The organism is Chryseobacterium sp. S90, from assembly GCF_047444895.1.
In the GTDB taxonomy this organism is placed as follows: Bacteria; Bacteroidota; Bacteroidia; order Flavobacteriales; family Weeksellaceae; genus Chryseobacterium.
The window spans coordinates 115,343-173,013 of record NZ_JBLGCX010000009.1 but is presented as its reverse complement, the minus strand read 5'-3'; the positions used below and the strand labels follow the sequence as shown (position 1 = coordinate 173,013).

Here is a 57,671-nt window from a genome sequence, read left to right as displayed (position 1 = left end):
CTTTGGAAAATCTTTTATAATTTTAGGGTAAAATCACTATAAATCATTTAAAAAATGAAAGTACAAACACTAGCATTATTGGCAGGATTTGCATTTTTAGCAACTTCATGCGGAACAACAAAAATGTATTCTGTAAATGCCAAAAGCGGAACACAGACAGGAGGGACAGCGAAATTTACCCAGAACGGAAATGAGGTAACGATGAAGCTGGATATCACCAATCTTACTCCTGGAATCCATGCAGTACACATTCATGAAAAAGGAGACTGCTCTGCAGCAGACGGAACTTCTACCGGAGGCCACTGGAATCCTTCAAAGAATGATCATGGTAAATGGGGTGCTGAACATTTCCACATGGGAGATATAGGAAACCTGGTTGCTGATCAGAGCGGAACTGCAACATTGACTTTCAAAACAGACAAATGGTGCCTGGGTTGTACGGATGAGTCTAAAAACATTATCGGAAAAGGTCTTATCGTACACGCAGCAGCAGATGATTTCCATACTCAGCCTACCGGAAATGCCGGAGGAAGAGTGGGATGTGTAGAAATTAAATAATCTACTTTATTCAATAAAAAAACCGCTAATTTTCATTAGCGGTTTTTTTATGTTTAGGATTTAGCTCCCATCTCTGATACAATATTCATTGCTTCCTGCAGGTAAAGATCTTTTTTCAGATTCTTGATCCACATTTCAGATTTTTTCTTGAAAGCTTCATCTTTTTTCTCTCTTTCAACTTCACTTGGATACATGATGAACTGAAGGCCATTCTCAAATTTTGTCAAAGCTTTGAACTTTTCAATCTGAGATTTTCTGTTTTTCATCAGCTCATTAAACTTAGTGATATTCAACGTGATATTTTCTTCTTTGTCAAGTTTTTCTCTCCACTGAGCAGACTCTAATAACAACTGATAATTGCTGTTTTTAGCCATTCTGTCTGCGCTCGCTTTTTCCAGTGCCTGAATATTGAAATAGTTCAGTTTCTGGAATTTCGTAGGTGGAATTTTGTCCCATGCCAATGCATAGTCATCATATCGTTCTCCTACTTCAGCATAGGTAAAGAAATCTTTCATCTGGATATCAGAAACGATCCCTTTTCTCTGTGTAGATTCTCCGGTAATTCTGTAGAACTTCTGGATAGTCAGTTTTAAAGATCCGAAATCATCTTCTGTATTCAGGAATCTGTTCAGGTCAACAAAAGTCTGAACGGTTCCTTTTCCGAAAGACTGTGGAGACCCGATAATCATTGCTCTTCCGTTATCCTGCATTACTCCTGCAAGGATTTCTGAAGCAGAAGCTGAAAGCTCGTTTTGCATGATTACCAAAGGACCAGTCCAGATCGGAGTTTCATTTTTATTCTTAAGAGTCTGTATTTTCCCGTTTCCGTCTTTCACCTGAACATAAGGTCCGGCTTCCATGAAAAGTCCCATAATATCCCCTACTTCTGTTAAAGAACCACCTCCGTTATTTCTAAGGTCAAGAATGATTCCCTGGATATTCTGTTCTTTCAGTTTAATGATCTCATTTTTGATGTCATCAGAAGCATTTCTTCCTTTTGCATTTTCAAAATCAGCATTAAAGCTTGGAAGGTTGATGAAACCATATTTCTTACCATTTGGAGTATTCACTACAATACTTCTTGCGAAAGTATCTTCAATAGCTACTTCCTCACGGATCATTGTTACATCTTTGATGGTACCGTCTTTTTTCTGAACCGTCAGTGTTACCGGAGTTCCTTTTTCACCTCTGATCAAACGTACTGCTTCATCAGAAAGCATTCCTACTACATTTACGGCATCTTCTTTCGGTTTAGATCTTACTTTCAGGATTTTATCACCCTCAGAAAGCTGTTTCGACTTCCATGCCGGTGCACCAATGGTAAGAGCTCCTAAGTAAAGGTTTCCTTTTTTCTCCTGGATCAAAGCCCCGATACCGATTACTTTTCCAGTAAACTGAGTATCAAAATCTTCTTTATCTTTTGGAGAATAATAGTTCGTATGCGGATCGAATACTTCTGTATATGCATTCATATACACGGTAAACCAATCCATTTTCTTTCTTTTTTTGAATCGCGTAAAGGTATCTTTTACAAGGTCTTTTACTTCATCAGTCGCTTTTTTGATTTTTTCGTCCTGAGTAAGAGGCTTAAACTTGATGGTATCTTTCAGCTTGTACTTCTGAACAGAGTCCTTTTTTTCTTTCTGAGCTTCTTCTTTGCTGTTCATCGACTCTACTTCCTGAAGAATATTGTACTTGATGAATTTTTTCCACTCATTATACTGTTCCTGCTTGTTGGCTGGTACCTTTTTAAGCTTCGGCTCAAGAGTAAGCGTTTCATCTTCCTGAAGATTAATTGGCTTGCTGAAAATATCCTGTGTTATTTTATCGATCTCATCCACTCTCTGGTATAGTCTGTCAATCGTAAGCTTATAGAATGTAAGATCACCCTGACCGATATAATCATCAAGCTTTGTCTCATGCTTGTTGAATTCATCCATATCAGATTGCAGGAAATATCTTTTAGCGGGATCTACCAATTCGAAATAATGCTTATAAACGTCCTTCGAATAGGCATCATTGATAGTCTTGGGGCTATAATGCAGATAAGAAAGTGTGTTTTTTACGCTCACCATAATCGTCTGCATCTTTTCATCGTCATTCTTTGGCGAGTTGAAACAAAACATTAGACTGGTTAATGGAATAAGAAGTAAAAATTTATTCAGTTTGAAATTTTTCCACATAAACTGTCTTTATTTATTAATTTTTTTAAAATAAGTATAATAATTAGTAGCAGTAAGTTTGGTACTGTTACAAATGATCAAATTTAATACCTTATTTGCAATTATCAGATAGTTTTAACCATTTTTATTAAATAGACTTACAAATAATAATAACAGTGTTAGCCATTTCCGATTATCAGGCAGTTTACCTCCTGAATGAAATAATTATCGTTCTGTTTTCAAGATATAGACTCAGTATTTATTTTTCATCAAAAACTAAAAACACATACCACAAAAAACAATTTTTGCCCATAAAGGCATAAAATATGCAGAGAATTAAACATACAAATTCAAAATATTAAGTCATGAAAAGTTTATTATGGTTAGTAGCAGTCATCTGCATCGTTGTTTGGCTTTTAGGAATGTTAGGAATAGTTCCTGGAATGAGCACGGGTTATTTAATCCACGTTTTACTGGTCATTGCCATTATAGTTATTCTTTATAATATCATTTCCGGCAGAAAACCTCTCGACTAGTTTATTATTTTGTAAAACCACTTAAAATTAAAACAACCATCAGGCTTAACAGATGCTTTTTAGCGAAGTTGTAATATATTTTGTCTTGAAAAGCATCTGTAAGTACTGTGGTTACTCTTATTCTCAAAAAAACCGGGATTATATCAAATATTAATTTTGCTTTATTTTAAGTTTAATTTTTACTCCTTTCCCTCTTTCTTTTCCCTGCATCTTGCCTCATTTCAGGGTGAAAATAAGAAAATCTCAATTTCGATTTCACAACAATCAATAATAAATCTGCTGTTTTATCACGTCTTATTTTTGCCTACATTTGATGGGTTGAAAATCTATTTGTTCTATTCTGAAATGAACAAATTCACTCTATTTGAATAAAAATATTAAAGATAATTTATGGAAAGACCGCTTATTCTGGTTACTAATGATGATGGAATTACAGCTCCTGGTATCAGAAATCTTATCAGTTTTATGAATGAAATCGGAGAAGTAGTTGTTGTGGCACCTAACTCTCCTCAAAGTGGAAAAGGCCACGCTATTACCATTAATTCTACCCTAAGCTACGAAGAAGTTACCCTGGATGGCCCGCAGACAGATTTTTCATGCAGCGGAACTCCTGTAGACTGTGTAAAGATGGCTCTTGATAAAATTCTGAAAAGAAGACCTGATATTGTGGTTTCAGGAATCAATCACGGAGCAAACTCTTCTATTAATGTGATCTATTCAGGAACGATGTCAGCTGCAGTAGAAGCGGGTGTAGAAGGAATTCCTGCGATTGGATTCTCATTACTGGATTTCAGCTGGGAAGCTGATTTTACCCAGGCTAAGGAATTTATTCAGAATATCGTAAGAAGAACTCTGGAAAACCCAATGCCTAGAGGAATTGTATTGAATGTAAATATTCCTAAACTTCCTGCTGAAGAAATAAAAGGCGTAAAAGTATGTAAACAGGCCCACGCAAAATGGGAAGAAAGCTTTGACGAAAGAATAAACCCTCACGGTAAAAAATATTACTGGCTGACCGGTTATTTTAACAATATGGATGATTCTGAAGATGCTGATGAAACTGCATTGGCAAACGGATATATTTCTATTGTTCCGGTAAAGTTTGACCTTACGGCATATGAATACATGAAAACACTGGAGGAAGTAATGACTTTTGAAGATGTAAAAGAAGTAAAATAACCAAAGAGATAATAAAAGCGTGAAATCAGATTTCACGCTTTGCTTTTATAGTGTTAAAATAATACTTTATCTTCTTTTCTGAGCTCTTCCAGATATGCCTTTTTATCATCTCTGTAAAAAAGATTCATCGTTTCAAAAGGAATTAACTTCAGGTCTTTATTGACAATATGTACGCACGACTTCTTCACTGCCCTTACATCAAAATCATGAGCATCCATAAAGTTCATAATAATGATTCTGAAAAGGTTATCATAGTCAAGATCCGGAGCACATACTTCCGGCAGACAACACAGTAACTGATTGACCTTAGGCTGAACTTTATCTACGGAAATTCCGGTACTGAAAATATCCAGCAGCTGCATGTGCAGTCCCTTATCCTGTTCGTAAACAATGGTATTCCTTGATTCATTATTCAGAAGATCTGCAGGATTGATATATCGGGTTAAAGGAATTATTTCGTCCTGAAGTTTTAAGATATATCCCATAGCCAGAGCATCCGGATTGCACGGAACAGGAATAATATCATCAGAATTTAATAAAGGAAACTGATTGATAATTTCCTGTCTTACTTCAGTTAAGGTAATTTTTTCATGAGCAGAGTCTTCCCGGTTTCTTCCGGCAATTTCAACAGGCTGGAAGGTAATTCCTCTTACACATTTCTGTTTCAGGGCAAATTCTATAATTTTTCCTATTTCATCAATATTTTTATCCTTTTGAAGAACAATAACCAATGTAGTTGAAAGATTAAGCTCATTAAGTTTTTCCAGTGCCTTCATTCTGACTGCAGTAAGATCCTTCCCTCTGAAATCTTCCAGGACTTCAGGCTTAAATGAATCAAACTGAAGGTAAATTTCAAATTCAGGAGCATACGTCGCCAATTTTTCAGCAAACCCCGGATCATTCGCTATTCTGATTCCGTTAGTATTCAGCATCAGATGTTTGATCGGTTTTGATTTGGCAATATCCATAATTTTGAAAAACTCCGGATGAATTGTAGGTTCCCCTCCACTGATCTGCACCACGTCCGGTTCACCTTCATTTTTTACGATAACATCAAACATGGCCTCAATTTCTTCAAGGCTTCTGTGACTTCCATAATGAGGTGAGGACATTGCATAACAGGTTGGACAGGTCAGGTTACAACGATCTGTAACTTCTACAATAGAAAGACAGCTATGCTGTTCATGATCTACGCATAGTCCACAATCATAAGGGCAGCCATATTCTACATCGGTTCCAAAATGAAGGGGCATTTCAGAGGCTTTATTATAATTTCTTATATTTTTATAATAATGTACATCAGAGGCTATTTTTGTTTTGAAAAAACCATGATCCGGGCATCTTTTGGTCATAAAAACAGTTTCATCCTCAATAATGATTTTGGCTCCTACCCTTTTAAGGCATTCCGGGCAAAGACTGATTGTATAGTCGTAATAGGTATAATTTCTTACTGGCATAGCAAAATTTTTAAAGTCCTCCGCAAATATAACCGCTGATCAATCCACAGATCAGAAGGGATATAAGCATTGTCTGAATAAATTGTTTCCTGGTGAATTTCCGGTCTCCCTTTCTTTCGTAAATAAGTTTTGTTATAACAGTGACAATAAGGGATAAAACCAGTGCAACCAAAATAATTGCACCAACGATAATTACGACTAACCCTGCCAGATTGCCGACTTCTAAAATAGTTAACGTTTTCATCTTGAATATTTTGAATATAAAGACCTGGTATTTTTAATTTTATAAATGTAGTAAATAATTACGCAGATACAGACCATTTGAATCGTACCCAAATTTTCAGTGATTTCTACCCTTGGTTTTATAAAATCTAAAAAGAATCTGAATGTAAAATAGCTGAGCATAAACAGCTGAAAAATAAAACCGGAAGGGTATTTCTTATGATTTTGAATATACTTTAATCCTATCCAAAGAAAAATTAAAAAGGCTATTTCATACAAAGCAACAGGATGCCTGAGATATTGGTCCCCCAGATGCATTCCAAAAACAGAATCAGTAGGAATGCCATATGTTTCTTCGCCAATACCGGTAAGAAAACACCCTATTCTGCCTATAATCATGGCCAGTATGAGAGGAAAAACAATAAGATCTCCCGTACTTTCTTTATGGTGTACTATCTTTTTTGCCAGCTCTACTCCCAATAAGCCAAAAGCCAGCCCTCCTATAATGGTATTGCTTGACCAGAACTTTCTGATAGAAAAATTGTCAAATAATGCATAAGGATTTTCAAGATTACCGATCAGTTTAGAGCCTATCAAAGCTCCGGCAGTAGCACCTATTAAAACCGCCGCAGAAGTATTGAAAGAAAGTTTTTCATTAGACTTTCGTTTCAGATAAAAATAATATCTCATACCCAAGAACATTCCGACAGCCTCAAAAAGTGGATGCGCAAGGATTGTTTTGCCGAAAATATGAAATGTTACAGGAAAATCCATTATTTCAAAAATACACTATTTCATATTATTCACTACCTTTATTCTGACAAATAATTACAAAATGCGTATAGAATATGACATAAAACTGGGGTTCAAGGATGTAATGTTCCGCCCTAAGCGTTCTACTTTAAAATCTCGTTCAGAGGTTGATTTACAAAGAGAATTTACTTTTAAACATACTAAGAAAAAATGGACAGGTGTTCCCGTAATTGCCGCCAATATGGATACTGTAGGAACTTTTGAAATGGCTGTAGAACTGGCAAAAGAAAAGATTATTACAGCGATTCACAAACATTATACTCCTGAACAATGGGATCAGTTTCTTCAGAACCAACCGGAAAGCATTCATCAATATATTGCTTTAAGCACAGGAACCGGAAAAGCTGATGAGGAAAAAATAAGACTGATTCTTGAAAAGCACCCAAAAATTGAGTTTCTCTGCATTGATGTAGCCAATGGTTATTCTGAGCATTTCGTTGGATTTGTGAAGAAAGCAAGGGCTAATTTTCCGGATAAAATTATTATCGCCGGAAATGTTGTTACAGGAGAAATGGTGGAAGAGCTTCTTCTTGTAGGTGCCGATATCATAAAGGTAGGTATTGGTCCCGGATCTGTTTGTACTACCAGGGTAAAAACAGGGGTTGGATATCCTCAGCTTTCTGCTATTATTGAATGTGCTGATGCTGCTCACGGCCTAGGTGGACATATCATCGCTGATGGTGGATGTAAAGTTCCCGGTGATGTTGCAAAAGCCTTTGGAGGAGGCGCTGATTTCGTAATGCTGGGCGGGATGTTTGCCGGTCATGATGAAAGCGGCGGCGAAATGATTGAAGAAAATGGTAAAAAATACCGCCTTTTCTATGGAATGAGTTCCAAAACGGCAATGGATAAGCATTCCGGAGGTGTAGCAGAATACCGGGCTTCTGAAGGAAAAACAGTGAAAGCAGCGTATAAAGGTCCTGTGGCAGACACTGTAAAAGATATTTTGGGGGGCGTAAGGTCTACCTGTACTTATGTAGGAGCTTCAAAGCTTAAAGAACTTTCCAAGAGAACCACTTTTATCCGGGTTCAGGAACAGGAAAATCAGGTTTTTAAAGATTAAAAAATAATAACATAAAAGGCTTTAGATAATAATTCTAAAGCCTTTTTTATTCTTTCGTTCTAATATATTTTTTATTAAAATATTTTTGAAGCTGGTCATTTACATAGGTTTCCTGTTCTTTTACAGAAGCCATTTCATCGGTATGTAAAATTCTGGGAACTTCTTTTATCTTATCCACTACAACAGAGTCTTGAGAAGAATTTCTAATGATGTTTATCCTTTCATCCATCTCTCTTTCATATTCCTTAAGATCTGTAGTAAGAAGTTCCATAACTATATTTCCCCCATTAAAATCAATATTAAAATAAGAATACTTTTCCGGGAAAATTTTAAGTTCAGGAAGAAAAACAATCAAAAGAGAAACCCACCAGAACTTTTTTATTTTTTCAAATTTAAAGTATAACAACAGTGAAAAAGTAAGCAGGAAATAAAAGAGTATACTTTCAAACTGTCTTGCAATAGAGGTGAGAATATAGCTTGTAAATAATAAAGGAATCAGTGAAACAGACCAAAATAAAACCGCTTTTTTAAATGTTATCTGCACAGTGATTCTTTTAAGCTCTTCTTCAAAAACTTTAATAAATAATGGAAGTACTGCAATAACTTTTAATCCTACATAAGTTGTATCAGCACCAAAAAGAGCAATCCTTTTCAGCCATTTTACCATTCCTTTTTCCACCTCTCCCATTCTGTTGAAGTTTCCTGGTGCAAGAAAACAAACAAGTAAAAAAACAGTTCCTATCAATAACAAAAACAAGTTTTCTTTATTACGTTTCTGATAATAAGTGACTAACAGAAGTCCTTCGAGAATCAATGCCAGAATTTCATTAGAACCCATCAGCATGATGATCAACAAAGCTGAAAGGTAAAACCAAATTTTCCGTTCTGTATCCTCATATTTTTTGAAAAAATAGAGTAAAATCCCGGATAAAATGACAGGAACGAAATAGATATTGGAACCCGTCACCCAGAAGTAATGCTCTGGTAAGCTTACCAGAAGTACTGTGTAAAAGAAAAACAGAAGAAATCCTTTTTTGAGGGATTCTTTCAGAGAATAGCTGAAATATTCTTTAAAGTTTAATGCTGAAACTCCAATAAAGGACAGCATCAAGAATACCGGATATATTTTCGGAAGAATAGTTTTACTGTCATAAAAGACAGGGTTAAACATGTTAAGGGAATATCCGAAATATCTTCCTCCCCATTGTGTATAGGTATCTATAAAACATTGGACCAGTCCAAGTTTTCTGGTAGCATAAGAACAAAAATAATCATCGGTCTGATATACATTAAAAAAACTAATGTATGCCAGACCGATGATTAGTAATATCGACAAGAATAATACTATATTCTGTACTTTTTTCATTTTCTAAGTTAACATTCCACCGTCAACGTTTAACGTTTGCCCGGTAATGTATGCTGACATTTCGCTGCCTAAGAATACACACGCATTCGCGATATCTGCAGGCTGCCCTCCTCTTTTCATTGGAATTTCTTCTCTCCATCCCTGAACTGTTTTCTCATCCAGAACAGCAGTCATTTCCGTTTCAATGAATCCTGGAGCAATAGCATTACATCTGATATTCCTTGATCCTAATTCCAATGCCACAGATTTTGTAAACCCTATTACACCTGCTTTAGAAGCTGCATAGTTGGCTTGTCCGGCATTTCCTTTCACTCCTACTACAGAAGTCATATTGATGATAGATCCGGATCTGGCCTTCATCATCGGCTTAATTACCGCTTTCGTAAGGTTAAAAACTGAATCTAAGTTTACTTTGATTACTTTATCCCAATCTTCTTTGGACATTCTCAATAACAGGTTATCTTTTGTAATTCCTGCATTGTTTATTAAAATATCAATCTGTCCGAACTCTGCCATCACATCTTCCACCAACTTCTGAGCTGCATCATAATCTGATGCGTCAGACTGATATCCCTTAATTTGGGTTACAGAACTTAAAGCTGCTTCTAATTCTTTTGCTTTGTCTACAGAGCCAGCGTAGGTAAATGCTACTTTTGCCCCTTGCTGAGCAAACATTTCAGCGATACCCTTACCGATTCCTCTTGTAGCTCCGGTAATTAGTGCTACTTTTCCTTCTAATATTTTCATATCTATTGACAATTATTTTTCTTTTAACTCATTCAGCTTGTGACAGCTGACTCTTATAATTTCTACAATTCCTATCCGGAATTAAACGGTTTGCAAAGATATTATAAATTGTTATTCAACCCATTGAATTTGTTAAAATACTGGATTATTTTGATAATTATTTGGATTTTTATTACAGCTGAACAGAATTATTTTTAAATCTCGTGAAATAAATAAAGTCTGTTTTTTTGCTTCTATCCAGCTTCAGTACTTCTTTCTGCCAGAAATATTTGTCGTAAATAATCTCCTTCAAAGGTTCATTCTGAAAGTTTGAAACTCCGAATTTTCCTTCTTTTTTTACTACAATTTCGTTCTCGGCATTTCCGAATGTAATAATATCTTCGTAAATAAAGGGAACAATTTCTGTTCCTTTTCCATCCAGAATGCCATAGAGATTGCCTATATTTTTACACACCAAAGGTTTTGAATACTGATTAAGCGGATTAAAATATTCTACATCTTCATTTCTGATCTGACTGATATTCTTCAACTCTGCCGTTGAGCCATCTTTTACAGAAAACCTGTAGTAACGATCCTGTTTTCCAATAATAAGATTGTCGGGATAAAAGCCTAAAATCTGTACGCCTTCCCCAACAATATTCTTCAGATCCTTATCCAGAAATTGTTCTTCATTTCCTTTTTTAAGGTAGATGAAGTCTTTCCCGGAAATGGTAAAAGCTTTAATAAAATCATATTCCTGAGGAAGAATGATATTCCCCTCCAGATCAACAATTCCGGATTTCTTTACTTTATCATTATAGACACTGAAAAAATTATTCAATAAAGGGTTTACGTATTTAAAAGTCTGGGAATACAGTTTCTTATCTTTTTTATTGAAGACTGTTGCTTTTCCGTTTTTTATAAGGTAGATGTATTCTTTTCTGCCAAAGTATTCCGGAGTGATATCATTAAAGATTTCCTCAGCAAGTATATTTTCTTCGGTGTCAATCAAACCGTATTTTCCTGTACTTTTATTTCTGGTAATCAGATAAGGGTAGGCATTGATATCTACTACCTGCTTTGAAAATTTATGCAGGGTCTGACCATTATTTCCAATGATTTCGCTTTCATTGTCATCATTAATGATCAATGCTTTACCCTCTTCAAAGTTGTAATCTTCTTTAAATTCCCGGCTGCTGAGCTGTTTTCCGTTAAGATCATACAGAAACCATTTTTTTTCTTTTAAAACAAAGAACCTGTTCTTCCCCGAAAAACGGATCTTTTCAGCATAAGGAATAATTTCCTTTCCGTTATAATCGTATACGGCTTCTTTGTCTTGTTTTGAAGAAATAATGCGGTCTTTGCTCCACCAGGGCGTATTGAATTCCTGATCATCCAAAGCAATGAATTCCTTGCCTTTTTCGTCAATAATGGCTGATTTTCTATTACTCCCATCTTCAGAATAAAGAATAAATCTGTTTTTAAAAATGTGTAAAATTCCGCCTCTGTAGGGAGATTCAAAGGTAATGGTCCCTAAAGAGTCTACTATTGCCTGCTTTTTAGATCCGGAATCGTAAGCCGTTCCATATCCGTCCGAATAGGAATTCACCTCCTTCCCAGCCTTTTTCGACAGGATTACTTTCATATACTGGTTAGTCTGTGCTGTACAGACTACAGAACACAATACAAAAACTAATTTTTTCAAGAAAAATTAAATAGAATTGTTGACAATAAGAACGATCTCTCCTTTTAAAGTTTTACTCTTGGAAAATTCAATTAATTCATTGATTGTTCCCCGTTTGGTTTCTTCAAATTTTTTAGAAATCTCTCGGCTCAGGCTTACTTTGGTTTCTTCTCCAAAAAACTCTTTGATCTGCTCCAGTGTCGTGTTGATTTTATGGGGACTTTCGTAAAGAACGATGGTCTTTTTTTCTTCCGCAAGCTGTTTTAGTTTTGTTTGTCTTCCTTTTTTCTGTGGTAAAAAACCTGCGAATAAAAATTCATTGTTGGGAAGACCTGAAACAACAAGTGCAGGAATGAGGGCCGTTGCTCCGGGAAGACAGATCATATCAATATTATTGTCTGCTCCTGCTTTTGCCAGCAAATATCCCGGATCCGAAATACCGGGTGTTCCCGCATCGGTAATAATAGCGATATTCTGACCGTTTTTAAGGTCTGTAATCACTTTCTCAGTTGCCTGGTGTTCATTATGTAAATGATAAGATTTTAAAGGCTTTGAGATTTCAAAATGCTTTAAAAGTATTCCGGAAGTTCTTGTGTCTTCACATAAAATATAATCAACTTCTTTAAGGACGTTGACCGCCCTGAAAGTCATATCTTCCAGATTCCCAACAGGTGTGGGAACAAAATATAAGATTCCGCTCAAAATTATAAGAATTTATTTTCTACCAATATCCAAAGTCTCTGCGCATATTCATCCACTTTATTCCATTTTCTTTCGTAATACAGATCACTCAGATATTCTTTGGCTTCTTCCAGTGTTTTGAACTGGTTCAGCTGAAATACGGTATCATTCAGATCGGTCTGACTTCCTTCAAAGAGCATTTTTGAGAAAGCAATTCTGTCATTCAGATCCAGCTTAAACTCCGGTTTCTGTTTGTCTGCTTCCATAAAGTTGGTAGGAATATTAGACTTCAGAATACTTCCGTTATCTTCTTTCTCTGCCACAGGCTCTTTTTCGTTAGGAAATTCTCTTTCCAGAGGATCGTCATCAAAAAGTGACTGAACGGCCTTCAATCCTTTGATATTGGATAATTTTATTTTTTTCTCCTGATGATAGGCTTCTAAATTTTCAAAGCTTTCATCAGAAGGATGTTTTTCTGTTTCTTCGGCAGCAGGTTTATCGATCTCTACGATTTTTCTTCTGTCATAAACTTCAGCAAGGATGCTTTCCTCCTTTATCTCTTCTACTGAATGATCATTTTTAATCTCAGTCAGAATATTTTCCACATTGGAAGTTTCAGTGGCCATTTCTCCCTGTTCAATAGAAACATTTGAAGCTACAAACTGCTCTTCGTTTTCTTCGATCAGTATTTCATCTTCCAGAGTTTCTGTATCAAAAATACTTGGGATAATTTCTGTCACAGGAGCTTTAGCATCGTTTACTTCGGCGAAATCAGTTTCATTTTTTGATTCTTGCTCAGCATTTTCCTCTTCCTGCTCATCCATTTCATTCAGCTGGTTGTTGAAAATTGCTTCTTCCTCCGTCACTTCATGATAAAACAGGTCTTCATTGAGATCTTCATCAGAATCTGGTGTAGAACCGGCGAGAATTTTTTCTTCGTCTACAAAACTCAGAACAGCTCTCTGCTCTTCTGAAATTTCATTTTCATCTATTTCATTCAACTGATTATTAAAAACAGCTTCTTCTTCCAGGGTTTCATGATCAGAATCCTGTTCCTGAGTATTTTCCTGTGCTTTTTCTTCGTAACCTTCTTCCACAAAGCTTACCATATTTTCATGGAATTCATTTTCAACAATTTCATTCAGCTGGTTATTGAAAACGGCTTCCTCTTCTTCAGAACCGGTTAAGAAAATTTCATTCTCATCAATTTCGTTCAGCTCATTATTAAAAATAGCTTCCTCTTCTGTTACCTCATTTCCTTTGTCATAATGTTCCGTTTCTCCGGATGCAAAAGAGATGTGCTGATTGTCCGGATACTGCGCCGGTTGATCTGTAACGAAATATTCAATATTCTTTTCCAGCAGTTTCAAAAAAGAAATCCTGTTAGCAAGCTCATCTACAAGATCTTGCTTGGAAAGTAATTCGTCTACGTTGCTTATTTTGTCCAGATTATCAATGATATTCATGGATTCAAAAAAAATCTTTTCCTTTAAATCTTGGATATTCTGCATAATAAGATTCTTATTAAAATTGCTTACTTTTGATGTTAAAAATATACGGCTAATTTAACAAATGTTTTTAGAAAATACAATTAATCATTCCAAACAAAGTGGTTGGATGGAAGTGATTTGTGGCTCTATGTTTTCGGGTAAAACCGAAGAACTGATCCGCAGATTACGAAGAGCGGAAATGGCAGGACAGAATGTGGAAATTTTTAAACCCAAAATGGATGTACGGTATTCTGAAGAGGATGTAGTATCTCATAATCAGAATAAAATCCGCAGTACAGCAGTAGAAAATCCTAATGAAATTCTTCTGCTGGCTTCCAATTGTGATGTAGTGGCCATTGATGAAGCTCAGTTTTTTGATGAAAGCATTGTGGATGTTGCCAACCAGCTTGCCAATAGCGGGATCAGAGTGGTCATTGCAGGATTGGATATGGACTTTTTAGGTCGTCCGTTCGGGCCAATGCCCAATTTGATGGCCACTGCCGAGTATGTTACAAAAGTGCATGCTATTTGTAAGAGAACAGGTAATCTTGCCAATTATTCTATGAGAATTTCCCAGGGAGATAATCTGGTAGAATTGGGAGAAACCGAAAGCTATGAGGCAGTAAGCCGCCGTGTATTTATTGACGAAGTACTTTTAAAAAGAAAATAAGGGACTGAATACCCCTAAAAATATTCACTCAGTAAAAATAAAAGCGGAAAGCAATGGGTAAAATCTGGAAAAAGAATCAGTATAAATAATCGGTTTCTTACTTCCTTGCTGTTTTACTTCTGCTGTTTCGTTCAAAAAATAAAGCAGAAAGGGCACCAATGAACTATACAGTACAACACATTGCAGAGATCACCAATGCACAGATCATTGGAGACGGAAATTTAATGATCAAAAATATAGCGTATGACAGCAGAATTATTTATTCTACTAAAAATACTGCCTTTATCGCGATCAATACCCCTAAAAATTCCGGCGAAAAATTTATAGAATCTGCAATAGACAGAGGGATCAATGTCATTATTTCTGAACATCATTATCCGGAGTTTGAAAATATAACCTGGGTTATTGTTAAAAATTCCGTAGAGTTTCTTCAAAAATTAGCAAAGTATCATTTTGAAAATTCTCACTTACAATCTATTGGAATTACAGGAAGTAATGGTAAAACTATTTTAAAAGAATGGTTGTATCAATGTCTATGGAATGAATTTCCTACTGTAAAAAGTCCTAAAAGTTTTAATTCTCAGATCGGTCTTCCGCTCTCTCTTCTTCAGATCAACAGTTCTTATAAGCTGGGAATTTTTGAAGTGGGAATTTCAAAACCACATGAGATGGAAAAACTTGAAGACATGTTCCATCCTCAGATCGGATTACTTACTCACATCGGGACCGCTCATGCTGCCAACTTTTCTTCCGAGGAACAACTTATTGATGAAAAGATCAGTCTTTTCAAAAATTCTGAAGTGATCATTTATAATGGTGACAATTCTTTGGTTGAACAAAAAATCAAAAAATCATATTCTAATAAAAAATTAATTTCTTACGGATTTAAAAAAGAGAACCAGGTTTTCATCAAAAGCAATATTTCAAAAGATGACAACATTATTGTTGATTATTTTGATGAAGAAATCAGTTTTCCGGCCCATCAGAGAGACGAAGCGACATTAACCAATGCTATGGCGCTTATCACAGTTCTCAAGGAACTGAATGTCGAAAATAAAAAGATCGTTGAAAAAATCAACCTTTTAAAAGCCGTTGAAATGAGGCTTGAAGCGATTGAAGGAATTAAAGGCAATATTGTCATTAATGACTCTTTTAATCTTGACCTCGATTCTTTAAAGACTGCCCTCCAGTTTTTGAATGAATATAACAAATCTAAAAAATCGCTGGTCTTAACTGACATAGTAGGGGTGAGTACCAATACAAAAGAATTGTACGAAGAAGTTTCTGAACTGGTCAATGAACAGCATTTTGATTCTGTGTTCTTAATTGGTGATGAAATATCAAACTTTAGTGAATTATTTAAAGCTAAAACATATACTTTCATTGACACTAAAGAGTTGATTGAAAGCAAGCACCTTACTGAAATAGAAAATCAGATTATCTTGTTAAAAGGAGCCAGAAAATTTGAGATTGAAAGGCTTAAAGATATTCTTGAACTCAGAAAACATGATACGGTACTGGAAGTAAACCTAAATGCCATTCTTCATAATATCAACTATCATAAATCACTGCTGAAACCGGGAACCAAAATGATGGCCATGGTAAAGGCCAATGCTTATGGGTTGGGAAGTTATGAAGTATCAGAATTTCTTCAGCATCATCATATAGATTATCTGGGTGTAGCCTATGTTGATGAAGGTGTTGAACTTCGTAAGAAAGGGATCACCACTCCAATTATCGTAATGAATCCTGAGCAGCACAGTTATCAGACTATCATAGAATATAACCTGGAACCGGAAATTTACAGTTTCAGAGTACTGGAATTATTCTATGAAGCGGTTCAGAAATCAGGTTACGATAAGAAATATCCGATCCATATTAAACTGGAAACCGGAATGCACCGTCTTGGTTTTAAAGATTTTGAACTGGACCAGTTAAGCGAAACTTTAAGCCAGAAAAATGTGAAGGTGCAAAGTCTTTTCAGCCATTTATCCTCTTCTGATATGCCTGAGGAAAAAGAATTTACTTTGAAGCAGCTTGAAGTTTTTGAAAAGAATTCCAGTTATCTTATTGAAAAATTAGGCTATACTCCTCTCCGCCATATTCTGAATTCAGCCGGAATAACAAGTTATAAAGATCATCAGCACGATATGGTGAGAATTGGTATTGGTATGCTTGGAGAATCCGCAGATCCAGAAATACAGAAACAATTACAGTCTGTTGTAAGCTTTAAAACCGTAATTTCACAGATATCAACGGTTGAAAATGGTGAATCTGTAGGTTACAGCAGAAGATATAAAGCAGATCACCCAACAAGAATTGCGACCATACCTGTTGGATATGCTGACGGTATTCCAAGGCTGATAGGAAATCAGGTAGGAAATGTAGGAATCAACAAAACATTAGCTCCAATTGTCGGGAATATCTGTATGGATATGATGATGATTAATGTAGATAATATCCCGAATGTAAAAGAAGGTGACACTGTAACTGTTTTCAACGCCAAACCAAGTTTAAAAGAATTCGCAGGCTACTGCAAAACGATAACCTATGAAGTATTAACCTCCATTTCGCCTCGGGTGAAACGGATTTATATAAAAGATTAACTATGAGAAAACTCCTGATTCTGCTTTCCATATTCCAACTGTTATTGATCCATTCTCAGGTAAAAAAAGATTTTAAAATTCCTAAAAACCCAAAGATTGGACTGTCGCTAGCCGGTGGCGGAGCCAAAGGGTTTTCACATGTAGGAGTTCTTAAAGTACTGGATTCATTGGGGGTGAGAGTGGATTATGTTTCCGGAACAAGTATGGGAGCCATTGTAGGTGGTTTATATGCCGCAGGCTACTCCGGAAAAGAAATAGAAAAAATAGTCATGGATACGGATTTCTATTCTTTAATTATGGATCCGAAGTCGAGACAGGAAACTACTTTTTTCAACAAATCCGTAGACAAATATCTTTTATCCATTCCTCTGAAAAACGGAAAAATCACACTTCCCTCTTCTATCAGTACCGGCCAGAGAAATGTTTATCTACTGAAAGAACTTTTTAAAAACGTTTCCAATATTGAGGACTTTTCCAAAATGCCTATTCCATTCATGTGTGTGGCAACCAATCTTGAAAGCGGCAATATGCAGATATTTGAAAAAGGAGATCTCGTACAATCCATTATGGCAAGTTCCGCATTTCCATCTTTAATGGATCCTGTAAAAATTGGCGACAGTATTTATATAGATGGAGCCATGACGGTAAACTATCCTTCAAAGCCTTTAAAAGACAAAGGAATTGATATCGTTATAGGTGTGGACCTTAATCAGGATCTTTCAAAAAGAGAGGATTTAAACAACATCATATCCATCCTGAATCAGGTCATTGATTTCGGAATAAAAAAAGACACAAAAAAACAGTATAAATATACAGATATCAATATCAAACCCAATCTGAAAGGGATGTCTGCTACAAGCTACGATGATAAAAAGAAAATTCTAGACAGCGGCTATGTAGAAGGGCTTAAATATTCTCAGGTACTGGATCAATTACCCAAACGTCCTTTTGACCGTCTCAGACAGCGTATTAATCCCATATATTCCAACGTATACAAGATAGACAGTATTTCTATCGAAGGAAGTAAAATATACGGTAAAAACTATACGCTGGGGAAAATGGGGCTCCGTCTCCCCTCTTTACAGACTTATGGGAGCATCAATAAAATGATAGATAAATTGGTTGCGACAAATAACTATCGCTTTATTAATTATGATATCGTTCAGGAAAATGATGCCAATTATTTAAAGCTTTATGTCACTGAAGATGATACCCGCCATTTTCTGAAATTCGGGTTGCACTATGACGAAGTTTTCAAAACAGGGCTTCTTTTGAATTATTCTGCAAAGAGACTTTTATTTAAAAATTCAAACCTTTCCCTGGATGTTGTCGTGGGCGACCGTGTGAGATATTATCTGAACTATTTTATAGATAACGGATATATTCCCGGTTTTGGGCTTTATTCGTCAGGAATGAGCTTTGATATTAAAAATGTAGACAATTATGTTGTAGACCGATGGGAATGGCTGAGAAATGAGGCCTATATACAGTCTATATGGAAGGATAAATTCGCTATTGGAGGTGGAATCAGCCATGATTACTTTAAAGCGGAAAACAGCAATGGAGACAACAGACGCTACAGTCGTTTCCTGAACCCATACATCTTCATAAAAACCGATACGCAGGATGATAAGGAGTTTCCTACCAAAGGAATTTATTTTGCAGCAGAAGGAAAAGTAGTAGATCTATTAAAATCTGAAGTTGATAAAAGAATTATTCAGATCAAAGCAGATCTTAAAATCAATATCCCCTTGGGCAAACAATTTACTTACCGTCTGAACGTTTTTGGAGGTGTTACTATTGGAGAAAATCTTCCTGCCTACTATCAGTATAGATTAGGTGGAATTTTTGAACAGAATCTAATGAATTTTAAAAGTTTCGGAGGATTTTATTTCGCCCAGCTTTATACTAATAATGTGATATTGGCTTCAAATGATATCCAGTTTAAGTTTAACAAAAACTATTTTATCAGTGGAAACTTCAGCTTTGCTAACTTATCAAACGATATCAAGTTTGAAGATGCAGTTAAAGTAAATTATAGTTCCCTGGGAATTACGGCCGGTTACAAATCTCCTTTCGGGCAGATAAAAGTTAACTTCAGCCACTCACTTAAAAATAACCAAAAAGGTATATTCAGTGTTATTTTAGGACACTGGTTTTAAAAAAATGATACAGTTCTTTTACGAAAACTTACCAGAGTCGGTAAGTACAGATTACAAAAAATGGCTGGAAGATCTTATTCTTTCAGAAGGAAAAAAGCTAGGAGAAATCAATTACATTTTCTGTGATGATGAATATCTTCTTAAGATCAATCAGGATTATTTGCAGCATGATTATTATACAGATATCATCACTTTTGATTATGTAAAAGGCAAGACAATAAGCGCTGAGATTTTTGTATCTTTGCAGCGCATTTCTGATAACGCCTCTACCCTTTCCCGAGATTATGAAGAAGAATTAAGAAGAGTTTTAGCCCATGGTATTTTACACCTTGCAGGCTATAAGGACAAGACGGAAGAGGAAGAAAAAGAGATGCGGAGAATGGAAGATTTGTACTTGGTAAAATACAGGGATTTAAAGATTTGAAATTGAACAATCACTTAAAGTCCTATACCTAAAGTACTCAATTCTAGTAATAATATAACTTTACCTAGAGTGCATTCTTCAAAAATGTTTCACGTGAAACATTGGTTATAAAGATAAGGTTTAAAGCTTAAAACAAGCGAGATAAAAATGATTTCAGAAATATATGACGTAATAGTAGTAGGTGCCGGACACGCAGGTTGTGAAGCCGCCGCGGCCGCAGCCAACCTCGGTTCAAAAACACTACTCGTTACAATGAATATGCAGACCATCGGACAGATGAGTTGCAACCCGGCAATGGGCGGAATCGCAAAAGGACAGATCGTAAGAGAGATTGATGCAATGGGAGGATATTCCGGAATTGTAGCAGACAAATCTGCTATCCAATTCAAAATGCTAAATCTTTCAAAAGGTCCTGCGATGTGGTCTCCGAGAACCCAAAATGACAGAATGCTTTTTGCCGAAGAATGGCGCTTAGCATTAGAGAATACTCCCAATCTTGATTTCTTTCAGGATATGGTGAAACAACTGATTGTTGAAAATAATAAAGTAACCGGAGTGGTTACTTCTTTAGGAATTGAGATCAAAGCAAAATCTGTAGTTCTTACAAACGGAACTTTTCTTAATGGTTTAATTCACGTTGGAGATAAACAATTAGGCGGAGGAAGAATGGGTGAACCTAGAGCATTTGGAATTACAGAACAATTGGTCACTTTAGGATTTGAAGCAGGAAGAATGAAAACCGGTACCCCACCGAGAGTAGACGGAAGAAGTTTGGATTATTCAAAAATGGAAGAACAAAAAGGAGATGAAAATCCTCAAAAGTTCAGCTATCTTGACACTCCGAAATTAACAAAACAATTAAGCTGTCATATCGTATATACTAATGAAACAGTACACGATATTTTGAGAGAAGGTTTTGACAGAAGCCCAATGTTCAATGGTACCATTCAAAGCTTAGGTCCAAGATATTGTCCAAGTATTGAAGATAAGATCAACCGTTTCGCAGAAAGAAACAGACACCAACTTTTCGTAGAGCCGGAAGGATGGAAAACTGTAGAAATCTATGTAAACGGATTCAGCTCTTCTCTTCCGGAAGACGTACAGATCAAAGCAATGAAACAAATTCCAGGATTTGAAAACGTAAAAGTTTTCCGTCCCGGTTATGCTATTGAATACGATTACTTCCCTCCTACCCAATTGAAACATACCCTGGAAACAAAATTAATTGACAATTTATATTTCGCAGGACAGATTAACGGAACTACAGGATATGAAGAAGCTGCCGGCCAAGGATTAATTGCTGGTATCAACGCTCACAATAAAGTTCATGAAAAAGGTGATTTCATTCTAAACAGAGACGAAGCGTATATCGGAGTTTTAATAGATGATCTTATTACCAAAGGAACTGAAGAACCTTACAGAATGTTTACTTCACGTGCAGAATACAGACTCCTTTTAAGACAAGATAATGCAGATATCAGGTTAACTGAAAAAGCTTACCAGTTAGGATTGGCAAAAGAAGACAGATTAAGAAAAATGGAAACTAAAGTATCTAAAAGCCAATCACTTGAAGAGTTTCTTCGCGAAACTTCTTTAAAACCAGGTATCATCAATCCAGTTCTTGAATCAATAGAAAGTAACCCGGTAGATCAGGCGTACAGAGCGGCACAAATCCTTACCAGACCTCATATGACATTAGGAAAACTGGATGAAATTGATTTCATTAAAGAAGTTTCAAGTCAATACAACGATGAAGTAAGAGAACAGGCTGAGATCAATATTAAGTATAAAGGATATATTGAAAAAGAAAAAGAGAATGTAGCTAAGCTGAATCGTCTGGAAAACATTAAAATTCCTGAAGATTTTGATTATACAAAGCTTTCCAGCCTTTCTGCAGAAGCAAAACAGAAGATGTCTAACGTACGTCCGAAGACTATTGCCCAGGCAGGAAGAATAAGCGGGGTTTCTCCTGCCGACATCAACGTTTTACTAGTCTATTTAGGACGTTAATAAAAAATATGTTTCACGTGAAACATTAAAAAAAAATAAAACAAAAATTAAGGTATTTATGAGCGTACACTGCTCTGGATATCTTAATTTTTTTTACAATATAAAAAAGATAACGATTTCAATGAAAATAAAAGATCATTTTCTTTCACAGGAAATTTTTGAAATTAAAGAAACAGAAACCAAAGGGGTATTCAAGACCACCCCTATTCCATCCAATATTTCCAGATATTATGAAAGTGAAGATTATATTTCTCATCATCAGGACTCCGGAAGTATGAAAGAAAAGCTTTATAAATTTCTTCAGTCCTTCAATCTGCAATACAAAAAAAATGTGTTAATAGACAGAATAAAAAAAGGATCAAGAGTGCTTGATTACGGATGTGGTGCCGGAGAATTTGTAAAATTTATAGAAAATGATTTTGAGACTTTCGGTTTTGAACCTGATGCCGATGCAAGAAAAGCAGCACAAGGAAAAATAACCAAAGCCTCTATTTTGGATACGATCAACACAATTGAAGAAAACAGCTTAGACGCGATCACTCTATGGCATGTGTTTGAACATATCGAAAATCAGGATGAAATGCTGAAGACTTTTCATGGGAAATTAAAAGAAAAAGGAATTCTTATTATCGCTGTTCCCAATCCTACTTCTTATGATGCAAAACATTATAAAGAGTACTGGGCAGCATATGATGTACCAAGACACATCTATCATTTTTCAAAAAATGGAATGGAAAATCTTATTTCAAAAAAGCCTGACTGGAAAATGAGAAAAATAAAACCTTTGGTACTAGACTCTTATTACATCTCCATGTTAAGCGAAAAATACAAGAAATCACCCCTATTTTGGATAAAAGCAATGATTTACGGAACGATTTCGAACGTAAAAGCCCTTTTTTCAAACGAATTTTCAAGTTTGATATATATTATCGAAAAAAGATAGAAAATGGATTTTTGACCTATTTCTAAGGGTCAATTTTCAGCATTTTCAACTTCAAAAATATAAAACTCAGGATTTTTTCACCTGAGTTTTCTTTTTTTAATAAATAAATTTAAAAAAATTTTAAATAGAAACTTAAATTTAAGATCCTATAATTTTTTAAATCAATACTCCCCTGCTCTATTTCAAGTAAAGAAAAAAGAAGATTAAGAATTCTTCTTATTCATTGAGTAAAGTCTTACTTAATCATTCATCTATATTTCATATTTGGTCCAAAAAAAACAAAAAATGGATATTAGAAAATAAATTCTTACAAAAAGATCAGAAATTTCGACTCAAAATCACTCAAGATATAAATACTCGGAAAAATTTAGTTTTTCGATTTTAAAGGTATTTATAAAGGTCAATTTTCAGGGACTTTAAAAAAAATTAAAATTCATAGCAATTTTCACCCTTATCAAATTTAAACCTGATTAGTCAAAAAATTTTTATAATCTATCAAAAAGGAAATTTAAAAGCCGGAGCAGAAAACTCCCCTACTCTATTTTATCTTTTACATAAAAATTTAAAAAGTAAATTTCAAAGAAACTTCTTTAGAATAATTTAGATCAAAAAATAATGACCTGGAGAATTTCTTTAAAGAAAACTTCATGGTTCAAAAAATTGACCGATATTATAAAAGAAATTTTGATAGAAAATAAAAGCATCGAAAAATTACTAACTCCAGAAAAAAGTAAAACGATTGCATTTTAATAATTCTGAATTTTTTTGAAAAGCTGAATACATCATTCATTTATAATGTTAAATGAATAATTTCTAATTTTCGCCTGCTATTAAAAAAAAAAATAAGCATAATTTAGCGATATAAAATAGTTTAAAGATTAATATTCAACAACTTATAACACTGTCACTAATATGTGAAATAAATAATTATAAAATTTGCATTAAATAAAGGTCAATAACTTGTTTCTTAGCTCAAAAAAATACCACAAGTCTCATAAATATATAAATTATGGCGACAATATAGAATTTGACACCATCGTCTTTAACTGTGTCGAATCTTCGATTTCTGATGAATGAAGAATCTCATGTAAAGCTTAGATTCTTCATTTCACTTCGCTACACTCAGAATGACAGCTTCATAATGAGAAGATATCAGGATTAATGTAAATTGTATGTAATTACCCAAATTATTAAAGAATTTAAAGGTTCAATGAAACTCTAGGATACAATTAGAAAGATTATAAATTCTTGATAATCTTTCATAAATTTTATTTTAAATCACATTATTTATCGGCCTGAATTCTGTCAAATTAAATATGAAAATTATAATAAAAAAAGAGAAATCATGATCTCATAAAAAGTACAAATCCATATCAAAATTCATGGTCGATTATCACAAAAATCTAGGTATAAAAACAAGAATTATTTCTTTCCAATGAATAAATTTCAAGAAGAAAAAATAAGCAGACTATTTATTAAAGACCTAAGTAGCTGAAAGCGAATTCAAATTAAACAAGTATAACCACAGGTTATATCTTAAAATCCCAGAAAAGCTCGATCAATAAAGGAATTCCTTATACTTTGAAAAAGAAAAAAAGCCTGCTAATATAATTAGCAGGCTTTAAAATATCTTTATTTTTTATTTAATTGTTGATCGCAGCCACACCTGGTAACTCAAGTCCTTCAAGACTTTCAAGCATTGCTCCACCACCGGTAGAAACATAACTTACCTGATCAGCATATCCGAATTGCTTAACGAAAGCAACACTGTCTCCTCCTCCCACTAAAGAGAAAGCTCCTAATCTTGTTGCTTCAGCAATACTCTCACCTAACGCAACAGTACCACCAGCAAAATTTGACATTTCGAAAACACCAATCGGTCCATTCCAAAGAATAGTTCTTGAATTTAATAATACATCATTGAACTGATCTCTTGATTTATGACCTGCATCAAGTCCCATCCATCCTTCAGGAATTGCATAGATATCAGCTTCTTTTCTTTCCACATCATTACTAAAACTTTCAGCGATGATAGCATCAGAAGGAAGATATACTTTTACTTTATGTTCTTTTGCTTTCCCTAAAATCTCTAAAGCTAAAGGAAGCTTGTCTTCTTCTACCAAAGAATTACCAATTTTTCCTCCAAGAGCCTTAATAAATGTAAATGCCATCCCTCCACCAATGATCAGATTGTCTACTGCAGGAAGGATATTTTCTATAATGGTAATTTTAGTTGAAACTTTAGAACCTCCAAGAATAGCCGTAACAGGTCTCTCACCACTTTTTAATACTTTATCAATAGCCTGAAGCTCATTAGCCATTAGTAAACCGAAATATTTAGTTGATGGAAAATATTGAGCAATCACTGCTGTAGAAGCATGAGCTCTATGTGCAGTTCCGAATGCATCGTTTACATAAGCATCACCTAACTTAGAAAGCTTCTCCGCAAAACCTGCATCTCCTTTCTCTTCTTCATTATGAAAACGTACATTTTCAAGTAATAAGATCTCTCCTGGCTTCAGTTCTGCAGCAGCCTGTTCTGCTTTTTCCCCAATGCATTCATCAACAAATTTAACTTCCTGTCCAAGAACAGCAGAAACTTCGCCAAGAATATGTTTAAGAGAAAATTCATCTTTAACCTCTCCCTTAGGTCTTCCAAGGTGTGTAATTAAGATGACAGAACCACCATCATTAAGGATCTTCTCCACTGTTGGTTTCACAGCAACAATTCTCGTATTGTCTGTCACCTTCAGCTGATCGTCCTGAGGAACATTGAAGTCCACTCTTACCAGAGCTTTCTTATCTTTAAAATTGAAATCATTGATTGTTTTCATACGTAGATTTATTTTTTTCTGAGTCGGATGAAACTCCTTTGGCCAGATCCCGGTTTGATTTTCCGTAAACCCTGCAAAGGCAATTTCATAAATTTCATTGAATTTTTGTTTCACAAATGTAAGGTTTTAAACTTTTTCAACAGATTGATTAAAATAAAAGTTTTCAAAAACTTTCCCCGAACCCAATCACCCATTAATCAACAATTTTTTCTCTTTTAAAAAAAAGAATAATGTAGTTGTTGTTGAGTGTTGTTAGTTTCGGGGATAAGTTTTAAGCTAAAAGTTGGTAACACTCAACTTTTATTCAATTCATATTTAACTCACAATATAAATCCTTGTAAACCCGCTATTTCACATACTTATTAACAAATGTTGGTAACTTTGAAAAGAATCAATTATTAGTTATTTTATTATGGAAAATTCTGGGGATAGCTGAAGAAAACATCTGGAAAGTTGTGGTAAAAAATTGCGGAAAGGTTTTCTATTACGAAATAAATAGATGTTTAAAAATAGAAAGTTGATAAAAGTTTTCCACAGTTATTAACATACCTTTTAACAATTAACTCAGGGTTTACTAACACGAATTGTTATTATTCTTACCTTTGTAAGGAAATAGAATCTAATAAAGCTTAATAAGAGTATTATGAAAAGAAAAATTGCTATTGCAGCGGACCATGCAGGCTATGAATATAAGGAGATTGTTAAGAACTATCTTTCAGAAAAGTTTGAAGTTCAGGACTTTGGAACGTTTTCCACAAACAGTGTGGATTATCCGGACTTCGTACACCCTGCTGCAACCTCTGTGGAAAACGGAGAAAATGAGCTGGGAATTCTGATCTGTGGAAGCGGAAACGGGGTTCAGATCACTGCGAACAAACATCAGAAAATAAGATGCGCTCTTTGCTGGATGCCGGAGATTGCAACACTGGCAAGACAGCATAATGATGCCAACATGATTTCAATACCGGCAAGATTTATATCAAAGGAACTGGCGATTGAGATTGTAGATAAATTTCTTTCAACAGACTTCGAAGGTGGAAGACACCAGAACAGAGTTGATAAAATTGCAGTTTGCTAAATATACTAAGGCTTGTAAATCGTATTACAAGCCTTATTTATTTTTTATTCGTACATTTGCAGTGTCCAATAGAAATTACACTCTATTATTCTCCAAAGCCTTTCTTATGTTTGAAACATATTTAATAGAAGGTTTTTCTCTTTTCTTCTCAAGAATTGTATTAAATTTATACAAAACTAAAGCTCCCGTTCTAAGTAAACTGAAAGATAATTTCTGATGATGTACGGAAAGAATCTAATGATGAAATTGAATAACCTTATATAAAAGGAATGGGGAAAGATTTAGAAAAAGGTTTTATTTGAACTAAGACCAAATTAATTAAAAGAAAATTAAAATGCCAAAAAAAAGAAAATATATAAGTCATAAAAATGATTTAAAAATGATGGAGATCGGAAGATTGATCCTCCGTTTTATGAATGCGAATTCATCCAAAATTTATAATTATAAGCAAATCGCTGACGGAATAGACTATAAAAATCCAAGACAAAGAGAACTTGTTATCCAGGCGCTGCACAAACTTCAGGGATCTGAAAAGATCAAGGAAGTGGAAAAAGGAAAATATATAGTGAACCTGAAAATCGCTGGAACACTTACCGGAACTATAGACTTCAACCAGAGTGGAAATGCTTATGTAAGTGTGGAAGGTTTGGAAGATGATGTCTTCGTTCATGCCAAAAATGTGAAGGATGCTTTGCAGGGAGATAAAGTTCTTATTATAACTTATCATTATAAAGGAAAGAAACTTGAAGGTTCCGTTCTGGAAGTTTTGGAGCGTACCAGAACTGAATTTGTAGGAACATTTCAGAAGGTTGCTCATAAAGAATTTGGGTTTGTGGTTTGCGATAAAAAATCAATCAACACAGATATCTTTATTCCAAAAGGAAAATTCAATACTGCTGAAGATGGTGACAAGGTCATTGTAAAAATGACAGAATGGAGACCGGGAGATAAAAACCCTGAAGGAGAAATTATTCAGGTGCTGGGTGCTCCGGGAGAACACGAAACAGAGATCCACTCTATTCTTGCAGAATATGGTCTGCCTTACGAGTTTCCATCCGAAGTAGAAGCAGATGCAGATAAAATAGACAGAAGTATCACAGACGAAGAAGCTTCAAAACGTTGGGATATGCGTAATATCTGTACATTTACGATTGACCCTAAAGATGCAAAGGATTTCGATGATGCTTTATCCATTAGAAAACTGGAAAACGGGAACTGGGAAATTGGTGTTCATATTGCTGATGTATCTCATTATGTAGTTCCGGGAACTATTCTTGATGATGAAGCGTATAAGAGAGCAACTTCGGTATACCTTGTCGACAGAGTTGTGCCAATGCTTCCTGAAGTTTTGAGTAATGATGTATGCTCCCTTCGCCCTAACGAAGATAAATATACTTTTTCTGCAGTTTTTGAACTGAACGACGAGGCAGAAATTCAGAGACAATGGTTTGGAAGAACGGTTATTCATTCAGACAGAAGATTTACTTATGAAGAAGCACAGGAACGTATTGAAAGCGGACAGGGAGACTTGGCGGAAGAGATCAATACTCTTGATAAATTAGCAAAAATTATGCGTCATGAACGTATAAGAAAAGGAGCTATTACTTTTGACAGAAGTGAAGTAAGATTCAATCTTGATGAAAATAATGAACCTGTTGGAGTTTACTTTAAAATAAGTAAGGATTCCAACCACCTGATTGAGGAATTCATGCTTTTAGCCAATAAAAAAGTATCTGAATATGTATCCCTGAGCAGAAAAGGTGAGATAACGAATAACACATTTATCTACAGGGTTCACGATGATCCGGATCCAGCGAAACTGGAATCATTGAGAGACTTTGTTTCCACCTTTGGATACAAAATGGATCTTGCCAATACCAAAAAGGTTGCAGCATCTTTGAATAAACTTCTTCATGATGTGAAAGGAAAAGGTGAAGAAAATATGATCGAAACGCTTGCGATGAGAAGTATGAGCAAGGCGGTGTACTCTACTGAACCTATTGGCCACTATGGTTTAGGTTTTGAGTATTACAGCCACTTTACCTCTCCTATCCGTCGTTATCCGGATTTGCTTGCACACCGTCTTCTTCAGCATTATCTGGACGGAGGAAAATCTCCAAACAGAGGAGAGCTTGAGGATAAGGCAAAACACTGCAGTGCCATGGAAAGACTGGCAGCTGATGCAGAAAGAGATTCTATAAAATTTATGCAGGTGAAATTCATGGAGAAACACCTTGGAGAAACTTTCAGAGGGGTTATTTCCGGAGTGGCCGAATTCGGTTTCTGGGTTGAAATTCCTGAAAATGGTGCGGAAGGTCTGATCAAACTTAGGGACCTTGTAGACGATTCATATATGTATGATGCAAAAAGTCATGCAGTATACGGAATAAGACATGGAAACAAGTATCAGTTAGGAGATGAAGTTCAGATCAAAGTGGTGAAAGCCAATCTGATTCAGAAGCAGCTTGACTTCCAGATCGTAAAATAAGAAATAGATTTTTTATAAAATTATAGAAAGGCTGAAATGTTAATGGACATTCAGCCTTTTATTTTTTTAACAAAAACATTTGAATATACTCTCCTCTCCTATTTTCTTAAAAACTTTAGATTAAACTCTCCTTAAAATCCACTTGATAAATCACAACTTTATTGAATAATTAAATCATAAAGTATAACTTTGTATAAAACGAAATGAATTTTATTCATTTTAAAACACATTAAATGCTAGAACTTGTACTATCGGCGATCATATTAGGATTCATGCTGAGCCTGGTTTTTATAGGACCTATATTTTTCCTGTTAATTGAAACCAGCTTTTCCAGAGGCCCCAGACATGCCTTGTCATTGGATCTTGGAGTTATTACTGCAGATTTATTATGTATTGTAGCAGCATATTATGCCAGTACAGATATTGTAGCTTTAATTGATAAACATCCCGGTTTCTACAGGATCACTTCCATTCTTATTTTTGTTTATGGAATTGTGATGCTGGTGACCAAGACCAAGATGCATTTGCCCGGCGAAGAAAAGATCATTGGCCAAAATTATATTAAAACATTTTTCAATGGCTTTTTCTTTAATCTTTTAAATGTAGGAGTTATTCTTTTCTGGCTGGTAACGGTAATTTCTGTGAGAAATCAATATCCGGACACCAGCAGTTTTATTTTATATATAGGGATCGTATTGGGCACTTACCTTTCAATAGATCTTGCCAAAATATTTCTTGCCAAGCAATTTCACGATAAATTAACACAAAAACTGGCCAACCAAATCAGAAGAGTTGTTGGCTGTATTCTTATTATCTTCAGTTTCTTTATCTTCCTGCAGAGTTTCAAAAAGTTCAATCAGTTTGAAAGACAGCTGGAGGAAGCCGAAAAGAAAGAAGTAAAATATCAAAAAACAGAATGAAAAAAATAATCTTTCCAAAGTCCCTTAAAAAAGGTGACAAAATAGCTGTTATTTCCCCTGCAGGAGCGGTAGATGCCTCTCAAATGGAAAAGGGAATAGAAATGATTAAAAGCAGAGGTTTTGAGCCCGTTCTTGGGGAACATCTCTACACAAGATTTTCAAACGGATATAATTATGCCGGAACAGAACAGGAAAGAATAAAAGATATCAACTGGGCTTTAAATGATACAGAGATCAGAGCGGTATGGGCTTCCAGAGGAGGCTACGGATGCCAACACCTGATTCAGCATCTGAAAATGAAAGGTTTTACAGAAAATCCTAAATGGTACATCGGGTATTCTGATAACACGGTTATACAAAGCTATCTGTTGAAAAAAGGATTCGTATCCATTCACGGGCAGACCATCAAAACATCAAGTTTCGGAGTTACTGATGAAAGCTATGATCTGATCTTTGATATTTTAAAAGGGAAAACGCCAAAATACAGCCTTGAATCACATCAATTCAATAAAGAAGGGAATATTGAAGGAGAATTAATCGGAGGGAATTTAGCCCTGGTTTATGCCCTTTTAGGAACCAAATTTTCTTTTGATTTTAAAGACAAAATCCTGTTTATTGAAGATATCGGAGAAAACTTCTATGCACTGGACCGTATGATCATGAGTCTTGAGCTGGCAGGAGTTTTCAGTAAAATCAAAGGACTTATCATCGGTGGTATGACCAATATGGGAGACGAAAAGGAAAATAAAAGCTATGAAGAAAGCTTTGATGAATTTGCCTATAAACTGATCTCGGAACGAATTTCAAAATATAAATTCCCTGTAGTATTTGGTTTCCCGAATGGACATATTAAAGATAACCGTCCGCTTTTAATTGGTGGGCAAGTTAAAATGAAGGTTGGAACTAAAGTAAAGATCGAATTTTAAAAAATACCACTCTCCTATCTCCAAACTCTTAAATATAAGATATGGCTGATCATAACGATTTAGGAAAAATAGCAGAAGATATAGCAGCCGATTACCTTCAAAAGAACGGTTGTAAAATCCTTATCAGAAACTTTCGTTTTAAACACAACGAAATTGATATCATTGCTGAAAAAGATAATCTGATTATTATCGTGGAAGTGAAAGCAAGGTCTACTGATGCTTTTATGCTGCCTCAGGAAGCTGTAACCAAAACAAAAATAAAATCAATTGTTTCTGCTGCTAATTATTATCTCGAAGAATTTAATAAAGATAAAGAAGTCAGATTTGATATTATCTCTGTGCTTCCTGATGAAAGCAGAAACTTAAAAGTTGATCACATAGTCGATGCTTTTCAGGCGTTGGATGCCAATTAATAAATCAATAACAATGTATGAAGGAACAATTATATTCTTAATAAAGTATTCCATTCATATCGTTAATAAATAATTTTATGAAGACAGTATTAATCACCGGAGCAACTTCCGGAATAGGCAAAGCCACTGCAGAGCTTCTTGCAAAACAGGGAAACAGAATTATTATCTGCGGAAGAAGAAGTGATGTTTTGGAAACTGTAAAAACAGAGCTTTCTCAATATACCGAAATATTTAGTTTATTATTTGATGTAAGGAATCTTGAAGAAGTGGAAACCGCTATTAACTCGCTTCCTGAAAATTGGAAAGGTATTGATGTTCTGATCAATAATGCAGGAAATGCCCATGGGCTGGATCCTCTTTCGACTGGTAAGACAGACGACTGGGATTCTATGATTGACGGAAATGTAAAGGGACTGCTCTATGTTTCTAAAATGATCATTCCGACTATGAAAACTAAAAATTTAGGTCATATAGTAAACATCAGTTCTGTAGCAGCAAGACAGACTTATGCCAATGGAGTAGTGTACTGTGCAACGAAGAAAGCAGTAGATGTTATTTCAGAAGGAATGAGACTGGAGCTTACCGAATTTGGAATCAAAGTAACCAATATTCAGCCGGGAGCTGTAGAAACAGATTTCTCTTTGGTAAGGTTCAAAGGTGACAGTGAGAAAGCTTCAACGGTATATGCAGGCTATGAAGCCCTGAAAGCAGAAGATATTGCCGATGCCATTGCTTACTGTGTGAATGCTCCGAAACACGTAACTGTTTCAGATATGACCATCTACCCAAGTGCCCAGGCAGAACCGAGAACGATTTATAGAAAATAGTCAAAATAATGGACTAAATTTGCAGAATATTAAAGCGATTTTGCTTTTGCAATCTTGCTGTTTAGCTTAAAACAAAAAAATGAAAATTCTATATCTGGAAACATCATCTAAAAACTGTTCAGTAGCGGTATCAGACAATGAAAAACTGCTGTGTGTGTGTGAAGAAGTTTCTGAAAACTATAAACAATCTGAAAGCCTTCATACCTATGTGGAATGGGCATTGGAAGGAGCGGGGATTGCTCTTAAAGATATTGAAGCTGTTTCTTTGGGGAAAGGTCCCGGCTCTTACACAGGATTAAGGATCGGTGCAGCCTCTGCAAAAGGATTCTGCTATGGTCTTAAAGTTCCCCTGATTGCTGTAAATTCCCTTGAAAGCATGATAGAGCCTTTTTTAGGCGTTAATTATGACTTTATAGTACCTTTGATTGATGCGAGAAGAATGGAGGTGTATACAGCCGTTTATGACGGTAGTACGGGAAAAGAATTATCTGAGACCGAAGCCAAGATTTTGGACGAAACTTCTTTTGAAGAATTTAAAGATAAAAAAGTATTGTTTGTAGGAGACGGTGCAAAAAAGGCAAAAGATATATTGAATCTTCCTGATGCTGTTTTTAACGAGACTGTTTATCCTTCTGCAAAATATCTTATCACAAAGACATTGGAAAAAATAGAGAATAAAGAATTTGAAGATATGGCTTATTTTGAGCCTTTCTATCTGAAAGATTTCCATGGAGTAAAGAAAAAGGGCTCGTAATATTTATTAGATTAGACAGAGTAGTAGATAAGAATAAGCAACTGCATAAAAAAAGCGAAGAGTACATCTTCGCTTTTTTATTTATTGAGGTCTTGGCGGTGCCTTTGAAGCTGGTTTCGTTTCTGCTGGTTTCTTATTTTTTTGCTGTTGCTGGGCAGGATTTCCCTGTTGTGGAGCAGGATCCATATTCAGGGTTTGTGTACTGATATTTTTTCCATTGTTCATTTGCGGAACGCCTGTATTCTGGGCATTAGGCTGTACGGGTGCTCCTCCTGGTTGTTGTGGAACAGCATTTCCTTTATTATCCGTTGCCTGGAAGCTGAGGTCACTTTTCAGATACACCAGCATTTCTTTAGCCCTTATACCTTCAGGAGTTTTAGAATAATTCAGGGCAATCTGTTCAAGCTGTAGAATCATTACTTCCTTTCCGTTGGCTTTTCCAGCATTAAATGCATTAAGCAGGTATAATTTAGGAACCAATGCATCCTTAGGGAATTTTTGAAGCGCCTGATCGATCACTTCCTTACTTTCTGCAAATTTTTCAGATTCATATAAGGCATAAGCTTTTTTATATTCATTTTCAACTTCTTCCGTTGATTTTACGAACGATTTGTTTTTAGGGTTTCTGGCAAATTCAGCATAAGAAGTGTAAGGATAATCCGTCAATAGAATTTGTTTTGCTTTTTCAGATGCCTGTGGATTTTTCTCATAATTCATGGCAAAAATCTCATACAATGCCTGTAGCATTACCTTTTCTTCCGGTTTTACATCTACAAGATCATACAGCGTTTTTGTCGCCAGGGGAGTGTTGGTAAAATAGTTCTGATACATGATTCCCAGACCTAAAGAAGCAGTATCCCTGTCTTTTTTCAATTGGGATAATTTACCCTGATCTGTTGGAATCTGTTCAATATAGTAAGAAGGTTCAAAACGTCTTGGATTAGGTGCTGAAGTAACTCCCAACGCTTCATTCTTCATATCTTCAATAGAAGCCATTTTCTTTGAAAAACGCCAGTTATCGGCAAGAGCACGATCTCCCCAAACTTGTTTAAAGGTAGAGGTTCCTTTGCTTACAGTTCCTGTATTTCCAAAGTAAAATCCTTTGGTAGTCACTCCGAAATCCTCAAAAGCATTAGAACTATTGGCAAAAATAGAATTAGCGCTGTAGTCTCCGGTATCAAATCCTTTGCTTCTTTCTGCACGTTTTCTTTCCAGTTCTTCTTTTTCTTCTTTAATCTTTAATTTGGCTATATATTTTGTGAAATAGTCTGTTTTCTGACCGTCGTTCATCTTTGCCAATGAAAGAATACTGTCATTCTTTTTAATCAGATAGTAATTTTTGGAAATCTTTTTAATGTATTCAGACTGATCCTTTAATAAAATCTTTGACGGCTCATAAGTCATTACTGCAAGTGCAGAATCATAATAGCTTCCGGCTCCGATATAATCATTTTTCTCCAGGTAGCTTTTTCCTATCTCATAATAAGCCAATCCACGGATCTGAGGGTCAGAAACCTTTTCAAACAACGATTTTCTGAAGAATTGCTGGGCTTCATCTTTTTTGCCTGCTTTATTGGCCATTAAACCTAAAGCATAATAAAATTCATTTTTTCTGGAACCGTAAGTCCCTTTTTTACTGATGCCTTCCAGATAGTTTTTAGCTCCTGCATAGTCACCTTTACCATTAAAAGTTTTGGCAATGGCAATCTGGGATTTTACTTCAAATTCAAAATCATTGGCATATTTATACGCTGCGGTATAGCTTTCTCTTGCTTTATCATTCTGATTCAGATTTTCTAAAACCTGGCCTCTCAGATAAGCAATTCTACTCTTTAGTTTTCTGTTGCTGTTTAGTTCAAAAGCATCATCAAGCTCTTTGGCTGCATCTTCCTTTTTACCTGCATCCAGCAGAGATTCAGAGTAGTAAATGCTCAGCAGTTTTGCATAGCTCTTATTGATATCTTCTCCTTTCAGTTTAGCAAAAGTCTCGTGAGCCCTGTGATAATCTTTGATTTGATTATAAGCAAGTCCCTGATAAATTCTTGCCAGTGCAATCCTTTTATCATCTTTCATGTGAGTAAACACATAATTCAGAGCATCCAGCGCTTCCAGGGATTTTCCTCTATAAATTCTCGCCTGGGCAAGAATCATATAAGCATCAAAAATCTGTTTGTTTTTCTCTTCACCGTTTCTGGTTACAGAATATTTATTAATCGCTTTTAAAGCTTTTGCTTCTGCAATTTCTAGAGTAGTAGCTCCTTTACCTTGTTCACCGTCAGGTCTTGCAGGGGCATTTCCCTGAGGTCCTCCCGGTATATTGGGAACTCCGGAATTTCCTCTTCCTGAAGGTCTGTTGGCTACTTCAGCCATTTTCATGGAATTTTCAGCAAAAGCTTCTGACTGTCCGAGATCACTTCCCAAAGGCTGTTCTTCATAGGTAAGAATGGGAATATAAGGTGCATAAAAATTGTCCTTATGCCCTTTATCTCTGGTTGTAAATTCACTGTTTAATGCATCTTTCGCATTAAAAAGCGTGTTGTAATATGTGGAAAATCCTTTCAATAGTTTTGATCGCTGCTCCGGCTTTTTTGTTTTGGTAGCACAGGAAGCAACGAGACATATCACTAAAAGGAACAATATATTCTTTTTCATTATTCAATATAACTCGCTAATCTGCTTTTTATTATCAGCGGTTTGCTGATTTTGTAAAAATAATAAAATTTTATAATGAATAATATTTATATTTCTTTCGGAAACATTTTATTTCTTCTTTAATCGATATTGAGAACCTTAATAATTTTTAAATCAGGGAGGTTTCTTTCAATATTTTGTAGACAAGATGGGTAGGAAGTCCCATAATTGTATAAAAGCTTCCTGTAAGACTTGTGATCTTTGCCATTCCCATCCATTCCTGAATACCATAGCTTCCCGCTTTATCGAAAGGCTTATAGTTTTGAATGTAATGGTTTATTTCTTCATCAGAGAGGTTATCAAGAGTGACATCAGCAACATCCGTTTCTGTAATGGATTTATTAGCCGTTTTGATGGTGATTCCCGTATAAACCTGATGAGTTTTTCCGGAAAGACTCTGAAGCATTTTGTATGCGTCAGCTTCATCCTTAGGTTTTCCAAGAATCTGATTATCAATAGCCACAACAGTATCAGCAGTCAGCAGAACTTCATCACCTTCCAGACGTCTGAAAGCATCTGCTTTTAAATCAGACAGATAAGCTGCAGCTTCTTCTATTTTTATATGTTCCGGAAGAATTTCTTCACAATCTATTTTTACGACTTCAAATTCGAAACCCAGGCTTGAAAGAAGCTCTTTTCTTCTTGGTGATTGAGATGCTAAAAGTAATTTCATACCGTATTATACAGATTGAGTGTTATCATCATGCCAATTGCCCTGAACTTTCATTACCTGTTCAATCACATCGCGTACTGCTCCGGCTCCTCCTTTTTTCGGGGAAATATAATTGGAGATTCCTTTTACCTCAGGAACTGCATTTTCAGGACATGCCGCAATAGCTGAACTTTCCATAATATGAATATCCGGAAGATCATCACCCATGGTCAGGATTTCCTCATTTTTAAGATTGTGTTTCTTCTTAAAATCTTCAAAATCCTCTATTTTGTTGTGGGATTTCGGATAGTAATCCTGTATACCCAGATAATTGATTCTATGTTTTACCATCTCATCATTTCCTCCGGTAATCACTCCGATCAGATAATTATTTTTTAATGCTTTCACTACTGCATATCCGTCCAGAACATTCATTACCCTGCACATATTTCCTCCGGGAAGCAGATAAACACTTCCGTCTGTGAAAACTCCGTCAACATCAAATACAAATGCCTTAATATCTTTTAATTTCTCTTTATAACTCATACATTTTCTGAATAGAATGATTCATTGTTTTATAAATTTCAAGACTTTCGTCTTTTAATAACTGTTCATGCAGCTGTAAAATTCTTACATCATTTCTCACTGCCGGGCCGGTCTGTGCCTGTTTAGGTTCAATTTCATAAATTTTCTGAACCGTTTCATCAATCAATGGTAAGAAATAATCAAACGGAATATCCTGAGAATCCGAAATTTCTTTAGCCCTGGAAAAAAGATGATTCACAAAATTGCAGGCGAAAACAGCTGTCAAATGAATATATTTTCTTTTTTCGTGGCTGCTTTCCATTACTTTCTCTGAAACCTGTGAAGCAAGGTCAAGCAATATTTTCTGGTCTTCTTCATTTTCAGCTTCTACAAAAAACGGAATTTTTTCATATTCCAGTTCTTTTGATTTTGAAAAGGTCTGTAAAGGGTAGAAGCTGGCTTTCCTGTATTCACCAGACAAAACTTCTTTTGGAAGCGATCCTGAAGTATGGGCAACCAAAGAATCTTTTTTGGTAATGATCTTTGAAACTTCTTCTACAGAATGATCACTTACACATATGATATAAAGATCCGCTTCCTCCAGATGATCTGTGGAATAAGGAATGTTCAATTCTTCTGAAATTTTACTTAATTCTTTTTCGTTCCTGCCAAAAATCTGGGCCAGGGGAATGCTTTTCAAAGTAAAAGCTTTTGCCATATGATAGGCTACATTTCCGGAACCGATAATTACAATTTGCATATAACAAATATAAGATTTTAAGCTGAGCCGGGAAAGGAACAAGGGCTCAGAAATCCTGTACTTAAATATAGGCACGTTTATTGCGTAAGTGTCTCATATTATTTTAAATATTTAATTGAAAATTGAAGATTTAATTTAACTTTCAGTTATTTTTGTAATCCAAAACAATGTAAGGCATCTTATGAAGATTAAGGACGCGGAGATTATTTCGTTGATGCAGAATCCACGGACCCAGGATAAAGGAGTCCGGGCCTTGATGGATGCCTATCAAAGCAGATTGTACTGGCACATAAGAAGAATTATTGTGGACGGAGATCTTGCACAGGATACTTTGCAGGAAACTTTTATAAAAGCTTATCAAAATTTTCATCAGTTCAAAAATGATAGCCAGCTGTATACCTGGTTGTACAGAATTGCAACCAACGAAGCATTACAGCAGGTAAACAAAATGAAGAAAATGCAGAAAACTGATGAAGATCCGGAGTATCACATGCAGAATCTTGTAGCTGACAATACGGAAGGAGATGCCGAAGAAATACAGATTTTGCTGCAGAGCGCTATACAAAGCCTGCCTGAAAAGCAGAAACTGGTATTTATGATGCGGTATTATGATGATTTACCCTACGAAGAAATATCAAAAATTGTAGATATGTCAGTAGGAACTTTGAAAACGAATTATCATTATGCCAAACAAAAAATAGAAGATTATATTAAAGAAAATTACGAAAGATAATTTTTGATCCCAACAAAGATGAAAGAGTTCGACATAGAAAAATTAGAGCGTAAGAACATTTACACAGTTCCTGATAATATGTTTGAAAATATTCAGGAGAACGTTATGAATGATATAAAGACAAGTAAAAAAGCACCTGTCTTTAAGCTGAACTGGATGTATGCTGCAGCGGCATCACTGGCTTTGATCTTTGGTGCAACTTATGTTTTCAATTCGGATAATGATTCTACTCAGAAAGGATTGAATTCTGAAACAACATATGCTGCCAGTACCAAAGAGCCAAAAACAGAAGGTGAACTTGCTTACGAAACTTTAAAATCTGATTTAACTTCTGTTGAAAATAATAATCAAACAGTTGAAAATCAAAAGAGTAATGATGTTTATGCTTATAAAAGTGTAAACGAAACTGAAAAAACAATTGATACACCCAAACCGGTGAAAGCCGTGAAGAAAAAAGAAGAAACACGAATGAATGAATATCTGGACTCGTTTTCTAACTCTGAAATTGCAGAGTTAGCAAGTAATTCGACTCAGGACGTTTATTTGGATATTTATAATTAAAAGAAAATGAAAAAGATATTATTGACGTTTTTGATTATTTATGGCTTTGGATTAAATGCCCAAAGAACTGATTACGACTGGAAAAAGATGGATCCTAAGCAGAGGAAAGAAGTCATCAATAATCTTTCTCCGGAAGAGAGAAAAGACTTGCTGAAGAAATTCAGGAACAATATGATTATGGATAATCTGAATGTCGATCCGGGTGATAAAGCCGAATTTACACAATTATATAACGAATATCTGGATAGCCAGAAGCAAATAAAAAGTCAGTTTAATTCAAGCTTTGATCCTGAAACTCTAACGGATGAAGAAGCAAAAGCTAAATTACAGCAAAGCTTTGAAGTAGGACAAAAACTGTTGGATAACAGAAAAAAATATGCTGAAAAAATGCAGCAGGTAATTCCCTGCCAGAAAGTTCTGAAGCTGTTTCAATCTGAGAAAATGATGAAGGATAAGATGGATGAAAGAAACCCTCATGGACATAATAATGCTTCGGGACCTAAACAGAACCCATAATAGTTTATTTTTTTAATGTTGGACGGCTCTTACAGATCTTTCTGTGAGAGCCGTTTAATTATTTATCAAAATTTTTAATTTTGTTGAAAAACAAATATGAAAAAAAGACTCTTATTTTTCCTGTTCCCTATCTTTATTTCTGCTCAAAAATATCAATTTATAGAGCTCAGAAAGAGTATAAAAGATAAAAATCATACTGCTGAATCTCTTACATTACTTGACAGAAGAGAGGATAAATTCATTGGAATTGTATCTCATAGAAAAGATCCCTATGAAGTAAAATTTGAAAAGGATGATCTGGAAAAATTATTTTCAGACTGGTTTATAGAATATAATAAAGAGCGTGGAAGTAATCAATATTTCTTTATGCTGGAGCATTTAAAAGTTGAAGATATACCAACAGAAAGATCAATTAAGGGGCATTTGGAGATGCGGATAGCAACTTTTCTTAAAAAAAATAATCAATATTATTTTCTTAAAAAAAATAGAATTTCAAAAGATTATCAACAGAAAGATCACGCTTATATTACAAGAGCAATAGCTGCCAGTATATCAGCAGAATTTTCTAATATAATAAAGGATTCTTACGATACAAAAGAGTTGAATATTCCAATTTCTGAGACGGATATGGAAAATTATGAAAAGGTAATATCTGGAAAATTGCCAATTTTTAGTTCAGAGTCTTTTACAGATGGTGTTTATAAAGATTATGAATCATTTGCGATGCAAAAGCCGGATAAGGAGCTTATGGTACGAAAGAATAAAGACGGGGTAATTAAAGGAGTGAAAAGAGTTGATGATTATGATAATTTAAGCAGAGAAGTTTTTGCAGTTGTTGATAATGGGCTTGCCTATAAAAAAACACCCACAAGTCTCATTGAAATTGAAAAAGACAATAATGGTTTCTTTATAATGGCATCCGAAGAGGAGTTATTTCCACAGAATAATACAATGACCATTGCAGGAGCAGCCTCTTTTGGTATAATAGGCGGTATAATAGGTGCTGTAATAGATGTTGCTTCTTCAAAAGCCCGCAAACAGAATGCAAAGTATTATAGAGTTGGAATTGATGCACTCACAGGGGAGTATATTTTACCAGAAAATTTTGGTAGATCAAAGTAAAAATAATTCCGTTTTTGGATTTTGAATACAATTTTTCTGTTCAAATTTTCATTGATAAAATAAGTGGGCGAAAGAGTTTTGATTTAATATTTTTAAGTTGAATGATAAGTTAATTTATGCTTATAAATTATGTGTGATAAATTCACTTTCATTTTCTTATCTTTGCAAATTACAAGATTCTTAAATGAAAAACATACGAAATTTTTGCATAATCGCTCATATCGACCACGGTAAAAGTACCCTGGCAGACCGTCTATTGGAGTACACGAATACGGTGACCCAAAGAGAACTTCAGTCTCAGACGCTTGATGATATGGATTTGGAGAAAGAACGTGGGATTACCATCAAGTCACACGCCATCCAGATGGATTATGAGTATAAAGGAGAAAAATATATTCTAAACCTTATTGATACACCGGGACACGTTGACTTTTCTTATGAAGTATCCCGTTCTATTGCTGCCTGTGAAGGTGCTCTTCTTATCGTAGATGCTGCACAGAGTATTCAGGCACAAACCATCAGTAACCTTTATTTAGCATTGGAAAATGATTTAACAATTATTCCTATTCTGAATAAAATTGACCTTCCGTCTGCAAATCCTGAAGAAGTAACCGATGAGATTATGAATCTTATCGGATGTGAATATGAAGATGTATTAAGAGTTTCTGGGAAAACAGGAGAAGGCGTTCATCATCTTCTGGAGCAGATTGTAGAAAGAATTCCTGCACCGGTAGGAAATCCTGACGGACCACTTCAAGCTTTGATTTTTGACTCGGTTTATAACCCATTCAGAGGAATTGAAGCTTATTTCAAAGTAGTAAATGGAAGCATTTCTAAAAACGAGAAGATTAAATTTTTTGCAACCGGAAAAGAATATGGAGCTGATGAGGTAGGTACACTAAAACTGAAGCAGGTTCCAAAGAAAACAATTCAATGTGGAGACGTAGGATATCTGGTTTCCGGGATTAAAGATGCCCGTGAAGTAAAAGTAGGTGATACCATTACTTCTTTTGAAAAACCTGCTGATGGACCGATTGATGGATTTGAGGAAGTAAAACCAATGGTATTTGCCGGTATTTATCCGATTGATTCTGAGGATTTTGAAGAACTGAGGTTCTCCCTTGAAAAATTAAGACTGAACGATGCTTCTCTGGTTTTTGAGCCGGAAAGTTCTGCCGCTCTTGGTTTTGGTTTCCGTTGCGGATTCTTAGGAATGCTTCACATGGAAATTGTTCAGGAACGTCTTGACAGAGAGTTCAATATGAACGTGATCACTACAGTACCGAACGTATCTTATTTTGGATATACTAAAAAAGAACCTGAAGTTCCGATTCTGATCAACAACCCATCAGAAATGATGGACCCTTCAACGATGGATAGAGTAGAAGAACCTTTCATCAAGGCTTCAATCATTACAAAATCTGATTTTGTTGGAGCCGTAATGACTTTATGTATTGAAAAAAGAGGTGAGATCGTTAACCAAAGTTATCTGACATCAGAAAGAGTTGAATTGATTTTCAATATGCCACTTGCTGAGGTTGTTTTCGACTTCTATGACAGATTAAAATCAATCTCTAAAGGATATGCTTCATTCGACTATCACCCGATCGGATTCAGAGCTTCCAAGCTTGTAAAAATGGATATCCTGATCAATGGTGATATGGTAGATGCATTGTCTTCATTGATTCACGATTCTAATGCTTATTATATCGGTAAAAGGATGTGTGAAAAGCTTCGTGAACTGATTCCGAGACAACAGTTTGATATTGCTGTTCAGGCGGCATTAGGGACTAAAGTAATCGCAAGAGAAACTATTAAGGCCTTAAGAAAAGACGTTACTGCAAAATGTTATGGTGGGGATATCTCCAGAAAGCGTAAGCTATTGGAAAAGCAGAAAGAAGGTAAGAAGAAAATGAAGCAGATTGGTAGAGTAGAAGTACCACAGTCAGCTTTCATGGCTGTATTAAAGCTAAATGACTAATTCATTATAAATAAAAACCGCTTCATCTGAAGCGGTTTTTTTATTTCTTGATTTATTTTTTACGGGTATATTTTATTTCCATTGTTTTGTATTCTTTTCCGGTTTTGGAATCAGGGCCGTACATTTCCAGCTTTTGATTATTATCATCTACAAATGTGAAAACTTCTCTGAAATCACAATCCTTTCCAGGTCTTGAAGGATCCGTCATTTTTCCCTTAAATTCAACTGATTTTGTGGAAGCATTCCAGTCTCCTTCGCTATGCATGATTCCGGTTCCCATATTGTCTATCCATGTGCTGACAAACTTCTTCTTTGCGTTGTCGTATCCTACAATACTCATCCCTTCAAAAGGCATTCCCATAAAATTTCCTTTGTGGTTTGTAATCTGATAACGCCCGCCATACATCATTTTATTAGTAGCCTCGGATTTACTTACCATAGGTTTTCCTCCATTTTCCATCCACATGGTAGTTTCTCCGTTCCAGTTCCCATCAGATTTTGCCAGCATTTTCTGCATTTCCCCGGGAGTGGCATATTCCGTCCAGTTTTTCATAGCTGTTGCAGAATCTACAGGTTTCCATTCAGAGTTTGCTGCAGTAGAATCTGTTTTATCAGAACCATTGGCAGCTGTTGTTTTTCCTTTTTCACATGCTGTTAATAAAAAAGCAACAGAAAGAATTGTTAATACATTTTTCATAATAATTTAGTTTTAAGATGGTTAGAATAATATCTTAAAGATAGGAACTTTTATTATAACCGAAATTATTTTTTAATTTGAGCATAAATCGTAGCTTTGTGTATTCGTAACGCAAATTAATTTATGGAGTCTCCAAAAAAATTACAGGATATAAAAGTGGCTGTAGATGCCGTTATTTTCGGATATTTTGATAAAAAAGATCTTCAGATTCTTCTGATTAAAAGAAATATTGAACCTTTTAAAGGTGGCTGGGCACTGCCCGGAGGACTTGTTCTTGATGATGAAAGTGTAGATGACGCAGTAAAAAGAGAACTCTATGAAGAAGCAGGCATAAAACCTGATTTTCTGGAACAACTCTATACCTTTGGTAATCTGGGTCGTGATCCGAGAAATAGGGTCGTTTCTATAGCTTATCTGGGCCTTGTGAATCCATCTTATCATGAACTGTTTGCAGACTCTGATGCGGAAGATGCACAATGGTTTAGTATTAATAAACTTCCTTCAGTGGCATTTGACCACAAAACAATCATTGAGACTGCGCTAAAAAGACTTCGTACCAAAATTCAATACCAGCCGATCGGCTTCAATCTTCTCAATGAAGAATTTCCCTTTTCAGACCTTGAAAACCTGTATAAAACGATTGTTGGACAGGAAATCGACAGAAGGAATTTCCGTAAGAAAATCATGAGCTACGGACTTCTGAATGAAACCAACAACGTTAAAAAGGAAGGAAGCGGAAGACCCGGAAAGCTTTTTACTTTCAATAAAGAAAAATATCAAGAGCTGGAAGAACAGGGTTTTTATTTTGAAATTAAATAGTTGTTTTCAAACACTAATTTCACTAATAATTCTGCACTAATGTTCACAAATATATTGGAGCTTAACATATATACTTTAATAAACTCATCAAAACACATTCAATAGGAACGGGCTTTAGCCCGTTTTTTTATGATTAATTCCATCGGCTTAGGCTAAACACACTAAAGATTTGTGCCATTTGTGATAAAAATTTGTGTTATTTGTATTTTATAAAATTAAATTTTTATATCTGTAAATCAATTAATTACATGTATTAGCGTAAAATTAACACAAATAAATTTGGAGCAAAGACTGATAATATTTTAAATTTGTGTAGAAATAACGCAATCATGAAATACACCATACAAAATATTACAGAACGTTTTCAGAAGAAAGAAAGGATAAAGTTTCTCTTTTTCTGGGGGCATACGGCAAAGGACGTTGTAACCAAATCATGCTTCAGTCAATGGTTTCCTGGAAAATTTGAAGAAAACGGGATCATATATAAAACAGCAGAACATTATATGATGGCAGGAAAAGCAAGATTATTTAATGATCCTGAAACGGAAGAAGAAATCTTAAAGGCCGCTACTCCCAACCAGGCAAAAGCTTTAGGACGTAAAGTAAAAAACTTTGATCCGAAACTTTGGGATGAACATAAATACGAAATTGTAACCCAGGGAAATCTTTTGAAATTCTCTCAAAATCAGAAATTTAAAGAATTTCTCTTGTCAACCGGAGATAAAACTCTAGTAGAAGCAAGTCCGTATGACAGAATCTGGGGTATCGGAATGCTGGAAACGGATAGCAGAGCAGAAAATCCTCTGCTCTGGAACGGAGAAAATCTCTTAGGATTTGCTTTGATGGAAGTCAGAGACCAATTAAGAAAGTAAAAACAACACCAACACAAAATAGGAATCATGGAAAAAATAGAACTGCACCCACAGATATTTCTGATTGAAGATTTTTTGACCGAAACAGAATGCGATCACTATATCAATCTCTCACAGGAAAAAGTTTTTGAAGAAGCAAAAATTAATGTATTTGGACGCCAGCAGATGAATAAAGGAGTCAGAAATAATGACAGGCTGATGATCTTTGATGAAGCAATGGCTGAAGATCTGTTTAAAAAAGCATCCGAATTTCTACCTAAGGAACACGATGGATATCAGATTCTTAACTTTAATGAAATGCTAAGGGTTTATAAATATGCTCCAGGTCAGCAATTCAAAATGCACAGGGATGGAAGCTATATCCGAAATGAAAAAGAAAGAAGTTTTTACACCTTTATGATCTACCTGAATGATGATTTTGAAGGAGGAGAAACAGAATTTGAAAATCTGTTTACAGTGGCTCCGAAGAAAGGAACAGCTCTTATTTTTCATCACCCTTTGAGACATGAAGGAAAGACCTTGATTAGTGGAATAAAGTATGTTTTAAGAACGGATATCATGTATTCCAGGTAATAGCCATCCTTTAAAAAAGAAGGCATTACTATGTCTTGTTTAATTAGCGTAATATCAACACAAATAAATATATTGGTCTATGGAAGATGAATTAAAGCCCAGATTTATCGAATCATTACAAAGAAATAATGATCAGATCAGAGAGGATAGAGCAAAGATCATCGGAGCAGATTCCGAATTGATTTACAGACGCAGAGTTGAAGATATCGAATTAAAAATCAAAAGACTTGAGCGCGAACAGGAAGGGCTTATTGATATCAGTCCTTTGGACAGAAACAGTCTGACATTTGCGGATTTCAATCCCGAAGCATTCGTTCAGAAAGACATGGAATTATCATTAACAATCAGAAATCTGAATATTCAGCTTGAAGTAACCCAAAAGAGATTTGAATATTTATTTGGAAAAACACTATAGTCATGGGAAGTACAAGATATGATTTAGACGCTCGTTATGACAGAGCAAGAAAAGCAGGTTACGGAACAAAATCCGCGGGAGAAATTTTCACCCAGAATTCGAAAAGAATGGCCCACGAATCCATGAATCCTCACGGAATTTCTTTCAGAGAATCCAGAGATTCGGAAGTTCATCCTAACTCAGTTCCCATTATTTTAGGACTGGATGTTACAGGAAGTATGGGACATATCCCTCATGAACTGATCAGAGACGGCTTACCTAAACTGATGGGGGGAATTATTCAGGGAGGCGTTCCCGATCCGGCTTTACTCTTTCTTGGAATCGGAGACCATGAATGTGATGGTTACCCGCTTCAGGTGGGACAGTTTGAGTCTGGAGATGCAGAACTGGATATGTGGCTTACCCGCACCTATATTGAATCCGGAGGAGGAGGAAATGCTGGAGAAAGCTATCTGTTAGCATGGTATTTTGCAGCGTTCCATACCAGAACAGATGCCTTTGAAAAAAGAAAACAAAAAGGATTGCTGTTTACCGTGGGAGATGAGCCTTGTTTAAAGATACTTCCTGCTTCCGCAATCAGAGAAATTATGGGAAAAGGACAGCAAACCTATACCCATCTCGAGTTGCTCGAAGAAGTAAAAAAGAAATACGAAGTATACCATATCAGTGTTTTGCACTCAGATCAGGCATTGAGAGCAGACAGAGGATGGAGAGATTTATTAGGGCAAAATTGTATCTCTATAGAAGATCACAGAGAAATTCCGAATGTTATTAAAGGAATCATCTGCGATAGATTTAAAAACTCAACCTTTGGAACAACAGGAACAGAAGGTTTGGATCAATTTAAAATGCTTTAAAACAGAGCAATTGCCATCAGGAAAATTAGAAGCACAAATAATATTGGCAAAAGCTTTCAAAAAATAAAAAGGACATGAAAAAGGCGCAAATAGTAATAGGACTTGGTTTTGGTGATGAAGGGAAAGGGATCACTACAGATTTTCTGGCTTCTCAAAATCCGGAGGCGGTGGTAATCCGGTTTTCAGGAGGTCAGCAGGCTGCTCATACAGTGATGATTGATGATAGAAAGCATGTCCATTCAAGCTTTGCAAGCGGTTCTCTTCGTGGATTACCTTCTTATTTTACAGAACATTGCACTGTTCATCCGGTTTTTCTGCTCAATGAGAGAGAAGAACTAAAAGCAAAGAACGGAAATATTGAACTTCATATTCATCCACTGGCAAAGGTTACTACTCCTTTTGACGTTTGGCAGAACAGAACGAATGCAAGAAACCTGGAACACGGAACCTGCGGAAAAGGAATAGGAGCAACCATGAAAAGGTACGAAAGCCCTTATAAATTGTTTGCCATAGATCTGATTGCGCCGAGAGAAATGCTGATGGAAAAGCTAAAAGGTATCGCTTATTATTACGGTTTTGTAGATGAAAAAGAAGTTGATGAACTTTTACATCCTTTTTTAGAAGCTGTTGACAGCATTGATTGGAAAATAAATGATTATACCTGGCTTGCTTCATTCAATCATCTTATTTTTGAAGGGAGCCAGGGTATTTTACTCGATATGGATCATGGCGTTTTTCCCAATGTAACCTATGCTTATACCACTTCAAAAAATGCCTGCGAAATCTGTAAGCTTTTAAAAGTTGAAGATATTGAAATGTTTTATGTCACAAGAAGTTATTCAACCCGACATGGAAACGGCTGGATGAGCAACGAAAAAGAAATGAATCTCAGAAATAATGAAGAAGAAACCTGTACATTTAATGAATATCAGAAGGAGTTAAGAACAGGAGAAATAGATTATAACCTGTTGAATTATGCTTTAAAACTGGATGCAGCCTATGTATTTTCAAGTAAAAAGAACCTTGTTGTTACCTGTCTGGATCAGATTGATGAAAAATTTAAAGTAGAAAATCTTGATGTGGAATTTGATGCGGTATATGGATCTTATTCTCCTTATTCAAAAGATTTTAAGCAGATTTTATAGTTTTAATAAAAGATAACAACTCAGAAATAAAAGCATTAATTTTATATTTAATGATAGAAAATAAAGATGAAAACAACAACATTATACAGACCGGTAGGAGAAAAAGAAATGATATTGATTATAGAAAGCGGATTTAAAAAATTTCCTCCAAGACTGGAATGGCAGCCTATTTTTTACCCTGTTCTCAATGAAGAATATGCTTCTGAGATTGCTGAAAAATGGAATACCAGAGACGAAGCCGGAAATTATCTTGGTTTTGTAACCCGGTTTGAGGTGTTGGAAGAAGTAGCGGATCAATATCCTGCACAAAATGTTGGAGCCAGGAACCACAATGAATTATGGGTCCCTTCCGAAGAACTGAACAGTTTTAATGAGGCGATTGTAGGAGATATCAAGGTAACCAAAGTATTTATAGGAGATGATTTTAAGAAAGCCGGAAATACTGAGTTGGAAGGCTTGATGTTAAACATAAAAAAAACTAACAATGACCAATAAAGGAATGGCAAAAGATACTTTAGATATCCTCGCCAAAAAATATTATATCAACGAACATAACGAGAAAATAAATATAGAAAACGAGCTGGAAATCAGTAAAAAAGAAACGGCTCTTTTCACTCCGGAACAGCTTTCAGAAATGGTAGAATCCTCAATGCTGGAAACTACTTTTGAAACACAGTTTGAAACAAGAAACTGCAGTTCTTTAAAAGCAATTTTAGAATTGGCTGAAGAAGAAAACCAGGAAAAACTCATGTGTCTGAACTTCGCTTCGGCAAAAAATCCCGGAGGAGGCTTTATCAATGGTGCGGAAGCACAGGAAGAAAGCCTGGCAAGAACTTCCGGATTGTATGAAAGTCTGCTTCAGGCCTGGGGTTATTACACGACTCACCGTGCAATGGAATCCTGTTTTTATACAGACACAATGATTTACAGCCCGAAAGTTCCGGTTTTTAGGAAAGACAAAGGAGAGTTGCTGCCTAACCCGGTTCTGTGCAATTTCATTACTTCTCCGGCAGTTAATGCTGGTGTGGTAAAACGTCAGGAACCGGAAAGAGAAAATGAAATTCTGCCTGCCATGGATGTCAGAATGGATAAAATGCTTTCGTTGGCTTTACATGAAGGAAATGAGGTGTTAATCCTGGGTGCATGGGGCTGTGGAGTGTTTAGAAATGATCCAAAAGAAATTGCGGGATTATTTAAAAAACATCTTCATGGGAAGTATAAAAATAAATTTAAAAAAGTGGTTTTTGCAGTTATGACGAAAAAAGAAGAAGTGCTGAAGCCATTTGAAGAAATTCTATGAAAATTGAGTTAATAAAAGGCGATATCACAAAGATACAAGCTGATGCAATTGTCAACGCCGCCAATTCTTCCTTATTGGGTGGAGGAGGAGTTGACGGAGCCATTCATAGAGCAGGAGGCCCAATGATATTAGAAGAATGCAAAAAGATTAGAAACAGACAGGGCAAATGTAATACTGGTGAAGCTGTAGTAACAATTGCAGGAAATCTTCCTGCAAAGTATGTCATTCATACCGTAGGTCCGGTTTGGAATGGTCGTGCAGAAAAAGAATCAAAACTTTTGGCAGACTGTTATCATAATTCGTTGAAATTAGCAGAAAGTCTTGGTGTGAAAACCATTGCTTTTCCTAATATCAGTACAGGAATATATAGATTTCCAAAAGAACTGGCAGGAATGATTGCGGTAGATGAGGTCAGAAATTTTAAGTCAGATATCATTGAGAAAGTTATTTTTGTTTGCTTTGATGATGAAAATGAAATGATTTACAAAAATCTTTTACAGCAGTGAAAAAAAATAATTTCAGATTTGTAGATCATTCTGAAGATCCTAATGTGGGATTGGCAAATGAGGAAATTGCTCTTCTTCAGAAAGAATTGAATATACAGTTTCCTGAAACCTATATTTATTACCTTCAGAATGCAGGTAGAAGATCAAATGTTTTTCCTGTGGAGCATGATATTGTAAAGCTGAAAAAATATCAAAAACAATTAAAAGAAGCTCTTAACGAAAGAAATTTATTGAATACTGAAAGCCTGTTTTGTTTCCAATATAATATAGAATATGAACCTCTGATTGGTGAGGATTTTGAAACTTTTTATTTTTTCAATTTATCTGATCCAAAATCTCCTGATCTATATGCTTTTGGAGACTTCATTATAAATTATGACTGGCGGGGATATGCAAAAGAGCTTACAAATAAAGAAAATTTTGTAGATTTTATCAATGAGAGAACGAAAAAGAAATTTGGATCAAGATTACTTAAAAAAATAGGAAATATTCTTTTAGGAATTCTGTTGGCGCCTTTTATTGTAACTGTGTTGATTATTGTTGCACTCCAAGTCTTAATAGAAAAAATTAAAAACCAATGAAAAAACTAACCATATTAAGCGGCGCCGGAATCAGTGCCGAAAGCGGAATAAAAACTTTCAGAGACGGAGACGGTCTTTGGGAAAATCATAATGTAACGGATGTGGCAAGTCCGGAAGGATGGAGAAAAGACAGAGCTCTGGTTCTTGAATTTTACAACCAGAGAAGACGCCAGCTGCATGAAGTACAACCCAACGAAGCTCATCACTTACTGGCCGAGCTGGAAAAACATTTCGATGTTCAGATTATTACCCAGAATATTGATGACCTACACGAAAGAGCGGGATCTACTAATATTCTTCATATTCACGGAGAACTGTTCAAATCATGTTCATGCAACGATAAAAACCTGATCTATGACCAAAAAGAGGACATCAATATCGGTGATAAAGCAGAAGATGGAGCTCAATTAAGACCTTTTATCGTTTGGTTTGGAGAAGATGTTCCTTTATATCAAACGGCAAGAGAAATTGTGAAAGAATCTGATATTCTGCTGGTAATCGGAACTTCTTTGCAGGTGTATCCTGCAGCTGGATTGATTCATGATATTAAAGATGACTGTCTTTTAATCGTTATCAATCCTAATGAAACAGGGTTTGGATACGGACAGAGAGCTGTTGTCATGAAAGAAACTGCAACCCAGGGAATGAAATTATTGTTCGATAAACTGGTAAACCTTGCCTGATGAAAAATAAAGTAAAAGCAGGAATCATGGGTGTTTGCATAGGTGACGCTCTTGGTGTTCCTGTAGAATTTAGGAGTAGAGAACAACTTAAGCGTTCTCCTGTTACTAAAATGCGCGCTTTGGGGACTCATCACCAGCCTACAGGAACATGGAGTGATGATGGTTCTTTGACATTATGTCTTGCAGATAGTTTGTGTAACGGGTATAATCTTGAAAATATGGCTCTGAAGTTTTTGCAATGGTATAGTGCAGAAATTTGGACCCCTCATGGAAGGGTTTTTGATATAGGTATTGCAACTTCACAAGCAATTTATAGAATTGGAAAAGGTGTTTCTCTTACTTTGTGCGGTGGCAATTCGGAATTTGATAATGGAAATGGCTCTTTAATGCGGATCATGCCATTATTATTTTACATTAAAGATTTTCCTATTGAGAAACGCTTTGATATTATAAAAGAAGTTTCTTCTATTACACATGGACATATCCGTGCAATTTTAGCCTGTTTTATTTATTTGGAATTTGCTTTAGAAATTCTAAAAGGAAAAGATAAATGGGAGGCATATAGGATAATGCAGAAAACAGTTCGGGAATTTTTGGATTATAATCCTATTTGTTCACAAAACGAAATGGATAAATTCCATCGGATTTTAGAATTAAAAGTAGGAGAATATGATTTGGCTCCTTTGCATACTTTGCAGGAGGAGGAAATAAGTTCTTCTGGCTATGTCCTTCACAGCCTGGAAGCTTCTCTATGGTGTTTTCTCAATTCAGAAAGCTATTCTGAAGCAGTTTTGAAGGCAGTCAACCTCGGAGAGGACACCGATACGACAGGAGCCATTACAGGGGGAATTGCCGGAATTTATTATGGATTTGAAAATATTCCTGAGGAATGGATTGCTGAGCTGGTGAGAAAGGATGATATTGAAGCACTGTGTGAGAAATTACACCAAAAATTAATGAATTAAAACACAAACCATGAACGAAATAGAAAAGAAAAAAATAAGTAAATTTTTAAGCCTGATCTTACGACATCAGCCAGAAAGCATTGGACTTACGCTGGATGAAAACGGTTGGGCAGATATAGAAGAGCTGAGAGCAAAATCAGCAAAGAAAAGAATATATTTTACTCCTGAAGAACTGGATCAGGTAGTAGAAACCAATAATAAAAAACGTTTTGCCTTTAACGAAGATAAAACCATGATCAGAGCAAGTCAGGGACATTCTATTGATATTGACCTGGCTTTGGAAACAAAACAACCACCTGAATTTCTTTATCACGGCACAGCAGAGTCTAATATTTCTTCAATTTTAGAAAAAGGAATTGAAAAAAGAACCCGTCAGCATGTACACTTAAGTGCTGATAAAGAGACTGCTACAAAGGTCGGAATGAGACACGGCAAACCTGTGATTCTTACCATCAGAACCGGAACAATGCATCAGGAAGGATTATCTTTCTATCAATCTGCAAATGGAGTTTGGCTCACGGAATTTGTAGATGCAAAATACATTTCTAAGTAAATGAAAAGAACATTAGTAATAGGAGATATTCACGGAGGATTTAAAGCTTTGCAGCAGGTTCTTGAAAGAGCAGAAGTCACAGAAAATGATCAACTGATTTTCCTCGGAGATTATGTGGATGGATGGAGTGAGTCTGCAGAAATTATACAGTTTTTAATGGATCTTTCCCAAAAACAGGAATGTATTTTCATTAAAGGGAACCATGATGCATGGTGTGAAGACTGGCTTGCATTTGGGCAAAATCCTGATGTATGGCTTTTCAACGGCGGAAAAAGCACTGTAGAAAGCTATGCTGATTATCTCCCGGAAGATATGGATCTTCACTTGGAGTTCTTTCAAAGGATGAAAAATTATCATATTGACGATCAGAACCGCCTGTTTATTCATGCCGGATATGCTTCCATGCACGGCCCGGAAAGGGAAGTCTATTCCAGTAATTACCGTTGGGACAGAACCCTTTGGGAAACCGCAGTAGCAATGGACAAAAAACTGGAAAAGAATTCAGCGTTGTATCCCAAAAGGCTGCTTTTATATAAAGAAATATTTATCGGACATACACCCACTCTTGATATTGGGATTAGAACGCCGGCCAATAAAGCCAATGTCTGGAATATGGATACGGGAGCAGCCTATACCGGCTCTTTATCCATCATGGATATCAATTCCAAAGAATTCTGGCAAAGCGATCCACTTCCATCTTTCTATCCAAATGAAAAAGGAAGAAACTGAAGTATATTCAAATAAATTATAGATCAGCAAATAAACCTCACAGATGTTCAAAACCTGTGGGGTTTCTATTTTAGTAAAATATTTTTATCATTTTTCTCTTTAAAATTTTAACCATTCGCTCTTTCATAAAAGATGATTAATTTTAAAGTCTGAAAATATCACTTCAATGAAACTGAAATATCTTTTATTCATCCTGAGTTCTACTTTATTTTTTGCTCAAAAATCATTTCAGACCCCTTTTGAAAAAGGAAATGGCAACCAAACCGTTACCTATGATGAAATGAACAGCTACTATCAGGATTTGGCTAAGAATTTTAATACCATTCAGTATCTTAAAAAAGGGGAAGATGATAATGGAAAACCTATTTATGTCGTTTTTTATAACCCTTTTGCTGAAAAAGACCTTGAAAAATTAAGAAAAGATAAAGCAATTCTCTTTGTCAACAATGGGATTCACCCGGGAGAACCGGACGGAATAGATGCAACCATGATGCTGATGAGAGATCTTGCCACAAAAAAAATTAAAACTCCGCAGAACTTTATCATCGCTGCTATTTCGGCTTATAATGTGAGTGGAATGCTGAACAGGGGTTCTTACTCCAGAGCCAATCAGAATGGGCCGGAACAATATGGTTTCAGAGGAAATGCAAGAAATTATGACCTGAACAGAGACTTTATTAAGGCAGATTCCAAAAATGCCAGAAGTTTTCAGGAGATCTACCAGTGGTTAAAACCGGATGTTTTTATTGATAATCATGTCAGCAACGGTGCTGATTATCAATATACTTTTACCTATATTTCTACCTTTAAAGAACGTCTTGGAAATACTCTGGGGACTTATTTCTATAATGATTATCAGGCTAAAAACCTTGAAGATATGAAGAAGCTGGGCTATGAAAGCACACCTTATGTCAATATTCATGGTGATGTTCCAGAAGTAGGCTTTGCTTCATTTGAAGACTCTCCGAGATACTCCACAGGCTATACATCACTATTCAATTCCTTAGGAACCGTTCCTGAAACCCATATGCTGAAGCCTTATGGCAAAAGAGTAGATGCTACTTACAAATATATGCTGGTCAATCTTCAGAATCTAGATAAAGATTATCGTACGATAAAACAGCTCCGCATTGAAAACTTAAAACAATATCAGGCGGGTAAACAATATGGCATCCGTTGGAAAATAGACTCTACGAAGTTCTCTACCATGGATTTTAAAGGCTACGAAGGAAAATACAAACCCAGTGATGTTTCTGGAAAACCAAGGTTATATTATGACAGAAACAAACCCTTTACAAAAAATATAAAACTCTTTACTACTGCGGTACCAACGGGATATATTACTATTCCTCAATATTATGTAATTCCCCAGTCACAGTACCGGGTCATTGAAGAATTCAGAAGAAATAATATTCAGATGAAACCCATTCAAAAAGACAGTACTTTAGCGGTTGAATCTTATAAAATTAAAGAATTTAAGACCGTTAAAAACCCTTATGAAGGTCATTATCTGCATTTTGAAACAACAGTCGATGCTTCCAAAAAGAATATGGTGTTTTCAGCCGGAGATTATCTGGTTTCCACCAATCAGGCTGGAGTAAAATATATCATAGAAACCCTTGAACCTGAGGCATTAGACTCTTTTTTTAACTGGAATTTCTTCGATTGGATTTTGGCTCAGAAAGAATACTATTCTGCCTATATTTTTGAAGATACGGCTGCAGAACTGCTGAAAAATGATAAAAAACTTAAAGAAGCCTTTGAAGCAGCAAAAGCATCTGATAAAAAACTGTCTGAAGATGGAGAAGCACAATTAGATTGGGTGTACAGACATTCCCCTTACTTTGAAGAAAAGACTTTCAGACAATATCCTGTTTATAGGGTATTGTAGAGAATTTCTCATAAAAAGTCAGATTATTTTTACTTTTATAGTGATTTGTTAATCAATGTGTTAGTTTTTTTATTAAATTAGTATTCAAAACAAAACACTATGAAACAAATTTATCAATTCGTAACATTGCTGTGCTTTGTACCAATAGGTCTGCTGGCACAATATTCTCAAAGTTTTGATTCGGCAACAATGCCTGCCGACTGGACGGTAATTAATGGAGGAGACCCCGGAACCTGGGAAACCTGGGATTCCTATGATTCTTCATTCAATGCACCTCATTCAGGAACGCATTTTCTGGGATTGGAATATGGCAGTACTGCTCACGATGATTATGTCATTAGTCCCGCTATAGTAGTAACTGCAGGAGTATCAGATAAGCTTACTTTCTGGGCAAGAAACAGAGGGGCCGGGCTTGCTGAGACGGTGGATATAAAAGTATCAACAACCACCCCTACCGTAGCAGGCCTTACCAATACGCTCGCTGCTGCAGTAAAACCTCCTACTTCATGGAATCAGTATACGTATGATCTGACCCCTTATGTAGGTCAAACCATTTATATTGCTTTCCATTCCACTACAGACGATATCTGGTTTATCGGGATAGATGATTTCCAGATTTCAGCAAACAATCTATCAGTTTCTGATGCAAAAGCGGATAACAGCCGTGCATCTATTTATCCAAATCCGGTAAAAGATATCTTATATATCAAAAATAAAACAAAGATCTCTGAAATCAATATCTATGATTTTAATGGAAAACTGGTGAAAAAAGAAATGATGAATTCAGAAAACGGAACTATAAACGTAAGCGAACTGGCTGCAGGAAATTATATAGTAAAGGTCAAAGATAGAGAGACTGAAAAAGGCTATAAAATTATTAAGAAATAAAACTTTTTATAATAGAATTAAAAAAGACGTTTCAATTGAAACGTCTTTTTATTTATCTTGGTAAACCTCTTTTTAAAGCGATTTCTGCCCTTTCAATGGCAAGCTTTTCTTTCCAGTCCATGTATTTACTTTTAAACTGGGACTTCATAACATCATCAAATTTGCGCTGTACAGTTAGATTCCATAAAGAATGAGCTTTTACTGCCCATGATTTGTCCCATGCTCTCAAAGAAATAGAGAAACTTCCATCCAGATATTTCATCCAGTGCCACCATCCTGTAGGCATGAATAAAGTGTCTCCGTGCTCAAGGTAGCATTCAATTCCTTCCACACCATCCAATGCCGGGAATTTCGTTAGGTCCGGATTTTCAATATCATAGTCCTCTAATGCGTAAGTTGCGTAAGGGATCTGATAAAGTCTTTCTCTCCATTTATAATCGAAAAGAAGAATATGTTTTCTTCCGTTGAAGTGAGTATGGAAAATATGCGCCATATCAATATCGAAATGAAGGAACGTTTCAGATCCTTTTCCTCCGAAGAACATATTAGGGTATTTATCCAGGAATCCTCCCATAAGCTCTTTTGGAGAAATATAATCTTCCAAAAGATTCGGTGCGAATTTTATAGGGTCAAAAAGGAAAATTCTGAGATCCGTAGGTTCCCGCTGAATGAGATCTATATAATCTCCAAATTTCATTTTTGCGGCAGAAGAATTGATGGGAGCAGAAGGGTCTGCTTTTGAGCTGTCATATAAAGGAACCTCTACATCTCCTACTACCTGCTTCATGTATTCCATCGTCCATTTTTGGTAAGCAGGCCACTTTTTTGCCATATTTTTGATGACAACGGGCCTTCTTGGCTTCAGATATTTTTCGTAGAATTCCTCTTTGGAAATGTCATCTACAACATCTATAGGCTTTAAAATAATTCCCATTTTAGTAAATTTATATGACAAAATTATTAAATAAATGTTAACGATCCTTCTGTTTAATTTTTTTTTAATCTATGATTCAAATCAGATTTTACTATTTGGAATAGTTAAAAATATTATTTTTTCCATTAATTAATCAAATTCCTGTTTTTGTTATTGAAATAGAATAAAATTGGCTTTATAAGACGCCAATGATCTAAAAATGATTAAACTTTAAACTGCGATTTTATTATTAATTAATATGAAATATTTATTTAAGCCATTGTTTTTTTTAACACATCATAAAATCAGAAGCTTTAAACAAAGAGATTATGAAATAAATAAAAATAAAATTTGATATAATTTATCTATAATGTTTCTGTTAAAACACAAAGAAATCAAGCATTGATTTTGTTAATTATAGTTAATAATTTAAAAGAATTTACAATTAGTTTTTTAATCCTTGTAAAAAGCAAAATTATAACTATGTTTGTAGTGATAAAAAGATTTAACTTTTACTTATAAAAGGCATCTTTATAAAAGTGTAACAAAAAACCACAATGATTAACTAATTGAGCAAATAATAAGTATGAAAAAAAATATTTCCTTATTTCTGATGCTTTTCTTTACTGTGCTCACTTTTGCACAGAAGACTGTTTCAGGAAAGATTACTGATGATGACGGGATAGCAATACCAAGCGCCAGTGTTACCGTAGAAGAACCAGGCAAAGATGCTATTTTAGCTTATGGAATT

Annotated in this window: 55 protein-coding genes (1 of these 55 cut by a window edge); 39 read left to right on the top strand and 16 right to left on the bottom strand. The window is 35.4% G+C overall.

Going from position 1 to position 57,671, the window contains the following annotated elements; all coding sequences use genetic code 11:
- Positions 1-54: 54 nt before the first annotated feature.
- On the top strand, positions 55-558 hold the full coding sequence (locus ACLMCG_RS20635; protein WP_309434363.1) for a superoxide dismutase family protein: 504 nt from the start codon (positions 55-57) through the stop codon (positions 556-558).
- A gap of 53 nt (positions 559-611) precedes the next feature.
- Here ACLMCG_RS20635 and ACLMCG_RS20630 read toward each other — a convergent pair whose 3' ends face one another.
- A complete protein-coding gene (locus ACLMCG_RS20630) occupies positions 612-2,741 on the bottom strand; it encodes a carboxy terminal-processing peptidase (protein WP_223598189.1) in 2,130 nt (709 codons plus the stop codon).
- A gap of 344 nt (positions 2,742-3,085) precedes the next feature.
- Between ACLMCG_RS20630 and ACLMCG_RS20625 the strand changes: the two genes are divergently transcribed.
- Complete coding sequence (locus ACLMCG_RS20625) at positions 3,086-3,256, top strand: lmo0937 family membrane protein (RefSeq protein WP_047426491.1); 171 nt, start codon at positions 3,086-3,088, stop codon at positions 3,254-3,256.
- A 390-nt stretch (positions 3,257-3,646) separates the two neighbouring features.
- On the top strand, positions 3,647-4,435 hold the full coding sequence (surE, locus tag ACLMCG_RS20620; RefSeq protein WP_142717462.1) for a 5'/3'-nucleotidase SurE: 789 nt from the start codon (positions 3,647-3,649) through the stop codon (positions 4,433-4,435).
- A gap of 53 nt (positions 4,436-4,488) precedes the next feature.
- Here surE and ACLMCG_RS20615 read toward each other — a convergent pair whose 3' ends face one another.
- The 3 genes from ACLMCG_RS20615 to ACLMCG_RS20605 are packed head-to-tail and all read right to left on the bottom strand — an operon-like array spanning position 4,489 to position 6,888.
- The gene (locus tag ACLMCG_RS20615; protein ID WP_413961005.1) at positions 4,489-5,892 is read right to left on the bottom strand and encodes a radical SAM protein; all 1,404 of its coding nucleotides are present in this window, start codon (positions 5,890-5,892) and stop codon (positions 4,489-4,491) included.
- 10 nt (positions 5,893-5,902) lie between these two features.
- Entirely contained in the window at positions 5,903-6,136 is a 234-nt protein-coding gene (locus tag ACLMCG_RS20610; RefSeq protein ID WP_223598187.1) for a hypothetical protein, read from the bottom strand.
- On the bottom strand, positions 6,133-6,888 hold the full coding sequence (locus ACLMCG_RS20605) for a prolipoprotein diacylglyceryl transferase (RefSeq protein ID WP_413961004.1): 756 nt from the start codon (positions 6,886-6,888) through the stop codon (positions 6,133-6,135). The genes ACLMCG_RS20610 and ACLMCG_RS20605 overlap by 4 nt, the downstream gene beginning before the upstream one ends.
- 61 nt (positions 6,889-6,949) lie before the next feature.
- Here ACLMCG_RS20605 and ACLMCG_RS20600 point away from each other — a divergent pair, with 61 nt between their 5' ends.
- On the top strand, positions 6,950-7,990 hold the full coding sequence (locus ACLMCG_RS20600; protein WP_413961003.1) for a GMP reductase: 1,041 nt from the start codon (positions 6,950-6,952) through the stop codon (positions 7,988-7,990).
- A gap of 46 nt (positions 7,991-8,036) precedes the next feature.
- On the opposite strand, the gene ACLMCG_RS20595 is transcribed toward ACLMCG_RS20600, so the two are convergent.
- From ACLMCG_RS20595 to ACLMCG_RS20575, 5 genes are all read right to left on the bottom strand, one after another.
- On the bottom strand, positions 8,037-9,356 hold the full coding sequence (locus ACLMCG_RS20595) for a DUF6056 family protein (protein WP_413961002.1): 1,320 nt from the start codon (positions 9,354-9,356) through the stop codon (positions 8,037-8,039).
- A gap of 3 nt (positions 9,357-9,359) precedes the next feature.
- The gene (gene fabG / locus ACLMCG_RS20590) at positions 9,360-10,103 is read right to left on the bottom strand and encodes a 3-oxoacyl-[acyl-carrier-protein] reductase (protein WP_047377912.1); all 744 of its coding nucleotides are present in this window, start codon (positions 10,101-10,103) and stop codon (positions 9,360-9,362) included.
- 172 nt (positions 10,104-10,275) lie between these two features.
- Complete coding sequence (locus ACLMCG_RS20585; RefSeq protein ID WP_413961001.1) at positions 10,276-11,787, bottom strand: WG repeat-containing protein; 1,512 nt, start codon at positions 11,785-11,787, stop codon at positions 10,276-10,278.
- Between the two features lie 6 nt (positions 11,788-11,793).
- Entirely contained in the window at positions 11,794-12,468 is a 675-nt protein-coding gene (gene rsmI / locus ACLMCG_RS20580; protein WP_047377914.1) for a 16S rRNA (cytidine(1402)-2'-O)-methyltransferase, read from the bottom strand.
- A gap of 2 nt (positions 12,469-12,470) precedes the next feature.
- Positions 12,471-13,958, bottom strand: a complete 1,488-nt coding sequence (locus ACLMCG_RS20575) for a hypothetical protein (RefSeq protein ID WP_413961000.1) — start codon at positions 13,956-13,958, stop codon at positions 12,471-12,473.
- Positions 13,959-14,019: 61 nt separating this feature from the next.
- On the opposite strand from ACLMCG_RS20575, the gene ACLMCG_RS20570 reads away from it, so the two are divergent.
- From ACLMCG_RS20570 to ACLMCG_RS20545, 6 genes are all read left to right on the top strand, one after another.
- Complete coding sequence (locus ACLMCG_RS20570) at positions 14,020-14,607, top strand: thymidine kinase (protein WP_413960999.1); 588 nt, start codon at positions 14,020-14,022, stop codon at positions 14,605-14,607.
- A gap of 158 nt (positions 14,608-14,765) precedes the next feature.
- Positions 14,766-17,213: a bifunctional UDP-N-acetylmuramoyl-tripeptide:D-alanyl-D-alanine ligase/alanine racemase gene (locus ACLMCG_RS20565; protein WP_413960998.1), complete on the top strand. Its 2,448-nt coding sequence runs from the start codon at positions 14,766-14,768 to the stop codon at positions 17,211-17,213.
- A gap of 2 nt (positions 17,214-17,215) precedes the next feature.
- Positions 17,216-19,375, top strand: a complete 2,160-nt coding sequence (locus ACLMCG_RS20560) for a patatin-like phospholipase family protein (RefSeq protein WP_413960997.1) — start codon at positions 17,216-17,218, stop codon at positions 19,373-19,375.
- Positions 19,376-19,379: 4 nt separating this feature from the next.
- Positions 19,380-19,799 (top strand): rRNA maturation RNase YbeY, encoded by a 420-nt coding sequence (gene ybeY, locus ACLMCG_RS20555; protein ID WP_413960996.1) that lies wholly within the window; start codon positions 19,380-19,382, stop codon positions 19,797-19,799.
- Positions 19,800-19,946: 147 nt separating this feature from the next.
- Positions 19,947-21,809 carry a tRNA uridine-5-carboxymethylaminomethyl(34) synthesis enzyme MnmG gene (gene mnmG, locus ACLMCG_RS20550; RefSeq protein ID WP_413960995.1) on the top strand — a complete coding sequence of 621 codons (1,863 nt, stop codon included), beginning with the start codon at positions 19,947-19,949 and terminating at the stop codon, positions 21,807-21,809.
- A 121-nt stretch (positions 21,810-21,930) separates the two neighbouring features.
- Complete coding sequence (locus tag ACLMCG_RS20545; RefSeq protein ID WP_413960994.1) at positions 21,931-22,752, top strand: class I SAM-dependent methyltransferase; 822 nt, start codon at positions 21,931-21,933, stop codon at positions 22,750-22,752.
- Between the two features lie 1,643 nt (positions 22,753-24,395).
- Here the strand turns inward: ACLMCG_RS20545 and ACLMCG_RS20540 are convergent.
- On the bottom strand, positions 24,396-25,586 hold the full coding sequence (locus ACLMCG_RS20540; RefSeq protein WP_142717580.1) for a phosphoglycerate kinase: 1,191 nt from the start codon (positions 25,584-25,586) through the stop codon (positions 24,396-24,398).
- A gap of 643 nt (positions 25,587-26,229) precedes the next feature.
- On the opposite strand from ACLMCG_RS20540, the gene rpiB reads away from it, so the two are divergent.
- From rpiB to tsaB, 7 genes are all read left to right on the top strand, one after another.
- Complete coding sequence (rpiB, locus tag ACLMCG_RS20535; protein WP_223598176.1) at positions 26,230-26,664, top strand: ribose 5-phosphate isomerase B; 435 nt, start codon at positions 26,230-26,232, stop codon at positions 26,662-26,664.
- A 334-nt stretch (positions 26,665-26,998) separates the two neighbouring features.
- Positions 26,999-29,152, top strand: a complete 2,154-nt coding sequence (gene rnr / locus ACLMCG_RS20530) for a ribonuclease R (RefSeq protein WP_413960993.1) — start codon at positions 26,999-27,001, stop codon at positions 29,150-29,152.
- Positions 29,153-29,385: 233 nt separating this feature from the next.
- Positions 29,386-30,072 (top strand): LysE family translocator, encoded by a 687-nt coding sequence (locus ACLMCG_RS20525; RefSeq protein ID WP_047422033.1) that lies wholly within the window; start codon positions 29,386-29,388, stop codon positions 30,070-30,072.
- Positions 30,069-30,998, top strand: a complete 930-nt coding sequence (locus ACLMCG_RS20520) for a S66 peptidase family protein (protein ID WP_413960992.1) — start codon at positions 30,069-30,071, stop codon at positions 30,996-30,998. The genes ACLMCG_RS20525 and ACLMCG_RS20520 overlap by 4 nt, the downstream gene beginning before the upstream one ends.
- 41 nt (positions 30,999-31,039) lie before the next feature.
- Positions 31,040-31,411, top strand: coding sequence for a YraN family protein (locus tag ACLMCG_RS20515; protein WP_413960991.1), 372 nt, complete (start codon positions 31,040-31,042; stop codon positions 31,409-31,411).
- Positions 31,412-31,488: 77 nt separating this feature from the next.
- On the top strand, positions 31,489-32,238 hold the full coding sequence (locus tag ACLMCG_RS20510) for an SDR family NAD(P)-dependent oxidoreductase (protein ID WP_413960990.1): 750 nt from the start codon (positions 31,489-31,491) through the stop codon (positions 32,236-32,238).
- A 79-nt stretch (positions 32,239-32,317) separates the two neighbouring features.
- Positions 32,318-32,992, top strand: a complete 675-nt coding sequence (gene tsaB / locus ACLMCG_RS20505; RefSeq protein WP_413960989.1) for a tRNA (adenosine(37)-N6)-threonylcarbamoyltransferase complex dimerization subunit type 1 TsaB — start codon at positions 32,318-32,320, stop codon at positions 32,990-32,992.
- Positions 32,993-33,073: 81 nt separating this feature from the next.
- On the opposite strand, the gene ACLMCG_RS20500 is transcribed toward tsaB, so the two are convergent.
- The 4 genes from ACLMCG_RS20500 to ACLMCG_RS20485 form a co-directional block, all read right to left on the bottom strand.
- Positions 33,074-35,644, bottom strand: coding sequence for a tetratricopeptide repeat protein (locus tag ACLMCG_RS20500; RefSeq protein WP_413960988.1), 2,571 nt, complete (start codon positions 35,642-35,644; stop codon positions 33,074-33,076).
- A gap of 148 nt (positions 35,645-35,792) precedes the next feature.
- Complete coding sequence (locus ACLMCG_RS20495; protein WP_413960987.1) at positions 35,793-36,356, bottom strand: Maf family protein; 564 nt, start codon at positions 36,354-36,356, stop codon at positions 35,793-35,795.
- 6 nt (positions 36,357-36,362) lie between these two features.
- Entirely contained in the window at positions 36,363-36,881 is a 519-nt protein-coding gene (locus ACLMCG_RS20490; RefSeq protein ID WP_413960986.1) for a KdsC family phosphatase, read from the bottom strand.
- Positions 36,871-37,620: a Rossmann-like and DUF2520 domain-containing protein gene (locus ACLMCG_RS20485; RefSeq protein ID WP_223598168.1), complete on the bottom strand. Its 750-nt coding sequence runs from the start codon at positions 37,618-37,620 to the stop codon at positions 36,871-36,873. Before ACLMCG_RS20485 ends, ACLMCG_RS20490 begins: the two co-directional genes overlap by 11 nt.
- 181 nt (positions 37,621-37,801) lie before the next feature.
- Here ACLMCG_RS20485 and ACLMCG_RS20480 point away from each other — a divergent pair, with 181 nt between their 5' ends.
- From ACLMCG_RS20480 to lepA, 5 genes are all read left to right on the top strand, one after another.
- Entirely contained in the window at positions 37,802-38,353 is a 552-nt protein-coding gene (locus ACLMCG_RS20480) for an RNA polymerase sigma factor (RefSeq protein WP_047377935.1), read from the top strand.
- Between the two features lie 18 nt (positions 38,354-38,371).
- On the top strand, positions 38,372-38,914 hold the full coding sequence (locus ACLMCG_RS20475) for a hypothetical protein (RefSeq protein ID WP_413960985.1): 543 nt from the start codon (positions 38,372-38,374) through the stop codon (positions 38,912-38,914).
- 6 nt (positions 38,915-38,920) lie between these two features.
- On the top strand, positions 38,921-39,430 hold the full coding sequence (locus tag ACLMCG_RS20470) for a hypothetical protein (protein WP_413960984.1): 510 nt from the start codon (positions 38,921-38,923) through the stop codon (positions 39,428-39,430).
- A gap of 96 nt (positions 39,431-39,526) precedes the next feature.
- Positions 39,527-40,552 carry a hypothetical protein gene (locus ACLMCG_RS20465; RefSeq protein WP_413960983.1) on the top strand — a complete coding sequence of 342 codons (1,026 nt, stop codon included), beginning with the start codon at positions 39,527-39,529 and terminating at the stop codon, positions 40,550-40,552.
- 184 nt (positions 40,553-40,736) lie between these two features.
- Complete coding sequence (gene lepA, locus ACLMCG_RS20460) at positions 40,737-42,533, top strand: translation elongation factor 4 (protein ID WP_047422022.1); 1,797 nt, start codon at positions 40,737-40,739, stop codon at positions 42,531-42,533.
- Positions 42,534-42,585: 52 nt separating this feature from the next.
- On the opposite strand, the gene ACLMCG_RS20455 is transcribed toward lepA, so the two are convergent.
- Positions 42,586-43,230: a DUF1579 domain-containing protein gene (locus ACLMCG_RS20455; RefSeq protein WP_413960982.1), complete on the bottom strand. Its 645-nt coding sequence runs from the start codon at positions 43,228-43,230 to the stop codon at positions 42,586-42,588.
- Positions 43,231-43,353: 123 nt separating this feature from the next.
- On the opposite strand from ACLMCG_RS20455, the gene ACLMCG_RS20450 reads away from it, so the two are divergent.
- The 16 genes from ACLMCG_RS20450 (at position 43,354) to ACLMCG_RS20375 (ending at position 56,007) form a co-directional block, all read left to right on the top strand.
- Complete coding sequence (locus ACLMCG_RS20450; RefSeq protein WP_413960981.1) at positions 43,354-44,049, top strand: NrtR DNA-binding winged helix domain-containing protein; 696 nt, start codon at positions 43,354-43,356, stop codon at positions 44,047-44,049.
- A gap of 329 nt (positions 44,050-44,378) precedes the next feature.
- On the top strand, positions 44,379-44,921 hold the full coding sequence (locus ACLMCG_RS20445) for an NADAR family protein (RefSeq protein ID WP_413960980.1): 543 nt from the start codon (positions 44,379-44,381) through the stop codon (positions 44,919-44,921).
- Positions 44,922-44,948: 27 nt separating this feature from the next.
- Entirely contained in the window at positions 44,949-45,494 is a 546-nt protein-coding gene (locus tag ACLMCG_RS20440) for a 2OG-Fe(II) oxygenase (protein ID WP_413960979.1), read from the top strand.
- 79 nt (positions 45,495-45,573) lie between these two features.
- Positions 45,574-45,909, top strand: a complete 336-nt coding sequence (locus ACLMCG_RS20435) for a hypothetical protein (RefSeq protein ID WP_114819600.1) — start codon at positions 45,574-45,576, stop codon at positions 45,907-45,909.
- A 2-nt stretch (positions 45,910-45,911) separates the two neighbouring features.
- Positions 45,912-46,766: a hypothetical protein gene (locus ACLMCG_RS20430; protein ID WP_413960978.1), complete on the top strand. Its 855-nt coding sequence runs from the start codon at positions 45,912-45,914 to the stop codon at positions 46,764-46,766.
- A gap of 74 nt (positions 46,767-46,840) precedes the next feature.
- Entirely contained in the window at positions 46,841-47,911 is a 1,071-nt protein-coding gene (locus ACLMCG_RS20425; protein WP_413960977.1) for an adenylosuccinate synthetase, read from the top strand.
- A 66-nt stretch (positions 47,912-47,977) separates the two neighbouring features.
- Positions 47,978-48,406, top strand: coding sequence for an ADP-ribosylation/crystallin J1 (locus tag ACLMCG_RS20420; RefSeq protein ID WP_223598157.1), 429 nt, complete (start codon positions 47,978-47,980; stop codon positions 48,404-48,406).
- Positions 48,396-49,211 carry a TIGR02452 family protein gene (locus ACLMCG_RS20415; RefSeq protein WP_413960976.1) on the top strand — a complete coding sequence of 272 codons (816 nt, stop codon included), beginning with the start codon at positions 48,396-48,398 and terminating at the stop codon, positions 49,209-49,211. The genes ACLMCG_RS20420 and ACLMCG_RS20415 overlap by 11 nt, the downstream gene beginning before the upstream one ends.
- Positions 49,208-49,717 (top strand): O-acetyl-ADP-ribose deacetylase, encoded by a 510-nt coding sequence (locus ACLMCG_RS20410; RefSeq protein ID WP_413960975.1) that lies wholly within the window; start codon positions 49,208-49,210, stop codon positions 49,715-49,717. Before ACLMCG_RS20415 ends, ACLMCG_RS20410 begins: the two co-directional genes overlap by 4 nt.
- Entirely contained in the window at positions 49,714-50,298 is a 585-nt protein-coding gene (locus ACLMCG_RS20405; RefSeq protein WP_413960974.1) for a hypothetical protein, read from the top strand. Before ACLMCG_RS20410 ends, ACLMCG_RS20405 begins: the two co-directional genes overlap by 4 nt.
- Positions 50,295-50,981, top strand: a complete 687-nt coding sequence (locus ACLMCG_RS20400) for an SIR2 family NAD-dependent protein deacylase (RefSeq protein ID WP_413960973.1) — start codon at positions 50,295-50,297, stop codon at positions 50,979-50,981. The genes ACLMCG_RS20405 and ACLMCG_RS20400 overlap by 4 nt, the downstream gene beginning before the upstream one ends.
- A complete protein-coding gene (locus tag ACLMCG_RS20395) occupies positions 50,981-51,946 on the top strand; it encodes an ADP-ribosylglycohydrolase family protein (RefSeq protein ID WP_413960972.1) in 966 nt (321 codons plus the stop codon). Before ACLMCG_RS20400 ends, ACLMCG_RS20395 begins: the two co-directional genes overlap by 1 nt.
- 10 nt (positions 51,947-51,956) lie before the next feature.
- Entirely contained in the window at positions 51,957-52,499 is a 543-nt protein-coding gene (locus ACLMCG_RS20390; RefSeq protein ID WP_413960971.1) for an RNA 2'-phosphotransferase, read from the top strand.
- Positions 52,500-53,228 (top strand): metallophosphoesterase family protein, encoded by a 729-nt coding sequence (locus ACLMCG_RS20385; RefSeq protein ID WP_413960970.1) that lies wholly within the window; start codon positions 52,500-52,502, stop codon positions 53,226-53,228. It begins immediately after the preceding gene.
- A 166-nt stretch (positions 53,229-53,394) separates the two neighbouring features.
- A complete protein-coding gene (locus ACLMCG_RS20380) occupies positions 53,395-55,119 on the top strand; it encodes a hypothetical protein (protein WP_413960969.1) in 1,725 nt (574 codons plus the stop codon).
- 99 nt (positions 55,120-55,218) lie between these two features.
- On the top strand, positions 55,219-56,007 hold the full coding sequence (locus ACLMCG_RS20375) for a choice-of-anchor J domain-containing protein (protein WP_413960968.1): 789 nt from the start codon (positions 55,219-55,221) through the stop codon (positions 56,005-56,007).
- Positions 56,008-56,059: 52 nt separating this feature from the next.
- Here the strand turns inward: ACLMCG_RS20375 and ACLMCG_RS20370 are convergent, their stop codons facing one another.
- A complete protein-coding gene (locus tag ACLMCG_RS20370; protein ID WP_223598148.1) occupies positions 56,060-56,941 on the bottom strand; it encodes a cupin-like domain-containing protein in 882 nt (293 codons plus the stop codon).
- A gap of 565 nt (positions 56,942-57,506) precedes the next feature.
- Here ACLMCG_RS20370 and ACLMCG_RS20365 point away from each other — a divergent pair.
- Positions 57,507-57,671, top strand: partial view of a hypothetical protein gene (locus tag ACLMCG_RS20365; protein WP_413960967.1) — the beginning only. 2,547 nt of this gene lie beyond the right edge of the window; only the first 165 of its 2,712 coding nucleotides appear in the window; it begins with the start codon at positions 57,507-57,509; its stop codon lies beyond the right edge, outside the window.

What these genes read in the sequence shown, in the direction of transcription:
- ACLMCG_RS20525 (WP_047422033.1), top strand. Translation starts at nt 29,386, where the DNA reads ATGCTAGAACTTGTACTATCGGCGATCATATTAGGATTCATGCTGAGC.
- ACLMCG_RS20635 (WP_309434363.1), top strand. Translation starts at nt 55, where the DNA reads ATGAAAGTACAAACACTAGCATTATTGGCAGGATTTGCATTTTTAGCA.
- surE (WP_142717462.1), top strand. Translation starts at nt 3,647, where the DNA reads ATGGAAAGACCGCTTATTCTGGTTACTAATGATGATGGAATTACAGCT.
- ACLMCG_RS20455 (WP_413960982.1), bottom strand. Translation starts at nt 43,230, where the DNA reads ATGAAAAATGTATTAACAATTCTTTCTGTTGCTTTTTTATTAACAGCA.
- ACLMCG_RS20520 (WP_413960992.1), top strand. Translation starts at nt 30,069, where the DNA reads ATGAAAAAAATAATCTTTCCAAAGTCCCTTAAAAAAGGTGACAAAATA.
- ACLMCG_RS20545 (WP_413960994.1), top strand. Translation starts at nt 21,931, where the DNA reads ATGAAAATAAAAGATCATTTTCTTTCACAGGAAATTTTTGAAATTAAA.
- ACLMCG_RS20470 (WP_413960984.1), top strand. Translation starts at nt 38,921, where the DNA reads ATGAAAAAGATATTATTGACGTTTTTGATTATTTATGGCTTTGGATTA.
- ACLMCG_RS20450 (WP_413960981.1), top strand. Translation starts at nt 43,354, where the DNA reads ATGGAGTCTCCAAAAAAATTACAGGATATAAAAGTGGCTGTAGATGCC.
- ACLMCG_RS20510 (WP_413960990.1), top strand. Translation starts at nt 31,489, where the DNA reads ATGAAGACAGTATTAATCACCGGAGCAACTTCCGGAATAGGCAAAGCC.
- lepA (WP_047422022.1), top strand. Translation starts at nt 40,737, where the DNA reads ATGAAAAACATACGAAATTTTTGCATAATCGCTCATATCGACCACGGT.
- ACLMCG_RS20485 (WP_223598168.1), bottom strand. Translation starts at nt 37,620, where the DNA reads ATGCAAATTGTAATTATCGGTTCCGGAAATGTAGCCTATCATATGGCA.
- ACLMCG_RS20615 (WP_413961005.1), bottom strand. Translation starts at nt 5,892, where the DNA reads ATGCCAGTAAGAAATTATACCTATTACGACTATACAATCAGTCTTTGC.
- ACLMCG_RS20490 (WP_413960986.1), bottom strand. Translation starts at nt 36,881, where the DNA reads ATGAGTTATAAAGAGAAATTAAAAGATATTAAGGCATTTGTATTTGAT.
- ACLMCG_RS20400 (WP_413960973.1), top strand. Translation starts at nt 50,295, where the DNA reads ATGAAAAAACTAACCATATTAAGCGGCGCCGGAATCAGTGCCGAAAGC.
- ACLMCG_RS20465 (WP_413960983.1), top strand. Translation starts at nt 39,527, where the DNA reads ATGAAAAAAAGACTCTTATTTTTCCTGTTCCCTATCTTTATTTCTGCT.
- ACLMCG_RS20625 (WP_047426491.1), top strand. Translation starts at nt 3,086, where the DNA reads ATGAAAAGTTTATTATGGTTAGTAGCAGTCATCTGCATCGTTGTTTGG.
- ACLMCG_RS20420 (WP_223598157.1), top strand. Translation starts at nt 47,978, where the DNA reads ATGAAAACAACAACATTATACAGACCGGTAGGAGAAAAAGAAATGATA.
- ACLMCG_RS20370 (WP_223598148.1), bottom strand. Translation starts at nt 56,941, where the DNA reads ATGGGAATTATTTTAAAGCCTATAGATGTTGTAGATGACATTTCCAAA.
- ACLMCG_RS20610 (WP_223598187.1), bottom strand. Translation starts at nt 6,136, where the DNA reads ATGAAAACGTTAACTATTTTAGAAGTCGGCAATCTGGCAGGGTTAGTC.
- ACLMCG_RS20385 (WP_413960970.1), top strand. Translation starts at nt 52,500, where the DNA reads ATGAAAAGAACATTAGTAATAGGAGATATTCACGGAGGATTTAAAGCT.
- ACLMCG_RS20440 (WP_413960979.1), top strand. Translation starts at nt 44,949, where the DNA reads ATGGAAAAAATAGAACTGCACCCACAGATATTTCTGATTGAAGATTTT.
- ACLMCG_RS20515 (WP_413960991.1), top strand. Translation starts at nt 31,040, where the DNA reads ATGGCTGATCATAACGATTTAGGAAAAATAGCAGAAGATATAGCAGCC.
- ACLMCG_RS20630 (WP_223598189.1), bottom strand. Translation starts at nt 2,741, where the DNA reads ATGTGGAAAAATTTCAAACTGAATAAATTTTTACTTCTTATTCCATTA.
- ACLMCG_RS20600 (WP_413961003.1), top strand. Translation starts at nt 6,950, where the DNA reads ATGCGTATAGAATATGACATAAAACTGGGGTTCAAGGATGTAATGTTC.
- ACLMCG_RS20495 (WP_413960987.1), bottom strand. Translation starts at nt 36,356, where the DNA reads ATGAAATTACTTTTAGCATCTCAATCACCAAGAAGAAAAGAGCTTCTT.
- ACLMCG_RS20435 (WP_114819600.1), top strand. Translation starts at nt 45,574, where the DNA reads ATGGAAGATGAATTAAAGCCCAGATTTATCGAATCATTACAAAGAAAT.
- ACLMCG_RS20410 (WP_413960975.1), top strand. Translation starts at nt 49,208, where the DNA reads ATGAAAATTGAGTTAATAAAAGGCGATATCACAAAGATACAAGCTGAT.
- ACLMCG_RS20565 (WP_413960998.1), top strand. Translation starts at nt 14,766, where the DNA reads ATGAACTATACAGTACAACACATTGCAGAGATCACCAATGCACAGATC.
- fabG (WP_047377912.1), bottom strand. Translation starts at nt 10,103, where the DNA reads ATGAAAATATTAGAAGGAAAAGTAGCACTAATTACCGGAGCTACAAGA.
- ACLMCG_RS20415 (WP_413960976.1), top strand. Translation starts at nt 48,396, where the DNA reads ATGACCAATAAAGGAATGGCAAAAGATACTTTAGATATCCTCGCCAAA.
- ybeY (WP_413960996.1), top strand. Translation starts at nt 19,380, where the DNA reads ATGATACAGTTCTTTTACGAAAACTTACCAGAGTCGGTAAGTACAGAT.
- ACLMCG_RS20425 (WP_413960977.1), top strand. Translation starts at nt 46,841, where the DNA reads ATGAAAAAGGCGCAAATAGTAATAGGACTTGGTTTTGGTGATGAAGGG.
- ACLMCG_RS20445 (WP_413960980.1), top strand. Translation starts at nt 44,379, where the DNA reads ATGAAATACACCATACAAAATATTACAGAACGTTTTCAGAAGAAAGAA.
- rnr (WP_413960993.1), top strand. Translation starts at nt 26,999, where the DNA reads ATGCCAAAAAAAAGAAAATATATAAGTCATAAAAATGATTTAAAAATG.
- ACLMCG_RS20560 (WP_413960997.1), top strand. Translation starts at nt 17,216, where the DNA reads ATGAGAAAACTCCTGATTCTGCTTTCCATATTCCAACTGTTATTGATC.
- ACLMCG_RS20430 (WP_413960978.1), top strand. Translation starts at nt 45,912, where the DNA reads ATGGGAAGTACAAGATATGATTTAGACGCTCGTTATGACAGAGCAAGA.
- ACLMCG_RS20390 (WP_413960971.1), top strand. Translation starts at nt 51,957, where the DNA reads ATGAACGAAATAGAAAAGAAAAAAATAAGTAAATTTTTAAGCCTGATC.
- ACLMCG_RS20480 (WP_047377935.1), top strand. Translation starts at nt 37,802, where the DNA reads ATGAAGATTAAGGACGCGGAGATTATTTCGTTGATGCAGAATCCACGG.
- ACLMCG_RS20375 (WP_413960968.1), top strand. Translation starts at nt 55,219, where the DNA reads ATGAAACAAATTTATCAATTCGTAACATTGCTGTGCTTTGTACCAATA.
- mnmG (WP_413960995.1), top strand. Translation starts at nt 19,947, where the DNA reads ATGATTTCAGAAATATATGACGTAATAGTAGTAGGTGCCGGACACGCA.
- ACLMCG_RS20380 (WP_413960969.1), top strand. Translation starts at nt 53,395, where the DNA reads ATGAAACTGAAATATCTTTTATTCATCCTGAGTTCTACTTTATTTTTT.
- ACLMCG_RS20605 (WP_413961004.1), bottom strand. Translation starts at nt 6,888, where the DNA reads ATGGATTTTCCTGTAACATTTCATATTTTCGGCAAAACAATCCTTGCG.
- rpiB (WP_223598176.1), top strand. Translation starts at nt 26,230, where the DNA reads ATGAAAAGAAAAATTGCTATTGCAGCGGACCATGCAGGCTATGAATAT.
- tsaB (WP_413960989.1), top strand. Translation starts at nt 32,318, where the DNA reads ATGAAAATTCTATATCTGGAAACATCATCTAAAAACTGTTCAGTAGCG.
- ACLMCG_RS20395 (WP_413960972.1), top strand. Translation starts at nt 50,981, where the DNA reads ATGAAAAATAAAGTAAAAGCAGGAATCATGGGTGTTTGCATAGGTGAC.
- ACLMCG_RS20540 (WP_142717580.1), bottom strand. Translation starts at nt 25,586, where the DNA reads ATGAAAACAATCAATGATTTCAATTTTAAAGATAAGAAAGCTCTGGTA.
- ACLMCG_RS20475 (WP_413960985.1), top strand. Translation starts at nt 38,372, where the DNA reads ATGAAAGAGTTCGACATAGAAAAATTAGAGCGTAAGAACATTTACACA.
- ACLMCG_RS20570 (WP_413960999.1), top strand. Translation starts at nt 14,020, where the DNA reads ATGTTTTTAGAAAATACAATTAATCATTCCAAACAAAGTGGTTGGATG.
- ACLMCG_RS20575 (WP_413961000.1), bottom strand. Translation starts at nt 13,958, where the DNA reads ATGCAGAATATCCAAGATTTAAAGGAAAAGATTTTTTTTGAATCCATG.
- ACLMCG_RS20595 (WP_413961002.1), bottom strand. Translation starts at nt 9,356, where the DNA reads ATGAAAAAAGTACAGAATATAGTATTATTCTTGTCGATATTACTAATC.
- ACLMCG_RS20500 (WP_413960988.1), bottom strand. Translation starts at nt 35,644, where the DNA reads ATGAAAAAGAATATATTGTTCCTTTTAGTGATATGTCTCGTTGCTTCC.